Annotated in this window: 39 protein-coding genes and 4 pseudogenes (1 of these 43 running past the window's edge); 22 read left to right on the top strand and 21 right to left on the bottom strand. The window is 36.8% G+C overall.

What is annotated here, in order from left to right:
• Positions 1–150 precede the first annotated feature (150 nt).
• Both ACP3T3_RS01465 and ACP3T3_RS01460 read right to left on the bottom strand, forming a co-directional pair.
• Complete coding sequence (locus ACP3T3_RS01465; protein WP_426480020.1) at positions 151–13,479, bottom strand: amino acid adenylation domain-containing protein; 13,329 nt, start codon at positions 13,477–13,479, stop codon at positions 151–153.
• Between the two features lie 1,168 nt (positions 13,480–14,647).
• Positions 14,648–15,319: a porin family protein gene (locus ACP3T3_RS01460; protein WP_426478169.1), complete on the bottom strand. Its 672-nt coding sequence runs from the start codon at positions 15,317–15,319 to the stop codon at positions 14,648–14,650.
• 586 nt (positions 15,320–15,905) lie between these two features.
• On the opposite strand from ACP3T3_RS01460, the gene ACP3T3_RS01455 reads away from it, so the two are divergent.
• The 6 genes from ACP3T3_RS01455 to ACP3T3_RS01430 all read left to right on the top strand — a co-directional run bounded on the left by ACP3T3_RS01455 (position 15,906) and on the right by ACP3T3_RS01430 (position 20,405).
• Positions 15,906–16,385 carry a helix-turn-helix domain-containing protein gene (locus tag ACP3T3_RS01455; RefSeq protein ID WP_426478168.1) on the top strand — a complete coding sequence of 160 codons (480 nt, stop codon included), beginning with the start codon at positions 15,906–15,908 and terminating at the stop codon, positions 16,383–16,385.
• Positions 16,386–16,770: 385 nt separating this feature from the next.
• Positions 16,771–17,601: an ATP-binding cassette domain-containing protein gene (locus ACP3T3_RS01450; protein ID WP_426478167.1), complete on the top strand. Its 831-nt coding sequence runs from the start codon at positions 16,771–16,773 to the stop codon at positions 17,599–17,601.
• Positions 17,602–17,611: 10 nt separating this feature from the next.
• Positions 17,612–18,340, top strand: coding sequence for a hypothetical protein (locus ACP3T3_RS01445; protein WP_426478166.1), 729 nt, complete (start codon positions 17,612–17,614; stop codon positions 18,338–18,340).
• Positions 18,341–18,715: a GntR family transcriptional regulator gene (locus tag ACP3T3_RS01440; protein WP_426478165.1), complete on the top strand. Its 375-nt coding sequence runs from the start codon at positions 18,341–18,343 to the stop codon at positions 18,713–18,715.
• A 29-nt stretch (positions 18,716–18,744) separates the two neighbouring features.
• Positions 18,745–19,854 carry a TlpA family protein disulfide reductase gene (locus ACP3T3_RS01435; RefSeq protein WP_426478164.1) on the top strand — a complete coding sequence of 370 codons (1,110 nt, stop codon included), beginning with the start codon at positions 18,745–18,747 and terminating at the stop codon, positions 19,852–19,854.
• Between the two features lie 377 nt (positions 19,855–20,231).
• Complete coding sequence (locus ACP3T3_RS01430) at positions 20,232–20,405, top strand: hypothetical protein (protein ID WP_426478163.1); 174 nt, start codon at positions 20,232–20,234, stop codon at positions 20,403–20,405.
• Positions 20,406–20,839: 434 nt separating this feature from the next.
• Here the strand turns inward: ACP3T3_RS01430 and ACP3T3_RS01425 are convergent, their stop codons facing one another.
• The 4 genes from ACP3T3_RS01425 to ACP3T3_RS01410 all read right to left on the bottom strand — a co-directional run bounded on the left by ACP3T3_RS01425 (position 20,840) and on the right by ACP3T3_RS01410 (position 24,172).
• A complete protein-coding gene (locus ACP3T3_RS01425) occupies positions 20,840–20,905 on the bottom strand; it encodes a Fic family protein (RefSeq protein WP_426480019.1) in 66 nt (21 codons plus the stop codon).
• A gap of 418 nt (positions 20,906–21,323) precedes the next feature.
• Positions 21,324–22,046, bottom strand: a complete 723-nt coding sequence (locus tag ACP3T3_RS01420) for a fatty acid desaturase (RefSeq protein ID WP_426478162.1) — start codon at positions 22,044–22,046, stop codon at positions 21,324–21,326.
• Positions 22,047–22,526: 480 nt separating this feature from the next.
• Positions 22,527–23,120 carry a hypothetical protein gene (locus tag ACP3T3_RS01415; RefSeq protein ID WP_426478161.1) on the bottom strand — a complete coding sequence of 198 codons (594 nt, stop codon included), beginning with the start codon at positions 23,118–23,120 and terminating at the stop codon, positions 22,527–22,529.
• On the bottom strand, positions 23,117–24,172 hold the full coding sequence (locus tag ACP3T3_RS01410) for an alpha/beta hydrolase (RefSeq protein WP_426478160.1): 1,056 nt from the start codon (positions 24,170–24,172) through the stop codon (positions 23,117–23,119). The genes ACP3T3_RS01415 and ACP3T3_RS01410 overlap by 4 nt, the downstream gene beginning before the upstream one ends.
• Positions 24,173–24,364: 192 nt before the next feature.
• Between ACP3T3_RS01410 and ACP3T3_RS01405 the strand changes: the two are divergent.
• Positions 24,365–24,726 (top strand): annotated as a pseudogene (locus tag ACP3T3_RS01405) (JAB domain-containing protein).
• An 84-nt stretch (positions 24,727–24,810) separates the two neighbouring features.
• Here the strand turns inward: ACP3T3_RS01405 and traM are convergent.
• Both traM and traK read right to left on the bottom strand, forming a co-directional pair.
• Positions 24,811–25,083: a conjugative transposon protein TraM gene (traM, locus tag ACP3T3_RS01400; RefSeq protein WP_426478159.1), complete on the bottom strand. Its 273-nt coding sequence runs from the start codon at positions 25,081–25,083 to the stop codon at positions 24,811–24,813.
• Positions 25,084–25,685: 602 nt separating this feature from the next.
• Positions 25,686–26,202: pseudogene (gene traK / locus ACP3T3_RS01395) on the bottom strand (conjugative transposon protein TraK); the annotation flags it as partial.
• A 352-nt stretch (positions 26,203–26,554) separates the two neighbouring features.
• Here traK and aqpZ point away from each other — a divergent pair.
• Positions 26,555–27,271, top strand: coding sequence for an aquaporin Z (gene aqpZ, locus ACP3T3_RS01390; RefSeq protein ID WP_426480018.1), 717 nt, complete (start codon positions 26,555–26,557; stop codon positions 27,269–27,271).
• Positions 27,272–27,605: 334 nt separating this feature from the next.
• Here the strand turns inward: aqpZ and ACP3T3_RS01385 are convergent, their stop codons facing one another.
• A complete protein-coding gene (locus ACP3T3_RS01385) occupies positions 27,606–28,877 on the bottom strand; it encodes an FISUMP domain-containing protein (protein ID WP_426478158.1) in 1,272 nt (423 codons plus the stop codon).
• A gap of 1,289 nt (positions 28,878–30,166) precedes the next feature.
• Between ACP3T3_RS01385 and ACP3T3_RS01380 the strand changes: the two genes are divergently transcribed.
• On the top strand, positions 30,167–30,838 hold the full coding sequence (locus tag ACP3T3_RS01380; protein WP_426478157.1) for a YceI family protein: 672 nt from the start codon (positions 30,167–30,169) through the stop codon (positions 30,836–30,838).
• A gap of 452 nt (positions 30,839–31,290) precedes the next feature.
• On the opposite strand, the gene ACP3T3_RS01375 is transcribed toward ACP3T3_RS01380, so the two are convergent.
• On the bottom strand, positions 31,291–32,019 hold the full coding sequence (locus tag ACP3T3_RS01375) for a capsular polysaccharide synthesis protein (RefSeq protein ID WP_426480017.1): 729 nt from the start codon (positions 32,017–32,019) through the stop codon (positions 31,291–31,293).
• A 1,308-nt stretch (positions 32,020–33,327) separates the two neighbouring features.
• Positions 33,328–33,643, bottom strand: a pseudogene (locus tag ACP3T3_RS01370) (Tn3 family transposase); the annotation flags it as partial.
• A 252-nt stretch (positions 33,644–33,895) separates the two neighbouring features.
• Here ACP3T3_RS01370 and ACP3T3_RS01365 point away from each other — a divergent pair.
• Together ACP3T3_RS01365 and ACP3T3_RS01360 are read left to right on the top strand one after the other, a co-directional pair.
• Positions 33,896–34,588: a DUF2490 domain-containing protein gene (locus ACP3T3_RS01365; protein WP_426478156.1), complete on the top strand. Its 693-nt coding sequence runs from the start codon at positions 33,896–33,898 to the stop codon at positions 34,586–34,588.
• 27 nt (positions 34,589–34,615) lie between these two features.
• Positions 34,616–35,902: a CitMHS family transporter gene (locus ACP3T3_RS01360; protein ID WP_426478155.1), complete on the top strand. Its 1,287-nt coding sequence runs from the start codon at positions 34,616–34,618 to the stop codon at positions 35,900–35,902.
• Between the two features lie 252 nt (positions 35,903–36,154).
• On the opposite strand, the gene ACP3T3_RS01355 is transcribed toward ACP3T3_RS01360, so the two are convergent.
• The 7 genes from ACP3T3_RS01355 to ACP3T3_RS01325 form a co-directional block, all read right to left on the bottom strand.
• Positions 36,155–36,388: a hypothetical protein gene (locus ACP3T3_RS01355; RefSeq protein ID WP_426478154.1), complete on the bottom strand. Its 234-nt coding sequence runs from the start codon at positions 36,386–36,388 to the stop codon at positions 36,155–36,157.
• 578 nt (positions 36,389–36,966) lie between these two features.
• Positions 36,967–37,440 carry a transposase gene (locus ACP3T3_RS01350; RefSeq protein WP_426478153.1) on the bottom strand — a complete coding sequence of 158 codons (474 nt, stop codon included), beginning with the start codon at positions 37,438–37,440 and terminating at the stop codon, positions 36,967–36,969.
• Positions 37,441–37,485: 45 nt separating this feature from the next.
• Complete coding sequence (locus ACP3T3_RS01345; protein ID WP_426478152.1) at positions 37,486–37,845, bottom strand: helix-turn-helix domain-containing protein; 360 nt, start codon at positions 37,843–37,845, stop codon at positions 37,486–37,488.
• Positions 37,846–37,864: 19 nt separating this feature from the next.
• A complete protein-coding gene (locus tag ACP3T3_RS01340) occupies positions 37,865–39,253 on the bottom strand; it encodes a TlpA family protein disulfide reductase (protein WP_426478151.1) in 1,389 nt (462 codons plus the stop codon).
• 829 nt (positions 39,254–40,082) lie between these two features.
• Positions 40,083–40,643 carry an FISUMP domain-containing protein gene (locus ACP3T3_RS01335; RefSeq protein ID WP_426478150.1) on the bottom strand — a complete coding sequence of 187 codons (561 nt, stop codon included), beginning with the start codon at positions 40,641–40,643 and terminating at the stop codon, positions 40,083–40,085.
• A gap of 152 nt (positions 40,644–40,795) precedes the next feature.
• Complete coding sequence (locus ACP3T3_RS01330; RefSeq protein ID WP_426478149.1) at positions 40,796–41,338, bottom strand: hypothetical protein; 543 nt, start codon at positions 41,336–41,338, stop codon at positions 40,796–40,798.
• A gap of 933 nt (positions 41,339–42,271) precedes the next feature.
• Positions 42,272–43,150: an IS982 family transposase gene (locus tag ACP3T3_RS01325; protein ID WP_426477685.1), complete on the bottom strand. Its 879-nt coding sequence runs from the start codon at positions 43,148–43,150 to the stop codon at positions 42,272–42,274.
• A 206-nt stretch (positions 43,151–43,356) separates the two neighbouring features.
• Between ACP3T3_RS01325 and ACP3T3_RS01320 the strand changes: the two genes are divergently transcribed.
• From ACP3T3_RS01320 to ACP3T3_RS01300, 5 genes are all read left to right on the top strand, one after another.
• On the top strand, positions 43,357–43,728 hold the full coding sequence (locus ACP3T3_RS01320; protein WP_426480016.1) for a DUF1016 N-terminal domain-containing protein: 372 nt from the start codon (positions 43,357–43,359) through the stop codon (positions 43,726–43,728).
• 152 nt (positions 43,729–43,880) lie between these two features.
• The gene (locus tag ACP3T3_RS01315) at positions 43,881–44,039 is read left to right on the top strand and encodes a hypothetical protein (RefSeq protein WP_426478148.1); all 159 of its coding nucleotides are present in this window, start codon (positions 43,881–43,883) and stop codon (positions 44,037–44,039) included.
• Positions 44,011–44,673 (top strand): prephenate dehydratase, encoded by a 663-nt coding sequence (locus ACP3T3_RS01310; protein ID WP_426478147.1) that lies wholly within the window; start codon positions 44,011–44,013, stop codon positions 44,671–44,673. Before ACP3T3_RS01315 ends, ACP3T3_RS01310 begins: the two co-directional genes overlap by 29 nt.
• 1,115 nt (positions 44,674–45,788) lie before the next feature.
• Positions 45,789–48,119, top strand: a complete 2,331-nt coding sequence (locus ACP3T3_RS01305) for a TonB-dependent receptor (protein ID WP_426478146.1) — start codon at positions 45,789–45,791, stop codon at positions 48,117–48,119.
• 3 nt (positions 48,120–48,122) lie between these two features.
• Complete coding sequence (locus tag ACP3T3_RS01300; RefSeq protein WP_426478145.1) at positions 48,123–48,941, top strand: DUF4249 domain-containing protein; 819 nt, start codon at positions 48,123–48,125, stop codon at positions 48,939–48,941.
• Positions 48,942–49,318: 377 nt separating this feature from the next.
• Here ACP3T3_RS01300 and ACP3T3_RS01295 read toward each other — a convergent pair.
• Positions 49,319–49,498, bottom strand: a pseudogene (locus ACP3T3_RS01295) (hypothetical protein); the annotation flags it as partial.
• Between the two features lie 218 nt (positions 49,499–49,716).
• Between ACP3T3_RS01295 and ACP3T3_RS01290 the strand changes: the two are divergent.
• The gene (locus ACP3T3_RS01290) at positions 49,717–50,700 is read left to right on the top strand and encodes a hypothetical protein (protein WP_426478144.1); all 984 of its coding nucleotides are present in this window, start codon (positions 49,717–49,719) and stop codon (positions 50,698–50,700) included.
• Between the two features lie 319 nt (positions 50,701–51,019).
• On the opposite strand, the gene ACP3T3_RS01285 is transcribed toward ACP3T3_RS01290, so the two are convergent.
• Together ACP3T3_RS01285 and ACP3T3_RS01280 are read right to left on the bottom strand one after the other, a co-directional pair.
• Complete coding sequence (locus tag ACP3T3_RS01285; RefSeq protein WP_426478143.1) at positions 51,020–51,319, bottom strand: hypothetical protein; 300 nt, start codon at positions 51,317–51,319, stop codon at positions 51,020–51,022.
• 114 nt (positions 51,320–51,433) lie between these two features.
• A complete protein-coding gene (locus ACP3T3_RS01280; protein ID WP_426478142.1) occupies positions 51,434–51,658 on the bottom strand; it encodes a helix-turn-helix domain-containing protein in 225 nt (74 codons plus the stop codon).
• Positions 51,659–52,044: 386 nt separating this feature from the next.
• Here ACP3T3_RS01280 and ACP3T3_RS01275 point away from each other — a divergent pair, with 386 nt between their 5' ends.
• The 5 genes from ACP3T3_RS01275 to ACP3T3_RS01255 form a co-directional block, all read left to right on the top strand.
• Positions 52,045–52,857: an RNA polymerase sigma factor gene (locus ACP3T3_RS01275; RefSeq protein ID WP_426478141.1), complete on the top strand. Its 813-nt coding sequence runs from the start codon at positions 52,045–52,047 to the stop codon at positions 52,855–52,857.
• A 1-nt stretch (position 52,858) separates the two neighbouring features.
• Positions 52,859–53,953 carry a hypothetical protein gene (locus ACP3T3_RS01270; RefSeq protein WP_426478140.1) on the top strand — a complete coding sequence of 365 codons (1,095 nt, stop codon included), beginning with the start codon at positions 52,859–52,861 and terminating at the stop codon, positions 53,951–53,953.
• 940 nt (positions 53,954–54,893) lie between these two features.
• A complete protein-coding gene (locus ACP3T3_RS01265; protein ID WP_426478139.1) occupies positions 54,894–55,472 on the top strand; it encodes a hypothetical protein in 579 nt (192 codons plus the stop codon).
• A gap of 103 nt (positions 55,473–55,575) precedes the next feature.
• Positions 55,576–56,376 (top strand): WxL protein host-binding domain-containing protein, encoded by an 801-nt coding sequence (locus tag ACP3T3_RS01260; RefSeq protein WP_426478138.1) that lies wholly within the window; start codon positions 55,576–55,578, stop codon positions 56,374–56,376.
• Positions 56,369–57,671, top strand: the start of a protein-coding gene (locus ACP3T3_RS01255) for a hypothetical protein (protein WP_426478137.1). The gene runs 1,448 nt beyond the window's last position; 1,303 of the gene's 2,751 nt are visible here — the first part of the coding sequence; the start codon lies at positions 56,369–56,371; its stop codon lies beyond the right edge, outside the window. The genes ACP3T3_RS01260 and ACP3T3_RS01255 overlap by 8 nt, the downstream gene beginning before the upstream one ends.

The following is a 57,671-nucleotide window of genomic DNA, read 5'->3' as shown; positions in this document are numbered from 1 at the left end:
ATAGAATTACATGTAGAACAATCACTATTAATTACAGATTCTTCAAACTATCAATTCGTCGATTACGATAAAAAACAACCAGACATGAGTCTGGTTGCAACTAATTAAACTAAAAACTTACAAAAAGTCTTTTTAAAAAAAAAATTGAAATTATTGCTTTGTGAATATTAAACTATGCTTTTTAATAAAATCTATAATGATTTCTTCTTCTTTTATAATCTCCTGGTGTGATGCTTCAACCGGATGTAACATTAACAGATCCGGTCTTTCAATTATTTTATCTACATTATTAAAAGCCAGCCGATATATATGGTCAAAGATCTGTTGATCTTGTTTTTCACCTTTAACCATTGCCTTCAACAATATCATCTTTGTAAACTTCAGACGAGCTGAAATCTTTTGCCCTACAATACAATGTTCAGCCAGTAAAAATTTTTTAGCAGCAAAGAAAGTTTCACTATCAACAGGAGCCTGAAATTCCTCACTTATTTCTTCATCCGAGGGAGTGGAAGAAAGACTCATTAATTCAGCATCTTCCGCTCTGAGTATCGTATCAAGCATTAATACCGTAATGTCCTTATGGCCCCTGCTTTCTAAAATAGAAGCAATTTCCAAGGCAATCTGTCCTCCTAAGCACCATCCTATCAAAATATATTCTTTCTGCCCGTTGGATTTCTGTAGAACCTCAATATGATTCAGATAATATGTCGCCAAATAATGAAGATTACTTATCTTTTCATTATTGTACAGATTATAGGAATCTAGCCCATAACATTGATAGTCAGATTTTAACCGCTCTGCTAATCCCTTATACACTTCACAGCCCATACCTCCGGGATGAATCATGAAAACATTCGGTTTGTCTTTGGCATGATTTAATGTGACAACAGGCCTGTACTCAGATTCAGAGTGTGTCATGATTAAGCTTAATTTATCAATAGTCCTCTCATTAAAAACATCTATAACCTTAGGCTGCAGTCCTGTTTGCCGATAAATTGTATTGACCAGCTTTATAGCCATAATACTGTTTCCTCCCAGTCTGAAAAAATCATCATGGATACTGATATGATCGGGATCAATTCCCAGTACCGATCCGTAAATCCACACAAGCTGCTCCTGTAAAGCAGTCTGAGGTCCTACATACTGCGTATCACCGGTAAACAAGGGCTCTGGTAACGATCGCCGGTCAAGTTTACCGGTAATAGTAACAGGAAGCGATGCCATATGAACATAAGCCGAAGGAACCATATAATCAGGAAGAAAATCTGACAGTACTAACGAAATCTCAGAAGATTCCAATGCAGTATCCGATACATAATAAGCAGCAAGGTATTTTACACCCATGCTGTTCTCACGACCAACCACTACAGCCTGACGAATCCCCCGTAAACGCAAAATAGCAGACTCAACCTCCCCGGGTTCAATACGGTAACCACGGATCTTCAGCTGGGAGTCATTACGACCCAGATATTCCAGATCCCCACACGGAAGAAATCGTACAAGATCTCCAGTTTTATAGAGACGACCGTTATAGCCCAAAGCCCTCTCATCTTGCGTCTGAAAAGGATTAACCAAAAAACGCTCAGCAGTAAGCTCAGGAAGATTTAAATAACCTCGTGACACACCAACACCACCTATATACAGCTCACCCACAGCTCCCATAGGAACAGGACGTAAATACGAATCAAGAACATATACCGTAGTATTGCCGATAGGACGACCAATATTAAGAGAATTGCCATCTTCATGATAATGATGATACGTAGCACATACCGTGGATTCAGTAGGGCCATACTCGTTAAGCAAGATAATATCCGGATAAGAGGTCCTGTCAATATCCGGGAAATTCTCACCTCCCGCAAAGATGAGCTTCAGTCCTGTATCCGGGAGAAGCTCCTTCAGTAATACAGGAGGAATAAACGACACTTCTATACCATGGGTTTTTATATACCTGCTCAGGGCAATAACAGAGGTCCGGAGCTCATTACTGAAAAGCCACAGCGTATTACCATGGCATAACACTGGAAATACTTCATTGACAAAAGCATCAAATACATAATTCGAATAACAGCCTACATGGGTATATTCTTTAAAATGGTGGGATTGTATCATAAAATCTACAAGATTAACAACCCCGCTATGTTCAACCATCACCCCTTTAGGGCTACCTGTTGTTCCACTGGTATAAATAACATACGCCAAATGAGTCGGACCCGTCTCCGTTACAGGGTTCTCTATGTAACATCTGTTGATTCCCTCAGCAACCTGCTTATCATCAAGATTCAAAATAACAGGAACTGCACCCTCAGGCCCAGGAGTATATTCATACAGCCTGGTTACAGTAGAGGAATCTCCTAAAACAATACGTGAACACGTATCGCTCAGAATATGTCCTATCCGTTCCACAGGATAACCAGGGTCAATAGGTACATAAGCTCCACCAGCCTTTAGTACGCCCAGAATACCAATCAGCATCTGCTCAGAACGCCTAAAGCATACCGGAACCAACTCATCAGGCCGGATATCAAAACGCTGGATAAGATAATGCGCCAGCTGATTTGACTTTTCATTAACATCACGGTACGACATACGTTCTTCTCCATAGACAAGGGCCGTATGGTCGGGAGTCCGGAAAGCCTGCTCCTCAAATAATCTATGAACCGTGCTTCCTGTATCATACGCCGAATAAATCCCAGCAAGACCCGGTGCTGGTCCATCCTCCTCTTTAATCCAACGGATATCACTCAGCTTAACCTGAGAAGAGCCACGGTGAGAAAGATCTCCCAGCTGCTCCAGAATATACTGATATGTGGTGATCATATTTTCAATTGTTGAGTCCATAAACAAAGAACTCGCAAAATTAAATGTCCCACTCAACTCTTCGCCCCTATCATCAATCATAGTGGTCAGATCAAACCTCGACGCTTCATTCAGAGGACCGCTCTCAAAAGAATGAAAAAAACAACCCTCTCCATACTCCTTAGCACCCGATTCAAAACCCTGCAATCCGAACATCACCTGAAACAAAGGGTGACGGGAAGGATCCTTTTCTACCTTAAGAGCATCCACCAACTTCTCAAAGGGTAAATCCTGATGGACCTGCCCTCTCAAAACACAAGATGACACCCCCCGGATAAAGTCCTGAATATTTTGATTAAAATCCAAGCTTTGACGAAGAACCAAGGTATTGACAAAAAAACCAATCAGATTCTCAAGCCCCGGATAATGACGGTTAGCTACAGGTGTTCCTACCACAATATCACTCTGAGCACAATAAGAGGATAACATCAGATAATAACCACTAAGCATAACACTGTATAAACTCACACCAAGATCCCTGGATAATGATCTTAGACGCGAACTTATAGCAAACGAAACACTAAAGCCAAGAGTCTTCCCTTCATAACGTACCTTGGAAGGACGATCAAAATCCAAGGGCAGGTTTAGGGTCTCAAACCCTGAAAGCTCCCCCAGCCAGTAATCCAGCTGGCCAGATAAAACTTCGCCCGTTACATATTCTCGTTGCCATAAGGCAAAATCTTTATACTGAAATGGTAAAGAAGGAAGCACTGATAGAATGCCTGAACAAAGGGATTGATACATACTGTTCACTTCACGTAAAAAGATGTCTATAGACCAACCGTCAAAAGCTATATGATGGATAACTACAGACAGATAATATTCATCTTCATATTCCAGTACCTTCACCCGTATAGGCAATTCTTCCTGAAGATTAAACCTTTCATTCATTGCTTTACTAAGCGCCTGCTCAAAATCTTCAAGGCTTCCTGCCTTTACCAAAATTAATTCTAATTTCTGTTCACTCACACGCTGATATCCCGAACCATCAGCTCGGGTCTGAATAAGGCTACGAAGAACCTCATGCCTCTCAAGAAGCAGATTCAAGGCATCCTGTAAAAAGCTCAGAGTGATTTTCCTGTCCAAATGTAAAACCATAGGAATATTATAAGCATGGCTTCCCTGATAGTTCTCAATAAACCATAACCTTTCCTGACCAAAGGACAGGCACTGAGCCCCGCCATCTTGTACCCGGACAGGCTGAATTACTTCAAAACCCGATTCATGCAAACCCTCAAGAGCATACGACAGGCAGGCAATACTTTTATGACTGAATACCATTGGAGCCCTAGCATAGATTCCCAGTTGGTGAAGCTTACTGATTACCTTTATAGCCATAATACTGTTTCCTCCCAGTCTGAAAAAATCATCATGGATACTGATATGATCGGGATCAATTCCCAGTACCGATCCGTAAATCCACACAAGCTGCTCCTGTAAAGCAGTCTGAGGTCCTACATACTGCGTATCACCGGTAAACAAGGGCTCTGGTAACGATCGCCGGTCAAGTTTACCGGTAATAGTAACAGGAAGCGATGCCATATGAACATAAGCCGAAGGAACCATATAATCAGGAAGAAAATCTGACAGTACTAACGAAATCTCAGAAGATTCCAATGCAGTATCCGATACATAATAAGCAGCAAGGTATTTTACACCCATGCTGTTCTCACGACCAACCACTACAGCCTGACGAATCCCCCGTAAACGCAAAATAGCAGACTCAACCTCCCCGGGTTCAATACGGTAACCACGGATCTTCAGCTGGGAGTCATTACGACCCAGATATTCCAGATCCCCACACGGAAGAAATCGTACAAGATCTCCAGTTTTATAGAGACGACCGTTATAGCCCAAAGCCCTCTCATCTTGCGTCTGAAAAGGATTAACCAAAAAACGCTCAGCAGTAAGCTCAGGAAGATTTAAATAACCTCGTGACACACCAACACCACCTATATACAGCTCACCCACAGCTCCCATAGGAACAGGACGTAAATACGAATCAAGAACATATACCGTAGTATTGCCGATAGGACGACCAATATTAAGAGGATTGCCATCAGGATAGCCTATCTGTTTACTCGTAACATAAATCGTAGATTCAGTAGGACCATACAGATTATACACATTTTTATGCTGGGACCAATATTTTTCGGTTTCTTCATCGCAAGGCTCACCAGCGTGAATTATAGTCTGCAAAGAAGGGAATTCCTTACGAGGCAATAAAGAAAGCATAGCAGGTGGAAGATACGTATGGGTGATATGATGAGCCAAAAGATATTCACTAACAAGACCCGCATCTTTTTTAGTGTGTTCATCGAAAAGATGTAATTCATTACCATATAATAAAGCACTAAAAAATTCCGAAACAGATACATCAAATACATAAGAGGTATAAGCACTCAATCTGCCCGTTTCACAAAAACTGTATACGCTTCTTATTTCTTCAATAAGATTTACAACACTTGTATGCTCGATCAGAACCCCTTTCGGTTTACCTGATGTTCCACTGGTATAAATCACATAAGCCAGATTAACGGATCCCACTTCTAGTAATGGATTATCAGTTTTACAACTGCTGAGCTTTTTAATGATCTTATTGTCATCAAGGCAGATAACATCAGACACCTCAGACCCGAGCCTATCTAGCATGGCCTCTTCAGTAATAACCAGGTGTGCTCCAGTATCGCTCAGAATATGTCCTATCCATTCCACAGGATAACCAGGGTCAATAGGTACATAAGCTCCACCGGCCTTTAGTACGCCCAGAATACCAATCAGCATCTGCTCAGAACGATTCAGACATAAAGGTATCAATTCATTGGGTTTGATCTCATACTCTTTGAGTAAATAATAAGCCAGTTGATTCGATTTTTCATTAAGTTCCTGATAGCTCAACCTCGTATTCCGGTAGACCAATGCTGTCCGGTCGGGAGTCCTGGATACCTGCCTTTCAAATAAACTGTGAATGGTAGTTTTCGTATTATAAACCGAATAAGCTTCATTACATTCAGAGAGCCTTTCATAATCTTCACTTCTTAACAGCTGAAGATCTGCAAGCTTTGTTTCTGTTCCGTCGGAAATAGACACTGCGATCTGTTCCAAAAGATAGAGATAAGTAGATAGCATACCTTCTATCGTCGATTCCTTGTAAAGGGATTTCGCATAATTAAATGTTCCTGAAAGATCTTCACCAGTGTCATCAATTATGGTGGTAAGGTCAAACTTAGCAGCATCATACAAAACCCTGCCTTCAAAAGGATGAAGAAAGGAACTGCCATTAAACACACCAATAGGCAGAGGAGTAAAACTCTCAAAGCCGAACATCACTTGAAACACAGGATGACGTGAAGAATCATATTCTATATCAAGTGCTTCAACCAGTTTCTCAAAAGGAAGATCCTGATTAATCTGAGCTTTTGAAACAGAAGAAAATACTTTTTTAATAAATAATCTGATATCTGTCTTATAATCGATTGTTTCACGAAGAACTAATGTGTTGACAAACAAACCTATCATATTCTCCAATCCGGGATAATGACGATTGGCAACGGGTGTTCCAACCACAATATCGTTCTGACCGGAATAAGAAGACAGGGTCAGGTAATATCCGCTAAGCATCACACTATATAAACTGACACCAAGATTCTTTGCTAATGATCTGAGATCTGAACTCGTCTGTGAAGGTATAGTAAAGGAAATGCTATTACCTTCATAAGAAGTTTCCGCTGGTCGTTTAAAATCCAGGGGGAGATATAGTGTTTCAAAGTTACTGAGAAGAGACTTCCAGTATCCAAGCTGATCTGAAACATAATTTTTCAGATAATCCCGTTGCCATAATGCATAGTCCTTATATTGAAATTCCAATACCGGAAGTTGCCATCGATCATTTGAAAACAAAGCCTGATAGATCAGATACAGCTCTCGTGAGAAAATCTCTGCCGACCATCCGTCAAAAGCAATATGATGAAATACTACTGACAAATAATAATTATGATTGTTTGCGAAAATACGCACAGAAACAGGAAGCTCCTGTGAAAGATGAAATACTTTGTTGGCGTGCATGTATAGCTCATTTTCCAGGTCATTAAAGTCTGCTACCTCCCGAGTGCTCAATTCTAAAGAAAGATCGCTTACCTGCTGATATCCCGTGCCATCACTGCTTGTCAAAAGCAAAGTCCGGAGAATTTCATGTCTTTGCATAAGTATTGACAGTGATTCGATCAAAATGGAAAGGTTTACTGTTTGATCGATACGGAATATCATTGGTATATTATATGCATTATTGCCACCTTTATACTGATCTATAAACCACAATCCTTCCTGAGCAAATGATAAGTACTGATCTTCCACATGTCGAACTTGTAAACGTCTGATACGGGAAGCTTCTTCATGGTGAGATTGTTCCAGTACATGCGCCAGCTCAGCAATACTTTTATGATCATATAAAGCGGACACATTAATCTGTCTATCCAGATCCTGACGAATTCTGACAATCAGCTTTATAGCCATAATACTGTTTCCTCCCAGTCTGAAAAAATCATCATGGATACTGATATGATCGGGATCAATTCCCAGCACCGATCCGTAAATCCACACAAGCTGCTCCTGTAAAGCAGTCTGAGGTCCTACATACTGCGTATCACCGGTAAACAAGGGCTCTGGTAACGATCGCCGGTCAAGCTTACCGGTAATAGTAACAGGAAGCGATGCCATATGAACATAGGCCGAAGGAACCATATAATCAGGAAGAAAATCTGACAGTACTAACGAAAGCTCAGAAGATTCCAATGCAGTATCCGATACATAATAAGCAGCAAGGTATTTTACACCCATGCTGTTCTCACGACCAACCACTACAGCCTGACGAATCCCCCGTAAACGCAAAATAGCAGACTCAACCTCCCCGGGTTCAATACGGTAACCACGGATCTTCAGCTGGGAGTCATTACGACCCAGATATTCCAGATCCCCACACGGAAGAAATCGTACAAGATCTCCAGTTTTATAGAGACGACCGTTATAGCCCAAAGCCCTCTCATCTTGCGTCTGAAAAGGATTAACCAAAAAACGCTCAGCAGTAAGCTCAGGAAGATTTAAATAACCTCGTGACACACCAACACCACCTATATACAGCTCACCCACAGCTCCCATAGGAACAGGACGTAAATACGAATCAAGAACATATACCGTAGTATTGCCGATAGGACGACCAATATTAAGAGGATTGCCATCTTCATGATAATGATGATACGTAGCACATACCGTGGATTCAGTAGGGCCATAAGCATTAACCACGTCAATACCATGTTTCCTGTAGCATTCCATAATTTCAGAGTTTGTGATATCGCCGGCAACGATCAACTTATCAATCGGTAAGATGACCTCCCTATTTAATAATGCCGGAGGAATCGTAGCCATTTTTATGTTATTCTGACTCATATATTGCTGCAGCATTTCTATATTCATTCTCCCCTCGCCGGTTACAAGATGTAAGGTATGTCCTAATGCAAGTGTCGAATATACCTCCCAGATATGCGCATCAAATACATAATCTGAATACCAGAGTACATTTTTCTGTTGTGAACGATAGAGTACTTCTTCCAGGTTTAATAGCAAAGCCTGCTGTTCTATTAAGTTCACAACCCCGCTATGTTCAACCATCACCCCTTTAGGGCTACCTGTTGTTCCACTGGTATAAATAACATAAGCCAAATGAGTCGGACCCGTCTCCGTTACAGGGTTCTCTATGTAACATCTGTTGATTCCCTCAGCAACCTGCTTATCATCAAGATTCAAAATAACAGGAACTGCACCCTCAGGCCCAGGAGTATATTCATACAGCCTGGTTACAGTAGAGGAATCTCCTAAAACAATACGTGAACACGTATCGCTCAGAATATGTCCTATCCGTTCCACAGGATAACCAGGGTCAATAGGTACATAAGCTCCACCAGCCTTTAGTACGCCCAGAATACCAATCAGCATCTGCTCAGAACGCCTAAAGCATACCGGAACCAACTCATCAGGCCGGATATCAAAACGCTGGATAAGATAATGCGCCAGCTGATTTGACTTTTCATTAACATCACGGTACGACATACGTTCTTCTCCATAGACAAGGGCCGTATGGTCGGGAGTCCGGAAAGCCTGCTCCTCAAATAATCTATGAACCGTGCTTCCTGTATCATACGCCGAATAAATCCCAGCAAGACCCGGTGCTGGTCCATCCTCCTCTTTAATCCAACGGATATCACTCAGCTTAACCTGAGAAGAGCCACGGTGAGAAAGATCTCCCAGCTGCTCCAGAATATACTGATATGTGGTGATCATATTTTCAATTGTTGAGTCCATAAACAAAGAACTCGCAAAATTAAATGTCCCACTCAACTCTTCGCCCCTATCATCAATCATAGTGGTCAGATCAAACCTCGACGCTTCATTCAGAGGACCGCTCTCAAAAGAATGAAAAAAACAACCCTCTCCATACTCCTTAGCACCCGATTCAAAACCCTGCAATCCGAACATCACCTGAAACAAAGGGTGACGGGAAGGATCCTTTTCTACCTTAAGAGCATCCACCAACTTCTCAAAGGGTAAATCCTGATGGACCTGCCCTCTCAAAACACAAGATGACACCCCCCGGATAAAGTCCTGAATATTTTGATTAAAATCCAAGCTTTGACGAAGAACCAAGGTATTGACAAAAAAACCAATCAGATTCTCAAGCCCCGGATAATGACGGTTAGCTACAGGTGTTCCTACCACAATATCACTCTGAGCACAATAAGAGGATAACATCAGATAATAACCACTAAGCATAACACTGTATAAACTCACACCAAGATCCCTGGATAATGATCTTAGACGCGAACTTATAGCAAACGAAACACTAAAGCCAAGAGTCTTCCCTTCATAACGTACCTTGGAAGGACGATCAAAATCCAAGGGCAGGTTTAGGGTCTCAAACCCTGAAAGCTCCCCCAGCCAGTAATCCAGCTGGCCAGATAAAACTTCGCCCGTTACATATTCTCGTTGCCATAAGGCAAAATCTTTATACTGAAATGGTAAAGAAGGAAGCACTGATAGAATGCCTGAACAAAGGGATTGATACATACTGTTCACTTCACGTAAAAAGATGTCTATAGACCAACCGTCAAAAGCTATATGATGGATAACTACAGACAGATAATATTCATCTTCATATTCCAGTACCTTCACCCGTATAGGCAATTCTTCCTGAAGATTAAACCTTTCATTCATTGCTTTACTAAGCGCCTGCTCAAAATCTTCAAGGCTTCCTGCCTTTACCAAAATTAATTCTAATTTCTGTTCACTCACACGCTGATATCCCGAACCATCAGCTCGGGTCTGAATAAGGCTACGAAGAACCTCATGCCTCTCAAGAAGCAGATTCAAGGCATCCTGTAAAAAGCTCAGAGTGATTTTCCTGTCCAAATGTAAAACCATAGGAATATTATAAGCATGGCTTCCCTGATAGTTCTCAATAAACCATAACCTTTCCTGACCAAAGGACAGGCACTGAGCCCCGCCATCTTGTACCCGGACAGGCTGAATTACTTCAAAACCCGATTCATGCAAACCCTCAAGAGCATACGACAGGCAGGCAATACTTTTATGACTGAATACCATTGGAGCCCTAGCATAGATTCCCAGTTGGTGAAGCTTACTGATTACCTTTATAGCCATAATACTGTTTCCTCCCAGTCTGAAAAAATCATCATGGATACTGATATGATCGGGATCAATTCCCAGTACCGATCCGTAAATCCACACAAGCTGCTCCTGTAAAGCAGTCTGAGGTCCTACATACTGCGTATCACCGGTAAACAAGGGCTCTGGTAACGATCGCCGGTCAAGTTTACCGGTAATAGTAACAGGAAGCGATGCCATATGAACATAAGCCGAAGGAACCATATAATCAGGAAGAAAATCTGACAGTACTAACGAAATCTCAGAAGATTCCAATGCAGTATCCGATACATAATAAGCAGCAAGGTATTTTACACCCATGCTGTTCTCACGACCAACCACTACAGCCTGACGAATCCCCCGTAAACGCAAAATAGCAGACTCAACCTCCCCGGGTTCAATACGGTAACCACGGATCTTCAGCTGGGAGTCATTACGACCCAGATATTCCAGATCCCCACACGGAAGAAATCGTACAAGATCTCCAGTTTTATAGAGACGACCGTTATAGCCCAAAGCCCTCTCATCTTGCGTCTGAAAAGGATTAACCAAAAAACGCTCAGCAGTAAGCTCAGGAAGATTTAAATAACCTCGTGACACACCAACACCACCTATATACAGCTCACCCACAGCTCCCATAGGAACAGGACGTAAATACGAATCAAGAACATATACCGTAGTATTGCCGATAGGACGACCAATATTAAGAGAATTGCCATCTTCATGATAATGATGATACGTAGCACATACCGTGGATTCAGTAGGGCCATACTCGTTAAGCAAGATAATATCCGGATAAGAGGTCCTGTCAATATCCGGGAAATTCTCACCTCCCGCAAAGATGAGCTTCAGTCCTGTATCCGGGAGAAGCTCCTTCAGTAATACAGGAGGAATAAACGACACTTCTATACCATGGGTTTTTATATACCTGCTCAGGGCAATAACAGAGGTCCGGAGCTCATTACTGAAAAGCCACAGCGTATTACCATGGCATAACACTGGAAATACTTCATTGACAAAAGCATCAAATACATAATTCGAATAACAGCCTACATGGGTATATTCTTTAAAATGGTGGGATTGTATCATAAAATCTACAAGATTAACAACCCCGCTATGTTCAACCATCACCCCTTTAGGGCTACCTGTTGTTCCACTGGTATAAATAACATACGCCAAATGAGTCGGACCCGTCTCCGTTACAGGGTTCTCTATGTAACATCTGTTGATTCCCTCAGCAACCTGCTTATCATCAAGATTCAAAATAACAGGAACTGCACCCTCAGGCCCAGGAGTATATTCATACAGCCTGGTTACAGTAGAGGAATCTCCTAAAACAATACGTGAACACGTATCGCTCAGAATATGTCCTATCCGTTCCACAGGATAACCAGGGTCAATAGGTACATAAGCTCCACCAGCCTTTAGTACGCCCAGAATACCAATCAGCATCTGCTCAGAACGCCTAAAGCATACCGGAACCAACTCATCAGGCCGGATATCAAAACGCTGGATAAGATAATGCGCCAGCTGATTTGACTTTTCATTAACATCACGGTACGACATACGTTCTTCTCCATAGACAAGGGCCGTATGGTCGGGAGTCCGGAAAGCCTGCTCCTCAAATAATCTATGAACCGTGCTTCCTGTATCATAGGGTTTTATGGTGTTATTATGCAAATGAACCATCCGATAATCCATTTCATAATTCAATAAATGATACCCGGAAATCAATCGGTTGGTTTTGTGCTTCAACAAATCATCCAGAATAGATATAAACAAATGTTTATAAAGCTCCACAAAATTCATAACCAATTCGGCATTAAGCTCAGCGCGATTGAAGACAATCCTATAATGGAGGGTATCGTTTTTTATTTCCTGTTCAAATGAAACCTTGCTGGATAATGCAAGGCTCAACTGATGATTAACCGTTATATCAGTTACACCTTCATAATTAATGTAAAGATCTTTAAAACTTGTCTGAGAAAAATTATACTCAAAAATTTCAGGTATTGGAGCATATTGTATAAGTTCAGATACCGGCAAATAATCAGCTTTGGTATTCCATAGATCATTGAGATAATCCATATTCTGATCAATAAGATCCTCAAGGATACTATTAGAATTAAAATAATATCCTTTAACAATCGTATTAACATGCGAACCAAATATATAATTTTGCGGTTTCTTAATACTTACCGGATAACTGATAACCAAATTCTCAACTCCTGAGATACGATGGAGCAAAATGGCCAGAATTAATTGTCCATAAGCGTATGGAGTCATTTTATAAGTATCGGTTAACAACTTTGTTCTGAAAAGTACTTCTTCTGAAAATTCAAAATGTAATTCTTTTAATGGATTTATATAAAAAGAAGGAGAAGATATGGAACGATCATTACATACTTCCAGAAACTTAAAACCAGGATTTTGTATATTCTTTAACTGTTTCTCCCAAAAATCAGAAATTATTTCTTTTCTTTCATCCAGAATATTTCTAACTTCCGTATTCAATTCCTGAAGTAAGTTCACCTGCTCATTAAGAGTTACCGGATTATAATAACTTGTATTATTATAGTATTTACTCAGTTCACTATAAAGAAAATCATCAGTTAACCGATCAATAAGAATATTTGAAAACACATAAATAATCCTGTATTTTTCATCATCTAATCTAATAATATAGAATCTTACCAATTGGTCATTAATAAGGTCAAACGGTTGTAATACAAGCTCTAAAAGCTCATCAGAATCAGGCGGACGGCTAAAATAGATAAGCAGGCAACTATGATCAGATATCAAAGGTCTGCTTTTCCAAAACAGCTCTCCATTTATATTTATTATATTGCAATTAACTATTAAATTGTGATTAATAAACCTTATCAAACTTGAGTTGAGCTTTTCCATATCAATAAGTCCAGAGAAGGTCTGATCTAAAATAATAGGTAGATTACCTTTCAAAGGATCCACTATCCACCTGTTATAAAAAACTTCCTGATATGGTGTTAGCCTTAATAAAAATTCATGTTTCATCATTAAAATATTAATTACACATTATCTCTCCTGAATAGATAAATTCTTCATTATCTTCTGCATTATATGTTTTAATGATTATTAGTATGTATTTTCTCTATAGCAAAATTAACACATGTATATCACATTGATTGTCAGTTGCCAGTAGTTTTATATTGCAACCCATAACGAAAAATATCTATAAACTAAATCCTGTTTATCAAAACCAGAATAGTTATCCACGTAGTCAACAACATTTCTTTTTGTAACCAAAAATAACTTTACATAGTCTAAAAACTACAATAAAATCAATATAATATGACTTGTTATCATTAGTTAATTTAACTGTAAGGACGTATTTTTGTTGTAGAATTTAAATCATAGCAAGTAATTTATATTCCACCTTTATTAGACTATTAAATATCCTTAATAAGTGTTTTTTTAAGTTATTGTTACTTTTGTGCGGCAATGCAATACCATTGCCGCCATTTAACTCAGTAATAGACATATTTTACTTAAGTTTTATTTTAATTGCAGCTGAGATTGCCCTATTAAAGGCAGTCTCATTTTTGGTAATAGCAGGTATGATTAGCATCAAGCCCAAAGCCAAGACTCCGTTAAAACTTCAACTTTACTATTTACATCCATCGACTGTTTTGGACCAATAACATCAGAAGCATAATAAGATCTGCTATATGAGCATTTCCACATTTTTATCTACCAAAATTAAATCCGGGTCCGATTATTTCAAAGAATTCTTATTCAGATTCTGAAAAATATCCCTTAAAATAAAGAGCAACACTCAAATAATTATTTGCATATACTACTGAAAAATCAGGCAAATGTAAACCCATACCGGATCATTAAAAACATAATATCTGCGGTATGAAATTAAAAGTAGAAATATTATTTAAAAGAGTTGCTTCAGAAAGAAAAAATATAATCAGTGGCAAAGCGGAAGTCCGTATGAAATGGTAAAGTTTTCAGACTAAAATTTAACAATTTATCATATAAAAAATCCCGAAGAGCTATTCCTCGGGATTTTCAATATTTTGAAAATAGTTTACTTTAATAGGTAATTTAAAGTTAATGCGATTACCTGCTCAGACTTTTTACCATCTGTACCCCCGATTTCTTTGGCAAGACCAGGATAAGTATTCAAGAGTCCCAAATCATATCGCAAAACCAATTCAAGCTGCCTTTTATAGCTGTATCCAAGTCCAAAGCCCAGACTCCAGTTAAAACTTTTAGCATTACCATTTACCCCTTCCGGCTGTTTTGGATCAGTAACATCAGGAGCATAGTAAGGCCTGGCTATTGGAGCGTTTTTCACATTTTGATCTATCAAAAAATTAAATCTAGGCCCTATCATTCCAAAGAATTCTGATTCTGATTCTGAAAAGTATCCCTTTAAATAAAGAGGAACACTCAAATAATTATTTGCATATACCGCATTATAGCCATCTTTTCCTTTAACATCTTTGTCCTTACCCGTTTCTCCTGCACCATAATACAGTACCTCCGGTTGTATAAAGAATTGATTACTTTTTCCCATAGGTATTAAGGCTAAGACTCCCCCTTGAAAAGTGTATCGTGCACCTGAAGGATTATGCGCATTTTCTACCCTTGAATAATTAAGCCCTGCCGTTAACCCAAATCTTGTATTATTCAAATGTAATTGGGCAAAAGACAAAGTAGAAAAAATGAAAGCTGATGATAATAAAATTTTTTTCATATGGCATTGTTTTTATATTGTATTAAACCGTCTCTATCTACTGCAACTCTCCCCAAATAAAGAATCAATCTGTAATATTGAAAAGATCCGGCAATGTAAAGCCATACCGGATCACTAAACATAAATATCTACAGTATGAATAAGTAGATCTCTTTAAAGAGACATTCAAATGTAAAAAGTTATTTTTTCATATCCTCCTTCGTGTCAGTCATATTATTACTAAATAGATATAGTTTTATAACTAGTGTAAAATATACCACTGTGCACATTTGATGAAAAGAATTCTGATCTATACCTTACGGATGCGCAGCTTATAATAAACATTTATTATAATTAAATAATGACAGGCTAATAATTGAAAAACTACAATATTTCATTTTTATCGGAAGGCTTTTGTAGTTAATTTAGTATTAAGCGGAGCTAAGCCATAAATAATTTGACTGATATTGGTTTACTGCCGTCTGTTCCGTCAAAGCCCTGAAATGATAAGGATATCTGAATATTTAATGAAAACAATGAGTAGTTTCTCTAATCGTTCATTAGATGATTGACTATTTTAAAATTTCTTCAACCCACATTATTTAAAATGGCTAACAGTTTACTTTGCATCATTTTTCTGTTTTTAACACATAAGAGAAAAATAGACCCGGAAATAGGCACAAAAAGCCAGAATACTGATATTGCCATCAGTAAAGAAACAGAAATTAAACTCCTGGAACGGCTTGACCAGTTTGAAAAAGATGAAGCATTCAATAATTCTTATATTTCACTTTCTTATATAGCAACGGAATTCAATACCAATGTCCGATATATTTCCTACATTGTTAAAAAACATAAGGCAACGGACTTTAAAAATTATATTAACACACTAAGAGTTAATTATATCATCCACAGGCTTAGTACTTACCCACAATACAGAAAATATAAGATCGGCGTTTTGGCAGAAGAATGCGGTTTTTCATCACACAGCAAATTTACTACTATTTTTAAAGCTATTGCGGGAATTTCACCTTCGGCATTCATTGTTTCCATCGAACAAAAAGCGATAAAGAACAATAAAAAATAATTTTACTATAATTATTTCACCTAAATATTTCATATAAGTTTCCTATTGTTTACTTTCCTATATAAAATGTACTGTCAGGATTAACAGTTCCGATAGGTACTATGCCTCAAAAAGTTATATTGTCTTTCCAATATTCCATGTAGTTTTCAATGATTTTTTTTTTGAAATGAAAAAAGAAAAATGTCTGATAGACTATCAGCAAAATTTTGACTCACTGCATCCAGAAAGCCATTTTACCTGATATTGTTCTTTTCATTTTCGGAAAATGAAAAACATAAATGTTTCGTCCCTTTAATTAATCAGCTACATTCGCAGTGTACTAACACACTCATACAATACAATACAATACAATACAATACAATACAATACAATACAATACATCACTATGATTATAATAAAAAATTTTTCATTCGCTTATCCCTGTGAGCAGGTTTTAAAAAATATAAACCTGCAATATCAGCCAGGTGGAATTTATTATTTACTTGCGCCAAACGGCTTTGGAAAATCTACCCTATTACGCTCAATGGCAGGTTTGCACAAACCCAGTTCAGGAAGTATAAAAGTCGGTAATTATAATGCTGTTGACCGACCTATTAAAATGTTGCAAGACCTTTGCTTTATTTCTGAAGATACATACTTTCCAAATATGCAAATCAGTGATTTCCCAGTGTTATATGGACTTTTATATCCGAAGTTTAATACAACTCATTTTTATAATTACCTTGAGAAATTTGAAGTTGAAAAAGGAAACTGGTTATCTGCATTAAGCTTCGGCCAAATAAAGAAATTACACCTGGCTTTTGCATTTGCAACCAATGCAGATGTAATTTTATTAGACGAACCCACCAATGGCTTGGATATTAATAGTAAAATGCAATTCAGAAAGATTCTTGCCACTATAATCAATGGAGACAAAACAATTATTATAAGCACACATGACGTAGTAGATATGGATATATTGGCGGATGGTATCACTGTCCTGAGAAATGAAACCGTTGTTTTTCATCAGAAAACAGCTGATATATTAAAAAAAATATACTTTGATTTCACTACAGACAAGTCTGAAGCTGAAGAAGCTCTATACAGTGAACAAACTTATTATGGTTTTATGACCATAAAAACCAATTTTATGGCTCATGAGAGTAACCTTAATATGGAATTACTATATCGGGGTCTGCTTAACCAACCACAAAAAATAACCGCATTATTTACATAAAATTTACCCTATGAATAATAATTTTTCAATATCCCGCTACAAAACATTATCCACTATTGATTGGAAGACCAATAATAAAACATATTTATTTATTGCTTTAGCAATGATAGTGTATTGGATATTATATGGACTTTCTGCTATCTGGGTTCAGTTACATCAACAAAGAGATATTTTCACAAATATGAGTGCGATAAGATTTGCGTTTAACATTCAAATGTTAGGATTTATTTGCTTTATAGCATCCAATACTTTTTCACAGCTTAGCTCAAACATGGGTACTGCAAGTTATTTTTTATTATTGCCTTGCACTGTTCAGGAGAAATTCACCGCTAAGTTCGTTATGTCGGGAATCGTGTTTTGGTGTATATTTTACTTAAGTGTTTTTCTTGGTCTAGCAATACTATGGTATATTTTTTATCCCATTGCTCTTGCCAATGATCCCTCAGGCCTATTGATAAATAGATCTTTTGACATTTATCTTAATGTAAAGATATTAAGTAATACTGTCAGTTTGTTTATCCACGCCTTTTTATATCATTCATTCTTTATGTTGGGAGCAACAGTATTTAAGCAGTTTAAATTTATCAAAAGTATGTTGCCCCTGATATTATATTATACAGTTTTAACTCTTTTTAGGTTTGATATAATGTTCAACGTCCCATATCTTATTATTTGTGGCATGCTTACTATCGGATGTTGGTTTCTTGCTTACCAGAGATTAAAGAAATATACACTATAAATGCGCTTTAGAGAACAAATTCCTATATATCTGCAAATTGTGGATATAGTATGCGAAAAAATCATTTTATATCAATGGCTACCCCAACAACGTATTCCTTCGATAAGAGATTTTGCCATCGAACTCATGGTAAATCCCAATACTATTAAGCGTACTTATGAATTTCTCGAACAAAAAGAGATCATTTTCATTCAACGAGGTATTGGTTTTTCAGTGAGTGAAGATGGTTATGAGAAAGTATTGATATATAAAAAGGAAAGTTTCCTAAAGAACGATCTAGCCTACTTTTTCAGTCACTTATATTTGCTCAATCTCAATTTGCAAGATCTGGAAGACGATTTTAATAAGTTCATCAAAGAAAACTTCAGTAAATAATTTACTTTATAAATTTTTAAAAAAACAATATGAAATTATTTCTTATTTTACTGGCCGGTATATTGCCAGTAGTTGTCCTTGGACAAAGCAATAAAATGTTTACCATTAAAGGTACTTTTAAAGATCATGAGAATGCGATAATCTACCTTAGAAAATATGCCGGTGAGAATCCCCCCCAGCTTGTAGACAGCTGTAATATTGATAAAGACGGTAATTTTACATTAAAGGCTTTAAATTCGGGCGAAAGTTTATTTTCACTCCTGCCATCACGGGGCCCAATGGCAAAAGAATTAATAAGGATTATTAATGATACGGAGAGTATACATATCCGGCTAAATGCGTCAAATCCGGAGAAAAACGAAATTACCGGCTCTCCGGCAAGTAAAGAATTACAGATTTACCTATCTAAACTTACCAAATATTATACACAATTAAATACACTATCAACCCAAGAAAAAGATCCGGAAAAGTTTAAAACAAAAAGAAAAGATATTTTTTCAAAAATAAATGAACTTTTTACCACTGAAATCAATAATGTAAGCAATGGAACCCTGGCAGCAGAGATTCTTACCTTAAATCCTGAACTGTCATCCGAAGATGGGCTTGCCAAAGGTAATGAGTTGCTTAAAAAGTTTCCATCTTCAGAAATATTAAAAGCTTATATAACATCTCTGGAAAATTTGAATAAAAAACAACGTGAATCCAAGCAATTTAAAAATGACATTAAAGGTAAGAAAGCGCCGGATTTTTCCGCACTAAACATGCAGGATAAAAAAGTAGCCATTAAGTCCGCAACAGGCAAATATATACTCATTGATTTTTGGGCAAGCTGGTGTTTACCATGTAGGATAGAGAATAAAAATGTAAAAGAATTATATAAACAATATAAAGATAAGGGCTTTAATGTAGTAGGTGTTTCATTCGATGATGATAAAAATAAATGGATCAAGGCCTTAGAAAAAGACCAACTCCCATGGACACAATTATACGATGCTAAAGCCTTTTCATCTGAAGCAGCTATTTTGTATAAACTTTTTGCATTGCCATCCAATGTTTTGATTGACAATACGGGAACCGTAATAGCTGTAAATATATTCCGTGAAGAGCTTAAAAATAAACTGTCTGAACTCATGAAATAAACCCTATATAAAAATTATTGAGGTCAATGACTATAATCGTAACCTAAATACCTGCACTCTTTAGAATCTTGTTATGATACAGACCTATTTAAATAACCAGAACTTCAGTTATGAAAAAGCGTGTTTTATAAAACTATCTATAATGGTCTTAATCAATATTCACCAAAAGGGCTGAAAGGCTTATTGGAGATACTCTTAAGGATATTAACTGGGCTGAAAAGCGCCCGTAGAAAGCATTGTAAAATGCAAAAATGCTACAGATAAAAAGTTACAAACCGCTATTGAAAACACATTGCAGAAACAAAAGTACATGTGGAACGATTGGAAAACTGCTTTAAATCTTTAGAAAAAAAGCACAAGCAAAAAAATGTGGTGCAATGCAAGGAGTACTGGATAAAGGCAAAAATATTATGCAAGAAACAGAACTTGTAGGCATTATTGCCGCTGCACAAAAGGCTAAATATTATGAATTGCAACCTATGGAACACTTGCTGCTTATGCCAAAGTTCTCAAGAAAAATGCCTGAAGAATTTATTAAAAACGTTAGCTGAAGAAAAGAAATGCAATGGAACTTTATCCAAAATCGCTGATACAACGCTAAATACTAAGGCGGAATAATCTAGGTTTTGCCTTAGTAACTGTTATTTAATATTGCTGCAGGATTTTCCTGCAGCAATATTATTATAGGTAAACAATGAGGGACTTAGAAGGGAAATGCAATTGAACCCAAATACTTTGTCCTCAACTGTAAATAGTGTTGAAATTTCAACGGCTTAAAAAAGGCTGCCCAATCACCATTAGGATTGAAAATTCTTAAACCTATATCAGTAATTTTTTTAATCCGATACAAAAAGCTTTTATTCATTTGTTGTTTACAAAGTTATAAGACAAGTATTAACAAGGTAGGCCCTGATATTTTTCAACTTTTGAAGGCCTCTATAATAAAAAAGCTTTAATTCTTCATGATAAAAGGCACAACATTGTTCTACCAGGTATTTTTGAACATAATCAATCGGCCAACACGTCCATTTCCATCCTGAAACGGATGGATAATCAGCCAGCACCTCTTTTATTCTTTCAGCAACCTCTCTAGGTGTTGTGGTTTCATTCCTCCTACCTCATTAGGCCGCTTTTTATAATCACCTACATTAAACAAGCCTTTTGCACTGTCTGAGGCTCCCGATTTAAATAAAAAGTGCAGTTCTTTGATCAATGATTCTGTGAGTTTTGACTTTGCTTTATCAATGATCAGATCAATAGCTCTGAAATGATCGATAGTTTTGATAATATCATCAACATTTATAGTTTATTTGGAAGCTCCGATAGTATTAGTAAAAGCACCCTGCGGAATATTCCAATATCTAACCTCTTTAAGTTGTAGATATCCTAATAAAACTGTTGATAATTGATACAAAAAATTGATAGGTCTAAATCGAAATACTTACTATCTAATAAAGATTTAATTTTTATTATTGTATTTTGATTACTCTAAGTTTTTGTAAAAAGACCATCGTTTGGAAACCCATGTCCCATTCAAACCACCTTATTGCATTATTGGGTCTCTGTGGATGTTTATGATGATTATTATGATATGCTTCGCCCCAGAAAATAAAATCAAAAGGTAGGATGTTTTTTGAAGTATTTGTTAATTGGTAATTTTCATAGCCAAATTTGTGAGCCCACCAATTTACAGCCATTCCTTGTAAAGAACCCATAATTACAGTTGCCGGAAGAAAAAGCCATTGCCACCATGATGTCACCAGTAAAGCATAAATAATGATATATATGGCAATCCAGCAAGATCTGGTAATATAATTGTGTGCTATTTTATCAAACTTTTCCCAATCAGGTAAATTCTTTTTATATTTTTCTGCAACCTGTATCTTTGCTATATAAAGATTAAAATAATTATTTCTCGTTGTCCACATCATAACAAAGGGATTTGGATCATTATGAGGTGAATGTGGATCTTGCTCTTTATCTGTATATGCATGATGTAAACGATGCATTAGGCCGTAAGTATAAGCGCTGATATAAGAAGATCCCTGTGTGACGAAGCAACCCACATAAAATATTCTTTCCCAGAATTTTGACATAGTAAAGAGATTGTGTGCAGCATAACGATGGTGAAAAACAGACTGAAAGAAAAGCGATGAATACCAATGTATAAGTATAAAAATGAATATTGCCATAATTGTATAAATTTAAGATGAAGTATTATAAAACGGTAAAGAAAAAATTATGCTTTATTTATAAGCCACTATTCACGAAATTTATTTTCATTCTGCAACATCTTTTGTAAGATACGACAATTAATCTTGGTTCCTTAAAATTTATGAAATAATTCCTTATAAGCTAATAAAAGGATAAATCAAAAAATTCTGCTAAAGTAACATCATGCATACATTAGTTTTACCTATTGCAAGTACATCGTAATGATCAATAAAGAAAATCCAAAAATACCGGTGACTTAATATCTATTCCGATATATCCGTATTTCAGAATGACACTATAATGGCATCCAATATAATCCGATGTCCGCCAACGCAGAACCAAATAACCAAAGCAAGGTTGAAAGAAGTTTGTTCCTGATCGTTCTTATGATCTGAAATGCCAGAATATTGCAATTTAGAAAGTGAATTAATTACATCTGGCTTTAATGACAGCCAGTTTTAATAGGTATCATTCACCATTTTTGAGATAATATCAACGTTCCCCATAAAATAATCCAATAACTTTTCATCAACAGCATTAACCAAGTTTAGTTTTTTGTTTTCAATATCAAGCTCCGCTCTTATCTCAGATTTTCTATTTTCATCCCTTTCCTCATTTAACCGGTTTTCTAACTCATTAATATGCGATGTTAATATCGTAATTCTGTTCAAAAGGCTACTATAATCATTTTTAATATTTGTCATTCCCTCGTAATTGTCTTGAAAAACAATATGGCTGGCCTTATAAATTACCTTTCTGTTTTTGATTTCAACGGTACTGGTAAACGAAGGAAAGGTAGATTGGGTATCATTATAATGCATCAGTGGCAACCGTTCAATATAGGACAGGATATTCAAGTGCGGATCATCAGTGTTTATAAAATATTGTAGAGAATTATCTGTTAGCCATTTTTTAAGTATCGGATAGATCTCCTTTTTCTTTTTTGATGTATTTATTGTTTTGGTATATATATAATCTCTATTTACCAGCTCTAAACTCTGAGCATCGGTAAATTTAACGATCAAAATAAATAGTAAGAACAACTTTTTCATGGTATATGTTTTATACTGCTTTTATTTTTAATCATTGACAGGAAAATAACGGCTTTTTCCAATGCCATTCTTCCCTCTACGCTATTTAAATCAAACTGATATTCATGAGGAAGCAGCGGTTTATGACTATTGGGAAAAAATAAAGTATCAACCTTAACCTTTAATCGTATAAGTTTTCTGGCAAATAAATAAGACTGGCTGGCCATGGGATCGGCATTTGCCACACTGATAAATGCAGGAGGAAATGTTGGAGTAACATACCGGGCAACAGAAGCACTTGCTACCTCAGGGTCATTGTTAAAGTTTTTGGTTCCCGTATACGGCCAGAATACCGTTCTCAGAAAATCCTTATCAGGGCCATTCAGGTCGAATTGTTTCATATTACTGAGATCATAGGCTCCACAAAACAACAATACTGCTTGTAGCTGTTCTCTTGACAGCGCAGATTTGATATTAAACTTCGCAGCATACGCATACGTAGGTTCAGAAATGATATTGGCCAGCTGCGCAGCAATCTGTGCACCTGCGGAATCCCCTGCGATAATGATAGAACGAGGGTCAATATGAAGGAAAGCACAGTTTTTAATGAGATAATCCAATGCTGCGTTAGCCCGAGTAACAGGAGTTGGATAGGGATATTCAGGTGCGACTGAATAATCAATAGCTGCAACAGTAAATCCTTTCCCAGCCAATAACTTACAGTAATTAGCTACATTTTTTTTACTCCCCGAAACCCATTTTCCACCATGAATCCACACAATAGTGGGAAGCATTTTATTGGTGGTTGAGATAGAGCCTGGAAAGTGCACATTCAAAAGAGCATCCTTGTCGTTCTCTCTATATTCAAGGTTATACAAACTAACAATTCCCTCAGGTAAAAATGGCACCATTTCTTCCGATACCCTCCTTCCATTTTCATCAAATTCATGACGGACCAACATAGGATCAGGCCGGAAGCTTACCTGACAAAAAATAAAAACACCTCCTACTACTATAATAATTGTATAGGTCCAGACCAAAATTCTCCTGATTTTACTTTCATTTGTTTTCATATCTGGTTATGGTTATTATGATTGACTGAGCAACTGTCTCTAAGATAGGCACCCCGCTATTGTTAAGCAGCAAAGAGCTGGATTAATAATTTTTATTTTTGCAAATGTAAATATTTAACCTTACAACGATCTCACAAGCCTCCTAGTTTTACATAGAAATTAATATAGGACAATTACTACAGCATGTAATAGATCTTTCACCTTCAAGCAGTAAAAATCTCAGGCAAACTTCCAGAAAATCGATTACAGGGAATCCTTTTACGCTTTGTATATGAATCAGGCCATAAGGTATTAGGAATACAAAAAATATCCGAATCCGGAATTACCTCTTTAGTCGATATCAGAATTATTACCCAGAGAGCTTTACTATGTAATGCAATATCGCTTATCGTAGCCCATAATCATACCTCCGGAAATCTAAAGCCCTCCGGTGAAGATCTCAACATCACCGGAAAATAAAAAAAGCAGGTCAGTTACTGAATATTAATCTGCTGGATCATTGTATTATGACTTCAATCGACTACCTCTCTTTTTCAGATATAGGAATATTATAAATGGTCCTTATTTGCTGAAAAATAAGAATCCCTGCCTTATTCTTTTCTGGAAATATCCTGACAATTCCTGCATAGCTCCTTTGCTCAAATCAGCGGCAACCTGCCTGCAGCCTGGGTTATCATAATATTGGTTCCCGAACTTTGTTCCATATTAGCAGCAATATCATTCAAAGCAAACTGTTCCGGTAAATAAGGAATGTGCATTCCAGACTGCCCGTCATTGTCATAAATACTGATTTCAGGATAAATACTTTCCTGATATTCTATGGACGATATGGTAAGCTCTAATCTTACACCTTGAAATTTGGCCCTGCCTTTCAATAGGGCCCCTGAAGGAATTTTTATTGCTCCAAGCATAATAGATTCTAAAAGCCTTAATGAATAATGCTTTCGGAAGTCACCGTTTTTGTTTCGTGAATGAGAGCCCGGATGCTGTTTTTGGGTTGAGACTGCTGAGAATATTTATATGGAAATACAGTCAATCTTTTATTATGAAAACTGCGAGAAATAATGCAGTCGGCATATGCACGATATAGACTTGAAACAACAGAATGAGTTACAGGTGCTGCAGCAGTGATTCTGGCTTTAGCAGATACAGCAACTTCTTTTGTTTCACTTTTATTTTCAGAAACCTCCTGTCTGGAAGCCGGAAGATATTAGCCGCCATAAGATTTTCCATCAATTCCAATTGATCATTAATGCTGGCACCTGCCGGTACTGATTCCTGTTGTGAAGATTCTGTACTTCCTGACTATCACTGCTGTAAAAGAGCTTAAGGTCTGCTGAGCGAATTTTGATTGGTTGCAGGGATAACACCCGATTCGTTTTGTAACAATTTCGGATTTAAAGGTATGGTCTCTTAAGAAGAATCGACCCAATAATCGGACAGTGTAGTCAGCGCATTTTTCTTTTCTTCATTCTTTTGATGCAGTAATTGCTGTTCATAAGCTTTCTGCTTATCAGACTGTAGCGGCCATCTTTTGCCTGCGGTATGCCTGTATTAAAGCCTGAATCCTCAATAATTGCATTATTCCTGGCTTAAAGATCAGATAGGATTTTTCAATGGTGAATCCCTGAGGATTGCTGTCAGACCTAACTGAACTAACAAGCAAGCAGTTAGTAACCAGATTTCGAATTGTCAAATTGCTTGATCCGATGATAAACTGCCTCCCGTAAGTCTTTATCGCATAGGGATAACTGCCAAAATCCGCTGCTACACTGCCAATCTCAATTCTCTGCTGTATGTTGCCACTGATAATCCTATTGTAAAATCCTTTTTCAGAAAGATCTTTGTAATAGTCCAATGCCGACTGTCAGCCAGATTAAATGCTCTTTTAACATTGCTCTCGATTGCATTCTTATCAGGCGCTATCGCGAAGAACAGTTCATGGAAACGCCTTACATGCTCCCGCGCTTCTACAGGCCTGTTAAGGGATTGTCCTATCACAATGCGAGCATTAACGATTTACCGTTACCCCTCAGGTGATATCTGTACCTATGTGGAGGGTTCGCAAGAACATAACCTCTCTAAAGAAGGCTGTTTAAATATTTATTCAGAGTTCCATAGCTAAAGATGAAGGATACTGGTAAGCATCCTTCATTTGTTATAAGAGCTATATATGATTTCGAAAAACAAACTCAAATTCTACAGACTGTGAATCCGTTTTTATAGTGAACCTCGCAGCATTCAAAGTATTTCATCCGTTAGTATTATAACCTGTATTTATAGTTTTAAAACTATAAAAAACAGATTTTAAACTACACGGCTTATCTCCTTATTTTACAATTTAAATTCTACATTTGAGCAAGATTAAAAATAAATAACATGATAAAAAAACTTTTAGCTGAATTCTTTGGCACTTTCTGGCTCGTTTTTGGAGGCTGTGGAAGTGCTGTTTTTGCTGCCGGTATTCCCAACATCGGCGTTGGGCTTGTAGGCGTTTCTTTAGCCTTTGGACTCACCGTTCTTACAATGGCGTACGCCGTAGGCCATATTTCAGGAGGTCATTTCAACCCGGCAGTATCATTCGGGCTTTTTGCAGGCGGCAGGTTTTCTGCAAAAGAACTGGTTCCTTATATCGGAGCTCAGTGCCTTGGAGCAGTGGCAGCTGCAGGATGTCTGTATACCATATTGAATGGTACCGGAACACCCGACCTTTCACATCCTGGAGCTTTTGCAACTAACTTTTACGACGTACCGGTATACAATGGAAAAGCCTTCAGTATGGGCTCAGCATTTTTAACCGAGTTTTTATTAACAGCCCTTTTTCTTATCGTAATTATGGGAGCTACAGAAAAGTGGACCCATGGTAAATTTGCCGGTATTGCTATTGGTTTTGCCTTAACATTGATTCACCTGATTTCAATTCCGATTACCAATACATCCGTCAATCCCGCAAGATCACTTTCACAGGCTATTTTTACAGGAGGACTTGCCATATCACAACTTTGGTTGTTCTGGCTAGCTCCAATTTTAGGAGGTGTTGTTGGAGGATTAATCTATAAATTTTTACTTCAGAGGGAGTCCCGGGAAATAACTGATTAATTGATCAGAATTAATGTAAAAAAAAGAGTCTTGTAGATTACAAGACTCTTTTTTTTACATTAGATATACCAATATCAGTAAACTGCCAACAGAAACAATCGGAAAAAGCAAGACTCTAATCTTATATCCGTAAAGTGCGGCAAACTAATTTGCCGCACAGATTCGAATGAAGAATAAACCTTATAGCTTTTTAATACTAATAATAGGATTAAAGTTAATTGTAGTTATATTTATTTTTACATGATAAAAATAATATAATTCAATACATTAAATAGTATTTAATGATGTCAATTCAAATTTTGATAAACTGAATTTCTAAATAGAAAAATTAAATCTATTGTGAAATACAACGGACCAAGTATCCATACGTACGGCTGGTGCTGCCCGTGGAGCTAACTGAACCGCTACCCAAGTCCAGGATGTAGGCGTTTGTACTATTCTCCGTACTGCTCCAATAGTAGCCTTGGAAAGCTCGGAGGTACAATCCACCTGTTGCGTTGTACCGGTAACCTCCCGTAGGAAAGGTTAAGGTACTTCCATTGTTAGTGAAGACTTTTGCAGCAGTAAAATTGGTAGCACCATCTGAAGCACCCGTAGCCCAGGTTCCCTTATTCGTAGTCGTACTGTTGGTATTAAAGCTTACCCATTCATTACGGGTAGGAACCCTGAATCCTTGAGGACAAGGATCATTGGCTGTTTTAACAGGAGTAGCTTCAGTATTACTGTTCCAGGCTCCATTAGCAGCAGCAGCCGTACTCCATCCTGAAATATCACCGGCAGGTGTATTGGCGGTAGCCACGGCATCCTTTTTTCCCCATTGGAAATAATTTCCCATAATAGCCTGCGAAGGAACATCAGGATTCTGGCTGGTATCAGCGCCCAGGTTATGAGCCTTCATCTGGCGGGGCTGTCCATTGATCATTACAGGCATTACATCAGGAAAACTGCTCGGAGGCGCTATTGTTCTGCTAAAAATACAGGGCTGGCCGGCAAATTCAATATTAAATGTAGCGGTGCCTGCAGCGGAAGGAGTACCCATGATATTATACACTAAAGTTCCATTCCCATTGTTTAAGGTTCCTGAAGAAAGTACCGCCGTAAGACCGGTTACACCGGTCGAGTTTACCGTCTGAGCGGAATAAATACCACCGTTACCCCCACTATAAGGAATCGTTGTACTTACCGCAGCAACAGGCGCTCCGGATTCCAAAGTTCCAAGATTACTCGACCCTGGACACAATAACTGGAGTACAGCAGCCGTAGTAGTACCGCTGGAAATCATCTTTACCCAGCGGTTACTCCCCGCATCAAAATAATAAAAGCCGGCAGCATCCATTCCCTCTACCTGCCCGGTACGGTTGTCGGGATCAGGAGCCGCAGTAACAAACACCAAAGCAGAATGCTGAGCATCAGCATAGACCCCAGCCGTTTCAGCAGCTTTTAGTGCGTTTCCCGTTACCCTGGGTAACATAAACCCCTCGGAAGTACTTCCGTCTGTGGTTTTACTCGATACATCCAATGTAATTTTCGGCGCCACATTGTTGATCCCTACCTGCCCGTAGTACAGAGAACCCATGAAAACCGGTAATAAATACAATTTTCTCATTTGTTTATATATTTAATGATTAATTTTAAATCAATAGATGTAAGAAAACCTTTTAAGGTAAATTTAGATTGACATGTTACAGTTCTATATCAACTTCAACTTATGATATCTTATTAAGAAACCCTTAAGAATTTTTATATTATAAATTTACTATTTCCACTACAACTAAACCACTGATCACTAGTCATATTATCACTAAAAATATATAGTTTTTTAACTATATATTCTGGGATTCTTCTCTTTTTACCGTTAAAAAATGTAGTAAATATATTGCCCATCGAGGGTAACTCCAAAGGCTAAGAATTACCGGTTATGATCATTTTAATAGATTAATTAATCAGTAATAGCCGGATGGACAGGAACTCACTTTGTTTTGTGTTCGTTTATTAAAGTCAATCAGCTCAAATGATCCTAAATCATGAAGGGGGTTCTAAAACAATAGAGCCCTTTTTTAACAAATGAAAAATTGTATTTTTCCACGTCAGATGTACATTTTTTATGAATTATTTAATTCGATTTAGCCGCAAGAAAAACGTCCGTTTTTCTGATAAGATAAAGCACTGATTTCTCTAAAATTATACAAGATAGCCCATAAAGAAAAAAATAAAGTTTTATGTTTGTTTATATCTTTTCTTTGTTAGAATTATAATAATAGGGTTTCAAAAAGTGATGGCAGCCAGTTTTCAGATCGGCAAAACTATTCCTTAAACATTTGCTTCTCTGGCAGAATCTGAAAAGAATCTTATTGTTGAGAGAACCAAAGCAGAACTGGAAACAGCAAAAGCAAAGGGGAAGATAGGCAGACATCCCAGAAGAATGGATGAACAAACCTCAAATAACTATGTCTGCTATGCCTGATAGAAATTCCACAGCCAGGAATTGCTAAAAAAACAGGAATTAGCACGACAACATTGTATATGTATTCGCCTAAAGAACCAGCTGTAAAATTATTACACCACCAAAACAAAATATCATTAGACAAATCATTAGGGTAAGGCCATCAGCTCAATATCTTGCTCTCTCAGGATTTTAATGCCAATAAAGTAGAACTCATATCCACCCTGCAGATGATATGGATTTTGAAGGAGAAAAGAATTAATCATACAAAGGGCTAAAAATACCCTTCCGAAAATCTTAATTGATGAAAAAAAAGAAAAGGATTATAATGTCATTTACTGTTTATCCGATGATACCTATTTAACCAGATTACTTGGAAATCCAAAAATCTGAATATTAACGGGGAATAGAAGCTAAATCTATCCCAATTATGAAATTTTAATATTAATAGAGTGAAAAAGTTAATTGTAATAACGATGGTTGGAGCAGGATTGCTAACCGCATCATGTAATACTAAACAAAATTTTTACGCGAGGGTGACTCAAAAGCAAAGCGTAGCAGTAAAAAAGGGGGAAGTATTGACGGTAGATACCACATCCTCTGTAATAGGCTGGAAGGGCTTCCACAAAGGAGGTTTTGCGCCTCGCTGGGGGACCTTGAATGTGAAATCTGGAAATGTAAGTATCCAGGGAGGGCAGATTACCTCCGGAAACTTCATTATCGATATGACTACCATAAAAGTAGATCCTGCTTCAGTAGTGGAAAAGGACAAATCTGACGATCTCCAGACGCATCTAAAAAGCCCGGATTTCCTTGATGTAGAGAAAAACCCTGTTTCAGACTTTACCATCACTAATGTTACAGATTTACAAAAAGCAACAATAGATGCTGTTTCAGGGGCTAATAAAACAGTAAGCGGAAACCTTACGCTACTGGGAAAAATAATGAATATTACTTTCCCCGCAAAGGTGGAAGTAACCGATCGTTCAATCTCAATCCATGCAAAATTTACAGTAAACAGAACAGATTTGGGAATCCAATTCGGCACTTCCGAGGTTGACCCTGCTCAATGGATGATCAGCAAAGACATTGAGATAACCGTTAATGTAAGAGCAATAAAATAACCATTGGTTAATTGTAAAGTTATTTTAATTAAAGCACTTCATAAAAAGAAGTGTTGAAAAACTTTTGGTAGTCCTATTTTATTTTTTAAGATCACTATGGGAAACATTATGGGAATTGTTTCTCTGTGTATAGTCGGAGATAGTATACCCTTAGGAGACGTTTAATTAGTCTCCTCTTCGAGCTGACAGAACAAATAAAAGCAAGGAACTTTCTCATTTTGAGAAAGTTCCTTAAACTAATTTAATTTGGCCATAAATAGTAGTGGGATGAACATCGAATAGTTTGGCTACTTCGGGAGCTGTTTCGTCCCAATAGGATAAGATGTTTTATTTCTTTTCTTTGGACTTCTTTTTAATTTGGCTTTCTTCCCCATGCTTTTTTTAGCGTGTCGCTTTGAACCGACAATGAAAATGGTAGAATTTTAGTATTCTGCTTTGTCAGATTTCAATGTTTATCGATAGTCTTCAAAATAAGGCATTAAATGTTTGGTATACATAAGCTTTGCAGCATATTTCAGGCAAAGTGGATGAAATACATCTGCAAGTATTTGAGACCATTTGAGAGGGTATCCATTATTATTTCCCATAATATTTCCCGGATTCATTTTTAAATTGTCATACTGCTGATCCAAAATATCATGGATTTTTTCCAGCCATTCTTTAGCAAAAGGCGTATTTTTTTTAAAAATATAAGCACAGTTACCAATCAGTAGGAAAAAGTGTTTTTTCATATGTGTTTCAAAATTTTTTTCAGAGCAGTTGCCTATACCTCTTTTACCTAATTCCCGATAACCTATTATCCAGTGATTGTTATTTTTATTTAATCTGTTAAATGACTTTTTCCAGGAATTATTAATATGTTTTATATCACAATATCCTCCCCCGTAGTGATACATAAAATAAGACCTTAGATAATCTGATTTATGTACTAAAGATAAATAAGGATAGGCTTTGTGCAGGGGATACATCGGCAATATATAACTATCAAGCATATCGGCAGTGATGCATTTCACCCTTACTGCTGATTTCTTATAAATACTTTCTAAAGCTCGCTGTCTGTTTTGTGGCATTTCATTGTACCCGGTCCAGAAACAATAAATGATCTCTTCAGCTTTTTCCGAGCTTTTATCATTTTCTTTATGGGGTTTATTAAAGTAAAATACTTTGTAATGTAAAAACATAATCTTTACATAAGCATGATATAGTATTTTTTTTATATAAATCTGCATCTAAGTTCATTTATGTGTTACTGAAACAAAAGTAGAAACGTTCTTCTAACACCAAATTACAGATCATATAGTATTATCACTGTTTTACTATAGTTTTTTAACCACAAACACATTACTCAGCCCTGGAATCTCATAGGAATTCTTATGATAAATAAGATTTATATATCAACCAGATAGTAAAAGAATTTAATGGATTTTTAATAAAACAGATTACTATTCTTTCCATTATTCACTAATTGAAAGCCACATTGATTATACTATATAATTATTTTATTATGTTTATCCGTTGTGCATTTTAAATGATAAATTGGTTGCAAAGCTGTGAGAAGAGTGTCTCGCTCCTCTTCGCTGTTCAGATTGCAAATATATTGAAGGAATTCGATAATGGTAGAAGTTTAGAAGAACTTGTCGTCGCTACGATATTGGCAGAGCAACTCTGTATAACTGGCATAAAATGTAGGGAAATGTAAGAGTAAAATATCCGTAATTATTCCTTGTTATTAAAAGCTCAGTTTTTAGATAAATGTCTCCAGTCTATGTTTAGTCAGACTTACAAAAATCGGAATGTATTATTATCAACAACGAAACTCCCGGTAATACCGAAGAAGTAGTTGATAGACTATATTAAAGTAGTACAGAACTACTATTGATTTGTTTTTTATACATAGATAGTAGTTAAAAAGCTACTTATATTTAGTGATAATATGACGATTAATAATTGAGTAGGGAAATGTATTTTTTTTATCATTGTACAATAATCAGAATTAAACCATTTAAAACTATTTTATGAAAAATTAAAAGAAACTATATTCTCTTTTTCCTCCTATATATTTGGCAGTATGCATGGACAAGTAGGTGTGAATACAATGAATCCGCAAGATATTTTTCATGTGAATGGAGCTAAAGATAATCCTACAACAGGAAGTATGTAGCCCATCAATTATGAAGTACTATAACTTATGTAGCTACTATAAGTACGCCGAGAACATGGGCTATTCAATTGGGTAGAGGACAATCTATTAACTGTACAGGTACAGGAATGACATTGCAAAACCTTTCAACGTAATATTAGTGTTCAGAATTGGAAAGTAAGAAATTTAACAATATTTTATTTATTGCTATTTGGAAATAAGTATCCACTTTTCACTACTTTAATAATTATTTAACAATAAAAATGTATCCAACGCTGCTACTTTTAATTAAAATGCTCTACCATTAACCGATGGTTACTTGATAGCCCGCACAATTAGGGGTTAGCTCAGTACAAATAATATGTTCCCAACCTAATGAGAAAGGCACTGGAGTAATTTCGGGTTAATCTCTGTTTAAGGTATTTCACTGCTTTTTCAATATAAACTGTATTCCACAAAATAATGGCAACTGTAGCGATATTGAGACCTCCGGCTCTGTATCTCTGACTTTTAAAGCTTTTATCTCTTACTTCTCCGAGCCGGTTAAAATATACAGCTCTTTCCAGGGCATTCCTGGCTTCTCCTTTATTTAATCCTACAGTAACTTTTGTTCGCAGAGTTGGGCCCACATACCATTTGAGCATGAATAAGGTTCTTTCTATTTTTTCATCCCATATCTCTTATCCTGGGAGCAAATTTAAATCCTGCGTAAGGTCCAGAATCTTATGGTTAAATCAATAGCATAATAATAAAATTAATGATAAAAACATAGTCCATACCTTATTTGAAACGCATCAAATAATATCTTTTGTCTAAAAATGCAGTTCGTTGAGAAAAACTCTCATTGATTGAAAAAATCTAGGTCAGCTCTTCTGAATAAATATGTGTAAGAAACCGCAATACTAATCAAATATTACATGAAACTTAATATACAATTAACGTTAATTTTATCATTTTGCCTGCTCAATGGCCTTTTACACAGTCAGAGTAAAGACAACTATAATATGTGGTTTCAGTACCTGCTGTCGGCAAAGATTACTGATAAAAGTTCTGTAACCTCCCTTATTCAATACCGCTCTTTTGATCTTGCCTGTGATACAAGGCTTTTTCTCGTGAATGCCTATGTAGATTATGAAGTGGTGGAAAATATAAAACCTGCTGCAGGAGCTATGTTTTTGATCCTTGAATCTTATAATGCTGACGATTCCAAAAAGATAAGATATGAAAAAAGACCTTTCCAACAGGTAACTGCTGATTATTACATTGGGAGAACGTCAATCTCTAACCGGCTTAGAGTGGAAGAGCGTTTTATCAGCAATCCAGATGAATTCGAGGTAAGAATCCGGTATCTGATCTCTGCCCGGATTCCTTTCAATAAAAAAGGAGAAAAAGAAAAGCTCTACGGTATTCTTAAAAATGAAATAAGAATGAATATTGATAAACTGGAGCCCTTCGACAGCAATCGTATTACGGCAGGTCTTGGAATAAAAATAGGAAAGAATTCTACTTTGGAGCTTGCCTTTATCAATCAGCTGGAAACCAAAAAAACAAGTAATTACGGGTTTATAGGTTTCAGAAACAATTTTGACTGGAGAAAAAAGAAACAATAATAACCTTATTAATATTTACACAAAACTATGCTGACCTTTCTTGGCTTTTTAATGATTTTCATCTTTATGATTCTCATCATGAACAAAAAGATGACACCACTTACCGCCTTAGTTCTAATACCCGCCATTATAGCTGTAGCCGCAGGATTTGGACCTGACCTCGGAAAGATGATGAAAGATGGAGTAAAAGAAATAGCACTTACGGGAGTTATGCTGATTTTTGCCATCCTGTATTTCAGTATGATGATTGATACAGGGCTTTTTGAGCCCCTTGTCAATGCCATATTAAAAGCTGTGGGGGATAATCCTGTAAAAACAACCATCGGAACGGCCCTTCTCACTACTTTAGTTTCTTTAGACGGCGATGGCTCTTCCACTTACATTATTGTAGTGGCTGCATTACTCCCGCTTTATAAAAAACAGGGAATGAGCCCTTTGGTGCTGACTTGTATTATCATGCTCGCAGGCGGTATTATGAATATTTTACCATGGGGAGGACCTACCGCGAGAGTAATGAGCTCACTGAAACTTGGGCATACGGAAATATTGGTTCCAATGATTCCGGTAATGGTAATCGGCCTGATCTGGGTATTTTTTGTTGCCTATATTCTTGGAGTCAGAGAGAAAAAAAGAATAAGCAAACATGGAAAATACACCAAATACAGTGGGCAGGATATTGCCGGAGAGAATGACTCTGCATTAAGACGTCCCAAGCTTATTGTTATCAATCTGATCTTGACCATTGTCCTGCTTTGTGTTATGATTCTTGATATTATTCCTTTGGGAGTTGCTTTTATGATTGCCTTTTGTATAGCTTCCGTGATCAATTATCCGAAACTGAAAGACCAACAGAAGATCATTTCGAGACATGCAGGGAATGCGTTATCTGTAGCAGGAATGATCTTCGGGGCAGGAATTTTTACAGGAATTATGAATGGTACCGGAATTATGAACTCTATGGGAAACAGTATTATCAGTATCATTCCTAAAACCTGGGGCAGCTACCTGAATGTGATCACCGCTATATTCAGTGTACCGTTAACTTTTTTTCTTACCAATGATGCCTATTATTTCGGAATCTTGCCTGTTATTACAGCAACAGGCAGCCAGCTGAACATTCTTCCTGATATTTTAGCACGCGCCAGTCTTGTGGGGCAGGCTTCTCATTTATTAAGCCCTTTGGTTCCTTCTACTTATCTGTTGGTTTCCCTGGCGGGTGTTGAATTCTCTGACCATTTGAAATTTACCTTAAAATGGGCCATAGGATCATCAATTGTAATGTTGCTCAGTGCATTGGCTCTTAATATTATATAAGATTATATCTTTGAATTTTGTAATCTTACTCTATAAAAAAATCAATGATGAACCTTCTAAGCAAAAACATTTACAGACTCTTATTTATTTCAATGTAGATTGAAGACTGCCTATTGAACCCGTCTTGTCCGAATAAGAAACAAAAAATAAGCAATAAGTAAAAAAAAATCAATATGATTTACTTTTAAACAAATAAAAACAGCCCCGAAAGGATGTATCCTACGGTCATTTTACCAAATATGAAAATGCAAATTACTTTTTGAATAAATTCCACCATTTAGTTTTATATTTTTTCGATATTTTCACCTCACATACAATATTATTTATATCAAAATAAATGTACATAAAACCATACTTCAGACGCGGGTCTTTAAGCTTATATATCCAGCGGGTAGGATGGGAAAAGTTATAATAATAGTGTCCCAATTCATTAAAGACATCATGGCTAGACTTCCCAATTAAATTATGATAGTCTTCTTCTTTCATATTAAACATTATTTGTAGTCTAAATATCTCTTGCAAGGAAGCTGATTTTACATTATTTTACCTGCCATTGCAGGTGTACCTATTAGCATAGTGTAAGAAGTTAATTTCTTTAAAGTCTTTTAAGATCACAGATAATTCTATAAGTGTTAGGATAAGATCTAACAACCTGAAGCATAGCATCATGGCGTACTAAAATTCTGTTGTTTTTATAATAATTCATTGAGTTCTTTGTATGCTCATTCCTTGGTATACAATATTTTGTTCCATAGGATTAGATTCAGTGCAACTTACAGAAAATTCCTTTACAGGAATCAGTATATCAAGACCGCCTCCATCTTTAAGAATTGGTAATAACCCGGAATACTGAGGTTAATTACCGCTGTTCAGGATAGTAGTCTGTAGAAGAGTTTTTTGTTTATCTCCCTGGCGATAATAAAATCAAAGGTTTGCCTGCAAAATGTGGAAATACATGGCTATTTTTGGGCCTGTGTCCGGCAACAAAAGCTGCCCAAAGCAACACTTTTATTATTTTTTTCATCATTTTGTTTTTATATAGACTCATTAAAAAATTAATTTGATTAATTTTTACCGGATTTGCCACTCCTGTACTTGGCTACCCACTTATGCAGGGTGGTTTTTGGAATGCCATATTCTGCAGTAATTGCACTGATGGTTTTCTGCCCGGTGTTCACCAACTCAATCATAAAATCTATAACCTCTTTGGTATAAATGCTTTTCCTGAATTTGGGCATTCCGCTCCTATGGCTGCTCTTAGTATCCAGCATTCCGGAGGCCGAGGCATATAAAATCAGATGCTGGGAATAAATACGGAAAAAATCATATTCCAGAAGTTTACTCCACATCAATAAAAAACCCGAATCAATACTTTTTTCCTCATACATAGCGGTAACCTCTGAAATACTTAACGAAAAAAATGAAGCGATCCTCGATTCATCAATATCCAGTTCCCGGGCTCTTTTGCTGATAAGCTCTCCCATATGGATATCCTTATAGATATAATACCCTGTTTTACCTTCCCCCTGACTGTTCATAGCCTTTAAAATTAATTGATTAGAACTTCATTGATTAAAAACCGCTTACAGAAACTTCTTTTTCCATTTGGTAACCGTATTCCTGCTGAGACTGAAATACCCCGCAAGCTGCTGATTGCTGCAACCATACTTTTTCTGGTAGTCCAGAATCCTCATAATGGTATCTAGGTCATAGCATTTATGCCTGGCATTAAATGATAGGGTCTCTTCATCATCCCTGCGGGTGATAATACTGCTAAGCTGCAATACATCATAGCTCACCAGGGACTCCTTTTCCAGAAAAGACCTGCATTTTTCCATCAGGTGAGGGTATTTCAAGGTGATTAAATCCGTATATATTTTCTTATAATCAGGCCTTGAAGGGCTTTTCGATTGCGCAGGTTCTTGCTTATTATATTTCTTCATATTATATTCCTTGGCATTGTTATAATTGAGGCGGTACATAGGGTCTTGGAGGCCTGCGTATTTTTCTCCATAATTCAGTGGACGGATCCGTAAGCGCCTTGAGCGCATCATCCGCTGAGCCCAGGCGGGAAGTGATATTTCCCCACTGGTCAACAATAAATAAGGTAGGGGTAGCCTGGACTCCGTAATTCATAAAGTTGATCCCTTTCATTCCCTGCGTATCACAGGATATCATCCCCTTCCATGGCAGCTTGACGGATGCCTGCTCACATATCTTCCTGTCCGTATCTGCCGAGATAGCCATCACACGGACTTTACTTTTATTAAGATCCTCAAGCTTCCCGGCAAGGGTTTTCATCACTTCATCACAATGTCCGCAGCCTGAGCTGTAAAATACCAGAAGTGTTTTCTGGTACCTCGTATCGGTAAAGTCCATCTTACCGGTCACCTCCGGCCACGTTCCAATCAGGTTCAGCGACAGCTCAGGGGCTTTACTCCCGGGAACCGCTTTTTGATATACGGACATAATTCCGCTATAAGAAGTTATTTTTCCTGAATTTAGAATTACAGGTGAGAGTCTGGCGATGATATCATCATTCCCAGACTGCGTCAGGTAATAGGTAACCCGCTCTGCAAATGCAGTATACAGCGCATGGTCTGAGATCTTATCCCCAATACGCTGAAAGTCACTAACCAGGGCTTCGCCCCCATCTTTTTTATCTTCCAAATCCGTAAACACAGCCAAAACACCATCCCAATGCCCCGAAGTGTAAAGAGCTTCCCAGGGAATGTCCTGGGTAATGGTACGGATGAGTTCCTTTTTGTTATCATCCTCATTTTCCTGTAGCGATCTGCCCAGCCCATTAGTAAGGTTAACCATTCTAAGGAATGCCGAAGCGTAATCCTTATTGTTCATAAGGGCTTTCTCAAAGCCCGCGTAACGGTCCTTCTGCAAACCCAGTTCCTTAGTAAAGACCCCATACTGTTTATGGTCTTTGGGGTACGCTTTTCCAGCCATCACCATGGATGTAAACCGCCCTACAATAGCGCTCTGCTCATTATACATAGTCCCTAACAGGCTGTTTTCATCATTGTCCTTGTACACAATATTCTTATTATCCGGAACCGAAGCCGTGCACTGAACAGAAAAATCATGACCCGGAATGATCATATCAAGTCCTCCACCTTCCTGGGTTCCTGTGATAAGCCACCTGGACATCCCCCTATAAGGAGACAGCTCCCGGGGAACAGTGAGGGTAAATCTGCCATCAGAAGGGATAACCCCTTTCTGTACCCGGGTATCCTTACCCTGGAATACGATAAAATCATACGACTTCCCAGCGAAATGAGGAAAATACATGCTTATCGCCTGACCGGAAATACCACTGCTCATCCCTAAACAGACCATGATCCTCAGTATTTTTTTTCTATAATGCATAGTAATGATGTTAAATAGATTATCAGTTTTTAAATAGTTTCTTTTATTTTTTTAAGTTCTTTTAAGGCCTTTTTAAGTGCAATTTCTTTTTGTTCTTTTCTCCTTTTGTCTTTTATTTTATGCTATTTTTTTGGTGGGGGCGCCGCTGCTGCCTGCCAGGTAAAAAACAAATGTTAAAACGTTAAATGTCAAATGTTAAATGTTAAAAATGTACCGTCAAAATATAATTCCCGGCAGCAGCAACGAAACTATGCTCCCCTATGCTTTACAGCCCTTCTACCCGTCTTTGCTTTATAGAAACTTTGTGTTTTTAGCTTTTCTTTATTTTATTCTAACTTACGCGCTTTTGTTGAGGGATCAAAACCGCTGTAACAATATATCACTTGTTTATCATAACAGGTTTTCATGGGTATTAACTAAGTGGGTTTTCTTTAACCGCATATAGACCATACTTTTCTAACTGCGTTATTAAAGTATCCGTATCTATCATATGGGTGAAGAGTCTTTGATATTGTTATTTAGTTACCATGGTTTAGTTTTTTTAAAAAGTGCGGCAAAGTAATTTGCCGCACAGGTTCGAATAAAGAAACAAACCTATAATAGCCTTTTAATGCTAATGATAAAATTAAAGTTAGTTGGAGTTATATTTATTTTTATTTGTAAAATATTTAATGATTTTATGTAGTAAATAACAATATTATTGATTATGTTAAATTATCTTAATTTAAATTAAATTATATTATTGTTTTTTTAATAAATTCTAAATTGTAAAATAGCTAAATAGTACACTCCATAGAATCTATTCTGCAATACAACGGACTGAGAATCCGTACGTACGGTTGCTATTGTTCGCGGGATTAATGGCACCACTATTGAAGTTCAGGTAGTAGGCGCTCGTACTACTCTCTGTACTGCTCCAATAGTAGCCGCTGTAAGCTCGGAAGTTCAGTGCCCCCGTAGTGTTGTTCCGGTAGCCTGCTGCAGGAAAGGTTAGTGTACTTCCATTGTTAGTGAAGACTTTGGCGACAGTAAAATTGGTGGCGCTACCTGGAGATGCAACAAAAGTCCCCATATTGGAGGTCGTACTGTTGGTATTAAAGCTTACCCACTCGTTTCGGGTAGGTACCCTAAATCCGGTAGGACATGGATCATTGACTGTTTTATTAGGAACAGCCTCAGTACCCGTGTTCCAAGCCCCATTAGCAGCAGCAGCAGTGTTCCATCCCGCAATAGCAGTGGCAGGAGTATTGGCGTCAGCTACGGGATTCTTTCTTCCCCATTGGTAATAATTTCCATGAATCCCCTTGACAACAATATTAGGATCCAGGCTGGTATCAGCACCCAGGTTACGGGTCATCATCTGAACGGTCTGCCCATTAATCTTAACCGGCACCACATCAGGAAAGCCGCTCGCAGGATCTACCGTTCTAATGAAACCACAGTTTATCCCTCCAAAACTAATATCAAATGTCGCAGTACCGTCAGTAGAAGGCGTTCCCGAAATATCAAAAACTAATTCCCACTCCCATTGTTTAAGGTTCCTGAAGAAAGAGTAGCGGTAAGACCCGTTACCCCGACAGAAGCTATGCTCATCCCAGAGTAAAAACCACCGTTCCCTCCGGTATAAGGAATACTGATGCTTACACCAGCGGCAGGATCACCCGCTTCCAAGGTTCCCGTTGCACATGATAACTGGGTCACAGCGGCCGTAGTAGCACCACTGGAAATCATCTTTACCCAGCGGTTACTTCCCGCATCGAAGTAATAAAAACCCCTGGAATCCATCCCCTCTACCTGACCCGTACGGTTGGCAGGATCAGGCTCCACAGTAACAAATACCAACGTAGCGTCCTGATCTGCGCCATATACAGTAGCCGTTTCAGCTAACTTTAAAGCGTTTCCAGTTACACGGGGGATAATTAAACCTTCAGAAGCACTCCCATCTGTGGTTTTACTCGTAATATCCAACGTAGATTTGGGAGTTACACTGTTGATCCCTACCTGCCCGTAACATAGAGCCCCAAGGAAAACCGGTAATAAATACATTTTTCTCATTTTTTATATATTTAATGATTAATATTTAAATCAATATCAGAAAAATTGGCCTTAAGGTAAATCTTAGATACATTTTATAGTTCTATCAACTTTATGCTGTACTATCTTTTAAGAAACCTTTAAGAGTTTTTCCGAGATTAAAATTACCAATTCCACCACACATAAACCTTTGATTGTTAGTCGTAATATCACTAATGGATAGTAGTTTTTTAACTATAACTGTTGCAGTTGTTTCTCCCTTTGGGTGAAATACCGCAAAAACACCTATCTATCAAAGGATAAGGAGGCAAGGCTAGGGATCAAAAAATACTAATTTAAATTACCGGTTCCCAGCTTAAAGAAGATTTGCTTAAAGTGCCGACAGGGTGATAATAGTTTGTAGTGACATAAAATAGTAGCCGGATAGACATCCAATAGTGTTGCTACTTCAGGAGCTGCTTCCAGTCCCGATTGGAGAAGCTGAATTATTTCTTTTCTTTGAACTCCTTTCGAAGGCTGTTAGTTCAAAGGGTCCTAAACATGAAAGGGGCGCTAAAAATATAGAGCCCCCTTCTTAATAAATGAGAAATTGTATTTTTCCCACTTCAAATGTACAGTTTTATGAATTTTAGGCCCAGCAAGAAAAAAGTTCGTTTTTCTGATAAGATTAAATGCACTGATTATTTTCTAAAGTCACACAAGATACCCCCACAGAGAAAAACAAAATAAAGTTTTATATTTGTTTATATCTTTATCTTGTTAGAACTATAAGATTTTAGCAAGCTGATACTATTTTTCCAATAATGCAGGTATGGCCAGAAAAGGAAGTATGTTTTTCTACAACTTTGAATCGGGTAGTTTGTAAGCTTTTATTACTTTATCACAATTTGTACGCAGAGTCTTTTTGTTATCTTTGTAAGGATAAAAATATACTATTATAACCCGTTGTGCATTTTAAATAATACTGACTTTTAAGTTATTGATATTTCGATTGAAATAGGCTTTATTGATGAATTGTACAACGGTTAAAGCCGTTATTTTAGCTAATATCCTGGTTTTAAATCCATCAAAACTCTTTGCATAATTACGTCTAATCATAAATTGGTCACATAATTGCGAAAACAGGGTCTCGATCCTCTTTCTCTGTTTTTTGAACAAATAAAATTGAGGTCTGTAATCTTTCTGATTCAGTCTTCTAGGCGTTTCTAATTCTATATTTGCATAATTGAACAAATCAATTTGAATTTCAGATGACAAATATCCTTTGTCTCCGAGTAATGTACAATCTGATAATTGCTCTTTAATATCTTTTAAATAGTGAATGTCGTGAACAGAGGCTGGACTTAAATCTATACTTTGAAAAATACCACTTATGGAACAAACCGCATGAAGTTTGTAACCATAAAAATGCATTTGCTGAGAGGCACAAAAACCTCTGTTTGGATAACAATATTCAGCATCTTTACAAATTTTCGAGGTGTGGCTTCTGGAAAGTTTGCAAACTTCTACAGGCATACTATCAATGATGAAGAACTTCTCATATTCATTAAAACTTATGGCTAGTTTCATTCGTATTTCATTAATCTTAGTAGCCAATCTACGTTTGCGCCGATTGTAGACACTTCGATCTATTTTTTGCCCAATTGTATCGGGAATATGTCGAAAAAGATGATTTTCACTATCAATACCCATAAATTCAGCGGTTAAGGCAAGACTAATCAATTCCAAATCCTTTAACTTGGGAACTCGTCTTTGATAAGACAGTAGATTCTCATTTGATATTTTTCGTAAAACTTCCAAAATCCTTTCGTAATTTGCATTCAAGTTGTTCATTGTAAATGTTTTATTGCTAATACATTTTACTGATTTTCAATCAAATGAACAACTTTTTCTCTTTTAATTCATAATGCACAACGGGTTATTATATGAGTGATGAAATTATCTATCATAAAGATTACCAGGATTGGACATTTATAGCAAATAAATAAAAGTTTACCCAAACCCAGGCTGCATTAAAAGTCAATGCAGAATTATTAACCCTGTACTGGGAAATCGGAAATTCCATCATTCAAAAGCAAAGACAAAACGGTTGGGGGAGTAAAATTATTGATCTTTTAGCATTGGATTTAGCTAAGAATTTTCCTGAAAACAAAGGGTTCTCAGTTAGGAATCTCAAATATATGCGCGCTTTTGCACAAGCATATCCAGAGTTTCCAATAGTGCAAGTACCGCTTGCACAATCGGATGCTGAATTTATGCAAGTGCCACTTGCACAAATTACATGGTATCATCATATCAGTCTGTTAACCAAAGTAAAAGATACTGCAAAAAGAGCTTTTTATATCATAGAAACTATCAAAAATGAATGGAGCCGAAATGTGATGCTGCTACAGATTCAAAGTAATTTATAATAACCCGTTCCGCTGAGCCGACCCAATACGAGGTTCTTCCTGCAAAAAAGAAAAAAAAGCGGTTTCAAAAATTATTTAATCTTCTAAGAGGTCTTTGTCCTTTATTACTGAGCTCAAAATTTTGTACTAAAAGAATATTTACCTAATCTTATATGTTAAAAGAAGCTAGAAAAATAATAAGTTCTAATTTTACAAATGAGGTTGTAGAAACAGAGATAAAGCCCTTGGAAGTCTATGGCATCAAAATAAATTCAATTAAAAAAATTCAAAAACCACTGCTATATGTTGAAAAAGAATACAACAAGGATTAAATCAATACGATATTTAACTGGATTTATATTATTTGTAAGCCTTTTGTCGGGTTGTTTTTTAAAAGAAAGCTTTCACTCAGAAAAAATAGCGTATCTCGGTCCTCCGGGGTCGTTCACTCATCTGGCAGCCAAAAAGAAGTTTTCTTCGCAAACCTTGGTTTTTCAAAACAGTATTGAAGATTGTTTTATTTCCGTGCATTCAGCAAGTGTGGAAAAAGCAATTGTACCTTTAAAAAATTCAATAGGTGGAATCGTTATCCCCACTGATAAGGCTTTGAAAGAGTTTTCCGATATTTGGGTAGAAGATTCATTGGAACTGCCTATATCTCAAAACTTAATGATTGCTCCGGGAACAGCTAATATTAAAAAAATTTATTCTCATCCACAGGCATTAAAACAATCCCGTCACTTTATAGATAGCCTTTACCCTGATATTCCCAGAATAGAATACTCCTCTACTTCCGCTGCTGCCAAATGGGTATCAGAACATCCTGAAGAACAAGGGGCTGCAATTGCCAATACAGAAGCGGCAACCTTGTACAGACTGAAAATTATTTATACAGATATTCAGGATGATAAGAATAATAAAACGAAATTTATCATTATTTCGAAAAAACATAAAAAACTTCAATAATACAGGCTAATTGGAGCGCCTAAATTTTTTAGAGCACGATTCTTATACTCTAATTTTCATGTTATGAAAAAGTAAGAAAAAATTACAGCTTAGAAATCCAGGATTGGACGAAGTCAAATTAAGCTCCAAACAGTTTGATTAAATGAGCAAAGAAGTGCTGCAAAAAAGAATACTCATTTTAAAACACTGCTTTTAATAGATTAACTGATTAAATTTAGACAGTAAATTGTAGCCGGATGACCTCAAATAATTAATCCATCACGAGCTTCTCAATATATTTACCAGTGGAAAACCATATTTTGCAAGTACTGTTTGGTTTTCCAGAATTTCAGTATGAATTGGATAAACTTTGTCATTGGTTACATCTCTTTTTATCAATCCCGTCCAAGCCAGAAATCTAATATCTCTCCCTTCTCATCTATTGGAAACAGCCAACTGTAAGTATCCGGCAAATGTAAAGCCATGCTGGATCATAAAACATAAATATCTACAGTATAAATAATAAGTAGAGATATTATTTAAAGAACATTCAAAAAATTATTTTTTCATATCCCTTTTACAACAGTCATATTATCAATAATGCTTCGTGGTTTTACAGCTAATTGCTAATAGTTTATTACGATTTCATTATGCACATGATATTATCGTAAATAAAAAAACTACAAATCATTAATTAAAAAACTACAAAGCTATAGGTTCAATAAACAACTTTTGTATTTATTTTTGCGTTATATACCAACTGTTAATAACAGTATAAAAACATTAAAAGATCATATCTCAATCTATAGCGTATTATGGTATTATCTTCTGAGTAATTGAATACTTTATAATATAAATAGTAAACAAGATTGGTATTTAGAGCTTAAACCGTGAAAATAAATATGGCTTGATATATTGAATATTCAAATATACTGGGTTAAGGACTAATTCAACAACTGATCATTACACTAAAAAAAGCAGAATAGATTTTATCTTAATTATTGATAAACAAGAAATAAGAATAAATAAAAATTTCAATACTAAAAATTACTCTTTTTGTAATATTTATCCAACTAATCGTACATCATCAAAACATTAATTCATATACAGGAGATCTACTACTTTAAAATAAACTAATGCAAACATCTTTTCTAAAAATTACCGCTGCCACCGCTGCACTCTGCTTCAGTACCCTAGCAATGGCCCAAAAAACCTATTCCGTAAGCGGAACCGTAAAAGACAAAAATAATGGTGAACTGCTCATCGGGGTTTCTGTAAAAGTAAACGAAGATCCCACCATCAACGTTGTTGCCAATGAATACGGCTTTTATTCGCTGTCGCTGCCTGAAGGAAATTACACCCTTATTATTTCCTACCCGGGATATAAAGATTTTGAACAGCAGATTACAGTAGATCAGAATATGAAGCTGGATCTTCCTCTTATGCCGCAGGAAGAAACAGCAAAGGCTATTGACGAAGTAGTTGTAACCGGTATTAAAAAGGATAAAAACTTAACTTCAGCACAAATGGGCTCGGAAACGTTAAGCATTAAAAATATAGAAAAACTTCCTGTTCTTTTTGGAGAAAAGGATGTTATGAAAACCATACAGCTTTTGCCGGGTATCAAAAGTAACGGCGAGGGAAGCAGCGGGTTCAGTGTAAGAGGAGGTGCTACCGACCAAAACCTGATCCTTCTGGACGAAGCCCCGGTTTATAATGCCTCTCACCTTCTTGGCTTTTTCAGTACATTCAACAGTGATGCCCTGAAAGATGCCAGCATTATTAAAGGAAACAGCCCAGCCCAATATGGTGGCCGCCTTTCTTCTGTACTGGATGTGAAAATGAAAGACGGAAACAACAAAGATTATAACGTTAACGGAGGAATTGGTCTTATCAGCAGCAGGCTGAGCGTGGAAGGCCCTATTCAGAAGGAAAAATCGTCGTTCATAGTTTCAGGAAGAAGAACATATGCCGATTTATTCCTTAAAACCAGTAAGGATTATAAAGACAATAAACTTTACTTTTATGATCTTAACCTGAAAGCCAATTACCAGATCAATGAAAACAACCGTATTTATCTGTCGGGATACTTCGGAAGAGATGTTCTGGGGCTGGGAGATACATTCAATACAGATTGGGGAAATACTACAGCAACCCTGAGATGGAACAGCATTATCAGCAGTAAGCTATTCTCCAATACATCATTTATTTACAGTAACTATGATTACAAAATCAGTCTGAAAAATGATGATACGGTATTTGATTTAAACTCGAAAATCCGCGACTGGAATCTTAAGCAGGACTTTACCTGGTTTGCAGGAAACAAACATTCTGTACGTTTCGGTCTGCAGTCAATTTATCATACGCTTACCCCGAGCAGTGCTTCCGGTACTACGGTGAGCAGCTTTGCAAGAAATCCGAGATACTCATGGGAGAATGCGGTTTATATCAATGATGATTATAAAGCCACTGAAAAGCTGACGATCAATTATGGGTTGCGGCTTTCCATGTTCAGTGTACTGGGAGGTGATACATTTAATACCTATGAGAATGGTGTTCTTACCGACAGTAAATTCTTGGAAAAAGGAAAATTCGGGAAAACCTATGTGAATGCTGAACCGCGTATCAGCGCCAACTACCGTATCAATGAAGTAAGCAGTGTGAAAGGAGGCTATTCCCGAAACACCCAGAATCTTCATCTCTTAAGCAACAGCAACAGTGGAAACCCTACAGATCAATGGATAGGAAGCAGCTATACAGTAAAGCCGGAAATTGCTGATCAGATCAGTGTGGGATACAGCAGAAATTTCAACAACAATAATTATGAATTGAATGCTGAGATCTACTATAAAGATATGAAAAATCAAATCGACTTCAAAAACGGGGCTCAGATTGGTTTTGATACAGGAGCCGATGTAGAAAGTGAACTGTTATTTGGAAAAGGAAGGGCATACGGTCTGGAACTTATTGCCAAGAAGAAAAGCGGAAAGCTTACAGGATGGATCTCCTACACCCTTTCCAAAACGGAAAGAAAGATCAACGGGATCAATAATAATGAATGGTATAATGCCAGAATGGATAAAACCCATGATCTTTCCATTGTTGCAACGTATCAGCTTAATCCAAAATGGACCTTCTCAGGACTTTTTGTGTACAGCACAGGAAATGCGGTTACCTTCCCTACCGGAAAATATGAATTGAACGGGCAAACCATATTCCAGTACAGCAACAGAAATGCTGACAGAATGCCGGCCTATCACAGAATGGATCTGAGTGCCACGTATGAACCCAGCTCCGGCAAAAGATTCCGCGGTTCATGGACATTTGGTATTTATAACCTCTACGGCCGTGAAAATGCTTATACCATCAATTTCGAAGACAACCCGGACCATCCCGGAACAACACGTGCTATGCAGACCTCATTATTCCGCTGGGTACCTAACATCACTTATAATTTCAAATTCTAAATCATGAAAAATACATTTTATATCATAGTATCTCTTTTTGCATTAACCTCTTGTGAAAAGGAAATCGACCTGGATCTGAATGATCAAAGCGGGAATATTGTCATTGAAGGAAATGTCACAGATCAATCAGGGCCATATACTGTAAAAATTACAAAATCTGTAGGTTTCTCAGAACCTAATCAATATCCGGCTGTTACCGGAGCCCAGGTTGTTATAAGTGATAATATGGGCCAGACTGAAACTCTTCAGTACGCAGGAAACGGGATGTATAAAACCGCTACTTTTGTGGGAGCACCCGGCAGAACTTACACGTTGAAGGTACAGGCCGAAGGAAAACAATATACCGCCCAGAGTACAATGCCTGAGGTGGTTTATTTTGACGGATTGCAGCAGAGTTCTTTCAAATTTGGTGATAAAACCACCTATACCCTCTTACCGCTTTTTACGGATCCGTTGCCGCTGGGTAACCGTTATCTTTTTAGCTTTACGATCAATGATCTTCCTAAAAAATACATGGAAACTTTTTCAGATAATGTAAACAACGGACTCCCAAATCAAGAACCTTTGATTCTTCCAGATGACGACAACAAAGGCAGAGACCACGAAGTAGTTGCAGGAGACAAAATCCATGTAGAAATGCAGTCTATCGATACCAACGTATTCACTTATTACAGTGCTTTACTTCAGATTTCAGGCGGCAATGGCGGAACGGCTACTCCTGCTAATCCTCCAAGTAATATCAGCAACGGCGCATTGGGCTACTTTTCTGCTCATACGACAGATACCGAAACTTTTGTTATTCAAGAACAGACCACTCCATAGAAAAAAAAGATCCCTAGCATATGGGATTTTGTTCATCTATTTTTCAATGCCGGTCGCTGGAAGCGTAAAAGATAGTTAGAACTACAAATTCAAGCCATTGGCTGAAAAAATATCCTATTTAGTAAAAGTTCTTTTGTTTTATACAGAACAATCATGCGTAGTGACATCACTATATTCGATCTTAAAAACTAAATTATTGTTATCTGGGACTAAAAAATCAAATATTTCTTTGTACTCCATTGGTTGTTCCTTTTTGTTTACAATTAACATTTTAGGTATAAAAAGAAGCCCACGCCGTTGTATATACTACCATGTATTAGTGAGTGCTTTTGACCTCACCCTACGGGTGTACAAGCACCCCTCGTTATTTTTTTCAGCTATCCAATGATTAATTCGATACCCGCTTTTTCTGCTTTATATTTTATCTTGGTCTGCAACTGATAATAACTCCAGTTGCGAAGCACAAATTCCTGTTCTTTTGCAATACCTATCTTATCTTCCTGATTTTTAAGAATACGTGTGCCTGCCTGCTGCTGGATGCAGAAATCGATAAGTTTAACCTGTAATGTCAAAAGATCTCAATTTGGATGTCCGGCAATTCAACTTTCGAGCATTCTATCCATCAGGTTATCAAGCTATCAAAGTAGCTAGCAGTAAGCCAATGAATAAGTGACTTTGTATTTACTGAGGACATTATTCGTCCATAATAAGTATATTTACAACTATGCAGAGTAGTGGTAAACATAAAGCCGCCAAATTAATTTAAAAGAAAATTATGACGAATAATCCATACTGGATTTTTAAAAACAACGAAATTGCAAAATCAATAATTTTAGCCAGAGAACTAAATATTTCTGAAACTGATTTTAATAAGATTCAGCATTGGTTCGATTTATTACTGCTAAAACATGAAGAAGCAACTTCCGATGTTGAGATGCAAAGGGATATTGCAGACGAATTAGAAATCCAATTTAACGAACTAATTGCATCAGAAATAGCTAGAAAGAATTATAAATATATTCTTACGAAATTATTAAACTATAATAATGTTTTCAACGATTCTTTTTTGAAATCACTTTATGTAGCAAGGATTGGTGCATTGCTTAGAGATAATTTGATACCTAAACTTGTTAAGGATAAAATGATCGTCTATTCTCCCGAAGATTTTTTACACGTTACCATTTATCTTAGAGATAACTATTTTATTTCTCCTAGCAGTAATTTTTTAGAGGACATCCTCAAAATAGAAACTGTTCGTGGTATTATTAAGGAGGCTTCTGTTAGTATTAAGCTTGAAGTTTTGAAAAATATATTGCACATAATATATCAGAAAAGCTTCCACCATGACATTATCTGCTTTAAAAAGATTCTAAAATTGGTTTCATTGGCAGATGTAGAGTTAATTGGTTATTTGAAGGGATTTCGAGTGGAGAATAAGCAGGGTTGCTATAAGATTATTAATGATATCTTGAATTTAAAGATAAGAGAAGATATATGGGATGACTTTAAAATTAAAATTCAGCTGATTAATTTCTTCGATGCGGCTAGAAGTGCTAACCCTAGCCCTGCTTGGAATAGAAAACTTCAAGAAGTATCTGTAATTATAGAAGAAAATAAACTTTTAGAGATTGTGCAGGTTGTTTTGGGAAATGACAATTTCAGGACTTATGAGGTTGATTATGGAGCAGAATGGAGCGATGATGTATCAAAGCGATTTTTGAAATCAGCGAAATGGATAAAAGAAGGAGCTACAAATTGAACAATGCATTTTCTTTTAGGTTGGGGATTGAAGGAAATTCAGTGAAACGGATGTTATTATGTTTTATCTTGAGTTGAAGATTAATTAGTGAAATTTGTAATAATCTAACTGATCCATCCATAGAAGAAATGTAATAAGTCTTCTTTAAGCTTTATGAGACTATAGACGTTAAGAGATAATTAATGAAATATTTTTTCATTAATGCCTAAATCCGTATCTATTAGATACGGATTTATTTAATTCTTACTTATTAAGCCAGTAGTGAAAAACGAAGCCCAATAAGTCTTATTATCTAAAGATAATAATTATGTGAGCTATTTTACTGTCTATGAAAACGTCTATCAATTTTAAGGCAGTCAAAACAGATTCCGAAGCACTGGAACTCCCGGCTCTGTGTAAAATAATGCAGGATTATGCTCATTAAGGTCAAGAATTCCTCATAGATTTCCTGTAACCACTTTGAAACCTTTGCAGAAGAATATCCGCTCAGCCTCGAAATTTGAGCTACAGTAAGATTGTCATAAGTTTTGAAGTAATCATTTTCTAAAATCCATGTCAGAAAATCGTTGTACGCTTTGCTCTTATCGTTGGATAACAAAATTTCCGACCATTTGGACATATTCTGAAGGCAATGTAAATACTCTCGAGTTGAAGCCTTGTGAACAAATTTTGTGACGTTCATTTCTCTTTGCCATTCATTTATGAGGTTAAAAATTGTTCAAGAGTAATTTCCTCACTTTAGTTTAAAGTCAAATAGTTCCTGTGGGTGCACATCTAGCCCTTTGGCTAGCTCTTGAATAGTAGAAATTCTAAGATCTACTTCCCCTTTTTCTATTTTACTAATATTACTATGATCTACATCACATTTTTGCGCCAACTCTCTATAACTCAAATTCAGTTTTTTTCTAAACATCTCAACTCTTTTACCAAATGCTATTCTAAATTCTAATTTATCCATCTCGGTTAACTTTGAATAGACAAAGTGATGAGATTTTAAATATTTTTTTGTAGTCGAACTAACCTACATAAGGAAATTTTTTTTTATATTTGCTAAATAGTTACAATAAAGGTAACTTTGCAATACTTCAATATTAATAATCGAAGCTATTGCTTAGATTCTCGACTAGAAAACTGGTAATTTTTATGTGTACGAGAAGATAAGTAAATTAGCTCACGACCGCGGCGTGGGCTCTCTTATCGTGCACGGGTATACCAGTACCTCTAGTCAATAAGTTGAGTTCCACGCTTTTTCTTTTGGGTAATATGTAGTTGAGTTAGCGTTTTAATGCAAAGAATTCATCTTATTGATCGAAGCAGTTCCTTCTAGCAATAATTTTACTGCTTATGAAAACAGACTCTTTGCCTCGCATGTTAAACGATCAGCAACTATATGAGCTGCTGAAAAAAGGTAACCCGACCTCTTTAGATCATATATATTTACGGTACAAAAGACTTCTCTTCTGGCTTGGCAGACAAATGCTCGACGATGACTTTGTTGTGGAAACGCTTGTTCAGGATACCTTTCTCAAACTTTGGTTACACCGTGATTCCATTGAAACCCCGAATCATATTCTTGGCTTTTTACGGTTTGTTTTAAAAAGAGATTGTATATCGTATTTCAATGCTCCGAAAAATAAATTCGCTCGCTTAATCGCTTCCCTTGAGCGTTTTGAGAATTATCAGGATTATCTAGCAGGTTACGATCCACTACATGATAAAGAGCATCTTCTTCGTCAGGAATCCGATCAAAAAGATTTTGATGAAGTTAAAAAGGTTTTAAACGTACTAGATCCCAAAAGAAAACACCTGATTGAACTTTGCCTTGAATATGGCTTTCAGTATAAACCAATAGCAGAAGCAATGGGAAGCAGTGTGACAGGAATAAGCAATGAGGTAAGCAGAGCCATAAATGATCTTCGAAAAATTCTTAGAGGAAGTCCTTTGGAACACTCACAGGAAAAAACTTTCGATAATAAAGAGCAGTCAGAAAAACTCAGTAACCGGCAGCTGGAGATTATGAAAAGAAGGGTTGACCAAAAATCTTCTTTTACTGTTATTGCACGAGAACTCAAACTTTCTGAAAAGGAAGTTCATCGGGAATTTCTATATGCATATCAATTTCTACAAAATCGAAATATCTCTCAAAGCCCTTTTTGAAATGGAAAAATCAACGATTACATTAACTAGAAAAATTCAGCTGCTGATTAATGTTCCTCCCAATGAGAAAAAGGAGATTTGGGAAAAGCTCTACCGTTATCAGAATCGGTGTTTCCGAGCGGCTAATTTAATTGTTTCCCATCTATATGTTCAGGAAATGATTAAGGATTTCTTTTACTTCACCGAAGAAATCCAATACAAGCTGGCCGATGCAACCAAAGATCAAATGGGAATATTTACACGTTCGAAAACAAACACAACGGCACGCATGATTTTTGACCGATTCAAAGGAGAGATCCCTACCGATATTCTGGGAAGCCTGAACAATACAATTCAATCTGTTTTTTCTAAGAACAAAGCCGACTACTGGCAGGGCCTAAAATCTTTGAGGAACTTTAAAAAAGATATTCCCATTCCGCTTCCGGTTAAATGCATCAGCAAAATGAAGTATGATTCTGAAAATAAAGCATTTTGCTTCAACATGTTTGCTATTCCTGTTAAAACGTATTTAGGGAGAGATTACACTGATAAGCGACTGATAATGGAACGCCTTTTAAGAGGAGAAATAAAGCTTTGTACATCACAGATCCAGCTTAAAGATGGAAAAATCTATTGGCTTGCTGCATTTGAATTTGAAAAAGAACAGCATCTTTTAAAACCCGAAATCATTGCAGAAGCTTCTCTGTCTCTGGAGCATCCTATTGCAGCAAAAATTGGCAATGTACGAATCAATATCGGCTCGAAAGAGGAGTTTTTATACCGCAGGCTTGCCATTCAGGCAAGGCAAAAGAGGATGCAATCCGGTGTAGCCTATGCCCGCTGTGGAAAAGGAGTAAAACGCAAACAAAAGGCGCTTTATAAAACAGAAAATTTGGAAAGTCGATATGTAAACCATAGGCTTCATGTATACAGCCGGACACTTATCGATTTCTGCATCAAACAACAGGCGGGCACACTTATTCTTAAAAATCAGGAAGACAAGATAGGCATTGCAAAAGAACAGGAATTTGTGCTTCGCAACTGGAGTTATTATCAGTTGCAGACCAAGATAAAATATAAAGCAGAAAAAGCGGGTATCGAATTAATCATTGGATAGTTGAAAAAAATAACGAGGGGTGCTTGTACACCCGTAGGGTGAGGTCAAAAGCACTCACTAAATACATGGTAGTATATACAACGGCGTGGGCTTCTTTTTATACCTAAAATGTTAATTGTAAACAAAAAAAGGAAACAACCAATGGAGTACAAAGAAATATTTGATTTTTTAGTCCCAGATAACAATAATTTAGTTTTTAGGATCAAATATTTCAATTGTATGCTAAATTGAATTAGTCAATACTTAATCTGACAGTTGTCAACAAATTGAATGTTCATCCGGCTACTATTGACCGCCTAATGAAATCGCATTAATCTATTAAAATGATCATAACCGGTAATTCTTAGCCTTTGGAGTTACTCTTGATAGGCAATATATTTTACTACATTTTTTTAACGTTAAAAAGAGAAGGATCACGGAATATAGTTAAAAAACTATATATTTTTAGTGATAATATGACTAGTGATCAGTGGTTTAGATGTAGTGGAAATAGTATATTTATAATATAAAAATTCTTAAAAGTTTCTTAAAAGAAATCACAAATTGAAGTTGATTCTAGAACTAAATATGGGAATCTAACATTCACTTTAAAGAGTTTTCTTAACTCTATTGAGTTAAATATTAATCATTAAATATATTACTAATGAGAAAAATGTATTTATTACCGATTTTCCTGGTTGCTCTATGTTATGGGCAGGTCGGAATTAACACCCAAACTCCTGAATCTACCTTAGATATTTGTAGGGGAATGCCACCCAAAGATAAAATAAGTTTTTTTAGGCCCAGTGACCACATAACTGTTAAAACGGCCAATTTTGGCTTCAAACCAAAAATGGAGCAAGATCTCCACTTCGTTATATGATAATATCCAAACTGGCAATAACGTATAAACCACCGAACAGAATATTCATTTATATTCATTTAATTAATTATTAGCATCATGAAAAAATTAAATTTAACTATTGCAGCGTCTTTATTTACGTTTGCTCTATCCGGGAATCTGAGTGCGCAGGATACCAATACAGACAACCACACCGTTACAATTTCTATTCCCGAAGTTGCTTTGGTAGATATTGAACCAGCAGCCACGAAAAATATTACCCTTGGCTTTACAGCTCCTACAGAAGCAGGGAACCCTGTTATCCCGGCTACCTCCAATACTACATTATGGCTTAATTATTCTTCCATCAAATCTGTTGCAGACCCTACCCGTAACGTCAGCGTAAAAATGAATGCCATTATTCCCGGTGTGGATCTTCACGTAACAGCTGCGGCAGCTACCGGATCCGGTGCAGGAACACTAGGAACCTCTGCAGGTCTATTGACATTAAGTGCCGCTGACCAGACGATCATTTCAGGAATTGGAAGTGCTTATACCGGAAACGGAGCCAATAACGGACATAATCTTACCTATGCACTTGCTGCAGGAAGCGGTCCCGGAGGCGTAGCAGCTTACGCAGATTTACAAGCAACAGCCACTGTGGTAGCTACCGTTACCTATACGATATCTGACAATTAGAATTTAAATAAATTTTATGCTGTCTTTCAAAAACAAGAAGAAGTTGTTATTCAATTTCTTCCTGCTTTTGTATTACAATTAATTTAACTCCAAACTATCCCCCATGATAAAGCGTATTCTTCTTTTGATCACCCTGATTTTGCAGTTCAGCTTTTTACATGCCGGCATTGTGATCCTCAACGGGCTTACGCATTCTTATAAAATAGAAAACGGAAAGGTTTACAAAGGAAAAGTTGCCATTGAAAACACAAGCAGCAATCCTCAGAGTGTAAAATTATTTTTACAGGATTATACCTACCATGCTGATGGAACCATCAATTATACAGCATTACGCACCAATAGCCGCAGTAACGGAGATTGGATAAAGCTCAACACCAATCTGGTTACTCTTAAAGGTAAAGAAAAGACTGAGATATTTTATGAAATAACAGTTCCCAATCAGGCAATGGATCCGGGAAGCTATTGGAGTATTATCATTGTAGAGCCTGTAGAGGAAATAAAGCCCAGTGACAAAAAACCGGGAGTGAGCATCACTTCTGTAATACGATATGCAATTCAGGTTATTACTGATTTTGAAACTGAAAGGGCAAGACCGGACCTTAAATTTGAAAGTGTAAAGGTAGAAAAACAGGAGGGCAAGCAAACGGCAAAGATCGCTATAGCCAATAATGGCAATCTATACTGTAAACCGACAGCGGTCATTGAAATTTATAACCGCAAAACGGGTGAAAAAGTAGGTACGTATTCAAGCTTAACAATGGGATTGTTACCGAACACTTCCAAAACATTTTTCATTGACATCAGTAAAGTACCACCGGATAAGTACAGAGCCGCCATAATAGCTACCGATGAAGAGGAGAATGCATTTGCACTCAATGTGGAATTAGAAGTAAAAAATGATTAAAACCTGGACATTCTTTATTATCCTGTTATTATTCCCGGCATTTATTTTTTCTCAACAGCAATCCAACCGATTGATCAGTAAAAAAGATAGTTTAATGCCGGGAATGTCAACTTCTATTCCCTTTACATTAGAAAATAATTCAGCTGAAAGCAAGACTTATGATATTTCAGTTGCTACATCAAGTCCATCCATTAATCCTATTCTGGCAAAAGGGGAATTTCAGATGGCTCCTTATGAAACATCCGTATACCTGGTTCCGCTGCGTGTTGGGGCAGAAACGGGGCAAGGCACCTATTCTGTAACATTAAACATTACTGACCGCAACGGAATATCATTTGCAAAAAGTTCAAAAATTACCGTTTCCGGAAACAGCAGTCTTTTGGTTACAGCTTTAAATACACCCGAATTTGTGAGAGCCGGAGAAACAATCAGGGCCTCTTTTCTTTTAAAAAACAATGGTAATATAACCGAAAAACTTGTGCTGGGAAGTAAAAATGCAATTGTTGATAATGAGTCATCACTGGTATTGGCTCCCAATGAATCAACAATTATTACCATTCATAAAGTAACAAGTCCTGAACTCGCCCAAAATGAATTTCAGAACCTTAATCTTTCGGTACGCTCAAAGAATAATCCCAAAGAAAATCAGGATGTTTATGCAAGTACTCAGGTTATATCAGTAAAGCCAACTGAAAACGATATTTATCACAGACTTCCTGTTGCTGTTTCATTATCTTTCATTGGCATGCAGAATCTGGGTGTTTATAATGACGGCTTTCAGGGAGAGATCTACGGTAAAGGGACACTTGATAAAGACAATAAAAATCAGATTGAATTCAGAGCGGTCACCCATAATCCGGTAGCGCTCAATACATTTACCCAGTATGAAGAATATTTTGTGAATTATAAACGGGACATTTTTTTCCTTCATCTCGGTGATAAAACCTATTCATCCTCCTATCTTACAGAATTTGCAAGATATGGCCGTGGGGCGGAAATCCGCTATGATTTTAATAAAGTGAGCTTTGGCGGATTTTATAATCACCCCAGGTTCTTCAGAGATATTAAAGATGAATTTAATATGTATTCTACCTTTAAAATCCGGAAAGAGTCTGAAATTTCTGTAGGATATCTCTATAAAACTCCAGGAAAGGAAGAAGTCAGATATGGGGATGTAAAACTTGACTCAGACGCCCATCTTCCCTATGCTAAGGGAAAATTTAAAGTTTCAAAAAATATTAACCTGTCGGGAGAATTGGCGTACAGTACTACACAGAAAACTGATGGAACAGCCT

The sequence above is a fragment of the Chryseobacterium sp. CBSDS_008 genome (assembly GCF_049959325.1).
GTDB lineage: Bacteria > Bacteroidota > Bacteroidia > Flavobacteriales > Weeksellaceae > Chryseobacterium.
This window is presented reverse-complemented; position numbering and strand designations above follow the sequence as displayed.

Coding starts and splice junctions, on each gene's coding strand:
- ACP3T3_RS01315 (WP_426478148.1), top strand. CDS start 43,881: ATGTTAAAAGAAGCTAGAAAAATAATAAGTTCTAATTTTACAAATGAG.
- ACP3T3_RS01420 (WP_426478162.1), bottom strand. CDS start 22,046: ATGGCAATATTCATTTTTATACTTATACATTGGTATTCATCGCTTTTC.
- ACP3T3_RS01340 (WP_426478151.1), bottom strand. CDS start 39,253: ATGGTCTGTTTAGGGATGAGCAGTGGTATTTCCGGTCAGGCGATAAGC.
- ACP3T3_RS01305 (WP_426478146.1), top strand. CDS start 45,789: ATGCAAACATCTTTTCTAAAAATTACCGCTGCCACCGCTGCACTCTGC.
- ACP3T3_RS01440 (WP_426478165.1), top strand. CDS start 18,341: ATGCGCTTTAGAGAACAAATTCCTATATATCTGCAAATTGTGGATATA.
- ACP3T3_RS01430 (WP_426478163.1), top strand. CDS start 20,232: ATGCAAGGAGTACTGGATAAAGGCAAAAATATTATGCAAGAAACAGAA.
- ACP3T3_RS01290 (WP_426478144.1), top strand. CDS start 49,717: ATGACGAATAATCCATACTGGATTTTTAAAAACAACGAAATTGCAAAA.
- ACP3T3_RS01465 (WP_426480020.1), bottom strand. CDS start 13,479: ATGGAAAAGCTCAACTCAAGTTTGATAAGGTTTATTAATCACAATTTA.
- ACP3T3_RS01285 (WP_426478143.1), bottom strand. CDS start 51,319: ATGTCCAAATGGTCGGAAATTTTGTTATCCAACGATAAGAGCAAAGCG.
- ACP3T3_RS01270 (WP_426478140.1), top strand. CDS start 52,859: ATGGAAAAATCAACGATTACATTAACTAGAAAAATTCAGCTGCTGATT.
- ACP3T3_RS01415 (WP_426478161.1), bottom strand. CDS start 23,120: ATGAAAAAGTTGTTCTTACTATTTATTTTGATCGTTAAATTTACCGAT.
- ACP3T3_RS01450 (WP_426478167.1), top strand. CDS start 16,771: ATGATTATAATAAAAAATTTTTCATTCGCTTATCCCTGTGAGCAGGTT.
- ACP3T3_RS01435 (WP_426478164.1), top strand. CDS start 18,745: ATGAAATTATTTCTTATTTTACTGGCCGGTATATTGCCAGTAGTTGTC.
- ACP3T3_RS01280 (WP_426478142.1), bottom strand. CDS start 51,658: ATGGATAAATTAGAATTTAGAATAGCATTTGGTAAAAGAGTTGAGATG.
- ACP3T3_RS01355 (WP_426478154.1), bottom strand. CDS start 36,388: ATGAAAGAAGAAGACTATCATAATTTAATTGGGAAGTCTAGCCATGAT.
- ACP3T3_RS01455 (WP_426478168.1), top strand. CDS start 15,906: ATGGCTAACAGTTTACTTTGCATCATTTTTCTGTTTTTAACACATAAG.
- ACP3T3_RS01375 (WP_426480017.1), bottom strand. CDS start 32,019: ATGTTTTTACATTACAAAGTATTTTACTTTAATAAACCCCATAAAGAA.
- ACP3T3_RS01385 (WP_426478158.1), bottom strand. CDS start 28,877: ATGAGAAAATTGTATTTATTACCGGTTTTCATGGGTTCTCTGTACTAC.
- ACP3T3_RS01360 (WP_426478155.1), top strand. CDS start 34,616: ATGCTGACCTTTCTTGGCTTTTTAATGATTTTCATCTTTATGATTCTC.
- ACP3T3_RS01460 (WP_426478169.1), bottom strand. CDS start 15,319: ATGAAAAAAATTTTATTATCATCAGCTTTCATTTTTTCTACTTTGTCT.
- ACP3T3_RS01345 (WP_426478152.1), bottom strand. CDS start 37,845: ATGAAGAAATATAATAAGCAAGAACCTGCGCAATCGAAAAGCCCTTCA.
- ACP3T3_RS01365 (WP_426478156.1), top strand. CDS start 33,896: ATGAAACTTAATATACAATTAACGTTAATTTTATCATTTTGCCTGCTC.
- ACP3T3_RS01350 (WP_426478153.1), bottom strand. CDS start 37,440: ATGAACAGTCAGGGGGAAGGTAAAACAGGGTATTATATCTATAAGGAT.
- ACP3T3_RS01300 (WP_426478145.1), top strand. CDS start 48,123: ATGAAAAATACATTTTATATCATAGTATCTCTTTTTGCATTAACCTCT.
- ACP3T3_RS01335 (WP_426478150.1), bottom strand. CDS start 40,643: ATGATGACCCGTAACCTGGGTGCTGATACCAGCCTGGATCCTAATATT.
- ACP3T3_RS01445 (WP_426478166.1), top strand. CDS start 17,612: ATGAATAATAATTTTTCAATATCCCGCTACAAAACATTATCCACTATT.
- ACP3T3_RS01410 (WP_426478160.1), bottom strand. CDS start 24,172: ATGAAAACAAATGAAAGTAAAATCAGGAGAATTTTGGTCTGGACCTAT.
- ACP3T3_RS01260 (WP_426478138.1), top strand. CDS start 55,576: ATGATAAAGCGTATTCTTCTTTTGATCACCCTGATTTTGCAGTTCAGC.
- ACP3T3_RS01330 (WP_426478149.1), bottom strand. CDS start 41,338: ATGAGAAAAATGTATTTATTACCGGTTTTCCTTGGGGCTCTATGTTAC.
- ACP3T3_RS01275 (WP_426478141.1), top strand. CDS start 52,045: ATGAAAACAGACTCTTTGCCTCGCATGTTAAACGATCAGCAACTATAT.
- ACP3T3_RS01310 (WP_426478147.1), top strand. CDS start 44,011: ATGTTGAAAAAGAATACAACAAGGATTAAATCAATACGATATTTAACT.
- traM (WP_426478159.1), bottom strand. CDS start 25,083: ATGCTTGGAGCAATAAAAATTCCTTCAGGGGCCCTATTGAAAGGCAGG.
- ACP3T3_RS01265 (WP_426478139.1), top strand. CDS start 54,894: ATGAAAAAATTAAATTTAACTATTGCAGCGTCTTTATTTACGTTTGCT.
- ACP3T3_RS01325 (WP_426477685.1), bottom strand. CDS start 43,150: ATGAACAACTTGAATGCAAATTACGAAAGGATTTTGGAAGTTTTACGA.